Consider the following 57,671-nt stretch of genomic DNA (forward strand, 5'->3'; position numbering starts at 1 on the left):
TATATATCTTAACGTCTAAATGAATTCAATTCTAAAATTGTCTTCTCAGGAATTAACTCTAATCTTTTACAATTAGTCTAATCTTTTTAATGTTTCTAATTCTATAAGTATTCCTACTTATAATTGTCAATTCAATATGTCAATGAACTTTTATTCTTGTCGTTTAACATCTAACCAAAGACCCTTAAACTCGTACCGCTCTCGCTAAGCGGATGCAAAACTAAAACTTATTTTTGATATAACAAGTAGTAATTATGAGAAAAATAAAAACTTTTTTTTAAGAACGTCTGTCTCTCTAAAACAGGACCGCAAAACTAACACCTTTCTAAGAATCTCACAACCCTTTTTAAGCAAAATAAAATAAAGATTACCCCTATCTTATCTCTTCGTTAACCTTACTTCAATACCTCAATTAGCGGGGTGCAAAACTACAACTAATTCCACTTACCAACCAAAAAAATTGAAGGTTTTTTTTATCTAAATTCTAACTTAATTCATAACACGCTAACTACAAATCAATTAATAGAACAAGTTTGATAAAGCTCACCTTAATACAATTAATAAATACTTAAAATTCTACAGATTTTGAGCGGTCAGCACATAAATTCATAATCTTGTAATATGAAATGGGATCTAATTTTAATGGCAGCGATGTATACATTTGCAGGTGTAATGCATTTTATCAAACCCAAGGCTTACATCAGAGTAATGCCCAGGTATTTAAAACCAAGAAAGTTTTTAGTATTGCTTTCTGGTGGTTTTGAGATTTTGTTTGGTATTGGATTATTATTTGAAGAAACCAGACAATTAGCTGCAATAGGTATTATTTTAATGCTCGTTACTTTTTTTCTTGTGCATTTCAATATGTTAAGAGGAAAAAAGTTTTCTGCCGGTGTTCCTAAATGGATATTAATTTTAAGAATACCTCTTCAATTTGTATTGATTTGGTGGGCTTACACATATGTATAATATGAAAGAGAAAGAATTTACAGTAAGAGAACTTGACAGAATTATAGAAATGGCCTGGGAAGACCGAACTCCATTTGGAGCTATAGAATTCCAATTTGGAGTAACAGAGAAAGAGGTCATTAAAATTATGCAAAAGGAAATGAAACCCTCAAGCTTCAGAATGTGGAGAAAACGTGTTCAGGGCAGATCTACCAAACATAGAAAATTGAGGAAAGGCTCTATGAAAAAGTTTAAATCTTCAAGACAAAAACAGATTACACATAACAAAATCTCTAAACGCTGATTACGCGTAAATATCATTAAGAATAACAGCTAAGCGGATACCTGCTTTTTTCATTTGAATTTTTGCGACATCAAACCAATCGTACATATATCTATAACTTAAGTTTTCATCTTGCTCAGCTGAATTATATACATCTCTTGTTAAATCCCTAACTTCTTCCACCCAATCTAAAAGAGTCCCAGATTTAATAGATTTTAATTCTGATTTTGACATTTCTGGTAAATTATCTGAAAGCTCTGAGTAGCTCATATTATAGCTCTCAATCATTTTAGTATCCCAAACACTATGCATGTTAGTAGATTGTCTAAACCATTTCACTTTAAAATCGTTGGCACCTTTATCTTCTTTAAGACCAAAATGTAAGGGTTGATGCATATCACCGACTAAATGGATTAGCATCTTAAGATAAAATCCCTCTTCTTTTTTGGATAAGCTATTTGATTTTAATTGACGTATACACTCCTCGATTCCAAAGACAACGTCTCCTTCTGGATTTTTATCAGCTTCAGCGTAGGATTGATCAAAAGGTATATTAGCATAATGCCAAGGCTTATATTTATCATACGAGCGATCGCTCTTGATCTCGTCTGCATAAGTAGAAGCATCTGCAATTGATTGTCCGTTCAAGATTTTATCAATTTTATTTTTAACAGATCGCTTTAGGAATCGCTCCGCGGTTTCTCCTACAGTACGATGTCCGTTTTGACCCCAATCATCAGAAGCTAAAAGGGTTTGTGATAATAATAAAAGAGCTAAAATAAATTTCATTTTGATTTTTTTTCAAATATATAGGGATTAAAAACAATACCATAAAAGTTTTCAGTTTATTGACTAGAAAATCTCAAACATTAGTCTGTAAAAAACTAGAAACTTACAATCCAAACTCTTTAATTTGGTCTTTATTAAATTCAGCATTAATAATGATAAATTTAATTTGTAGCGATATTGATGGGACACTTCTCAATGCAAACAGGGAATTATCCCCGTTAACTATTTCTAGCTTTAAAAGTTTAAATCTTCCTGCAGTGCTAATTTCATCCAGAATGCCCTCAGCGATGCATCATTTACAAAAACAACTGGATCTTGAGAGACAACCAATTGTTGCTTATAACGGCGGATTAGTTTTAACAGGAAATGAGACTAAACTGAGTACTACGATTTCCTACGAGTTAGTAAAAGACATCTGTCTGCTAAATATTAAAGGGCTCCACTTGAGTATGTATCGAAATGATGAGTGGTATGCACCACAAGATGATAAATGGACCCAACGTGAAGCTAATAACACCAAAGTGAATCCAACTTTAATGTCGAATAACAAAGTTGTAGAATTATGGGGCAATCAAAAAGCTGGTGCTCATAAGATCATGTGTATGGGTAAAGCCCAACTAATTGATGAATTTTTTAATCAACTAAACACTCATTATGGAGATGAATTACACTTATATAGATCTAAAGACACCTATATTGAAATTGCTCCAAAATCAATTTCTAAACGCTCTGCTATTGAGTTCTTGCTTGAAACTGAATTTAATACAGACCTATCTAAAGTGATGAGTTTTGGAGATAATTATAATGATATTGAAATGCTTGCAGGTTGCGGAATGGGGCTAGCTGTTGGAAACGCTAAAGCCGAAGTAAAGCTTGCTGCCAATAGAGTTATAGAAAATGCAAAAGACGATGGAGTTGCCAAATTTTTAATTCAATATTTTAAACTTGGATAAACTCTTAAACTTGCCAATAATTTATACTTTTACGAACTAAATTTCAAACATGGATTCATCCCCGTTATTCACAAATGACGCAATTGTTCTTGGTATATTGATGCTTTCCATAGCTTTAATATTTTATTCATCAAGCTTAAAATCTGGATTTTGGTATAAATTTTATAAAGTAATACCAGCTTTGTTGATGTGTTACTTAATCCCAGCTATTTTTAATTCGCTAAATATCATAAGCGATTCATCTTCTGAACTCTATTTTGTTGCCAGTCGCTATTTTTTACCAGCTTCGTTGGTATTAATGACTCTGAGTATTGATTTAAAAGCGATTAAGAATTTAGGGTTTAAAGCCTTAATCATGTTTTTAACTGGAACTGTAGGTATAGTAATTGGAGGTCCAATAGCTATTATATTGATTTCATTATTCTCACCAGAAACCGTTGGTGGCGCAGGACCCGATGCGGTTTGGAGGGGTTTATCTACGCTGGCAGGAAGTTGGATAGGCGGTGGAGCCAACCAAGCGGCTATGCTGGAAATCTTTCAATACAATCCCGAAAAGTATGGCGGAATGGTACTGGTAGACATTGTGGTAGCGAACCTTTGGCTAGCTATAATATTACTAGGCATAGGGAGGTCTGATAAAATTGATAAATGGCTTAAAGCTGATAACACAGCTATAGAAGAATTAAAAACTAAGGTTTCTGCCTACACTAAAAGCGTATCCAGAACACCAGAGCTAAAAGATTACATGATTATGCTGGGTCTTGCATTTGTAGCTGTAGGATTTTCTCACTGGGCTTCAGAATATATATCAGAATTTCTAATTTCCAATTTTGAAGTTTTTAGCGATAAGTCTTCAGCCCTGGCATCGTTTTCATCTACTTTCTTTTGGATGATTACTATTGCTACTGCCTTTGGAGTAGGTTTATCTTTTACAAAAGCAAAATCTTACGAAGGTACCGGAGCCAGTAAAATCGGTAGTATTTTCATTTACTTTCTAGTAGCCACTATCGGCATGAAAATGGATTTAGCGTCGGTATTCGAAAATCCAGGTTTAATCCTGATTGGTATCGTATGGATGAGCATTCATGCTGGATTACTCATACTAGTTGCTAAGCTTATCAAAGCACCTTATTTCTTCCTAGCTGTTGGCAGTCAAGCTAATGTAGGTGGTGCAGCATCAGCTCCAGTTGTAGCATCTGCTTTTCATCCCTCACTTACGAGTGTTGGTGTGCTGTTAGCTGTTTTTGGCTACGTCGTTGGTACCTATGCTGCTTTGGGCTGTACTATTTTAATGGAAATTTCTTCAAATTTATAATAAATCAAAACCATGAAATACCTATTTACTCTAATTATTGTATCACTTTTATTGTGCTCTTGTCAAAACAACAACGATAACCTGTTTATCAACGGAAATATTAAAGGCCTCAAAAAAGGTAAGGTATACCTCCAAAAAATTGGAGATTCTAGCCTTGTAAATGTTGATTCCATTGTTATCTCAGGATCATCAGAATTCAGCTTTAGCACCTTTATAGATGAGCCACAAATTATGTTTATAGAACTTGATCGTTATAATGGGGAGAGCTATGAAGAATTAATTAATTTCTTTGCAGAACCCGGAGAACTATCAATAATAACTTCACTAAAGAATTACGGTATTGATTTAGAAGTCGTAACAGAATCTGAAAACCAGAAAAAACTGGAAGAATATAATGAGATCATTAAAAGATTTAATTCAGAACGTTTAGAACTTATCCAGGCTAATTTTGAAGCAAGTCAGTCAAAAGATGAAGAACGCATAGACAGCGTAAATAATAAATTCAATTCAGCTTTAAAAAGGAAATATCTCTATACGGTAAATTTTGCTTTAAATAATAAAGACCTTGAGATCTCTCCCTATGTGATCCTTACTGAAGCTTACGATGCTAATATAAAATATTTAGACACGGTCTATAATTCTTTGAAAAGGCCAGTGAAAAAATCACTTTACGGCCAACAACTAAAGGAATTAATCGAAGTAAGAAAGAAAAATGATGACCAAAGTTTAGAAACTGAAGTTATTGAAACCTCAAAGAAAGAATAATCAATAACCTCAGTTGATCAGATTCTTAAAAGTTGTTGAGTTTTTTAATAAACTCATCAGCTTTTTTGTTGATGGAAGATTTTACTTCTTTTAAGTGCTTTCCTCTATTCTCAACATCTTTTTTATTGATTTGCTCAATTTGTTGGTCAAATTCAGCTATAATTTCATCAACAAGCTCTTCAGTTTTATCTTTTAAATCTTCTGAAGCAGCGCTTTGATTGATTAATACACCGTCAATGATTTCACCAAATCGGTTATTGAGGTCTTTTTTAAGTTGCTTTTTACTAGCCATTTTATATAAAATTAGTTTTTTTGCAAAAGTAAACTAATTTTAAGACTATATGCTTATTTCTAAAAGTTTGGTTTTAGTGGAAGTAATAGATAGTTGATCTAAACAGGCTGGGACCAAAATAGTTTCTTTTGGATGTACAAAATATTCTGTTCCATTATAGTTAAGAACAGCCTTTTCACGTCCTACATTCATGTAGATAATAAAAGAATCAACCTCTGAATAATTGAAATCTAAAGTTCCTTCAACTTGAATAAAATTTGTTTTAAAATAAGGTGATTCAGCCAGATTTACTTTAGAATTGACAACTGGTGTGTAATTGATACGATAATCAGAATTTCTACTAAAGTCAATTGCTTTTAGTGCTAAATCAGTATGAAGCTCTCTAGAATTTCCATCGCTATCAGTGCGATTCCAGTCAAAGATTCGATAGGTAATATCTGATGTTTGCTGAATTTCCGCTAAAAGTACACCAGAACCTATGGCATGAACTAAACCTGGCTTTATAAAAAAAGCATTTCCCTCTTTTACTGGTATGGAATTTAAAGCGCTTTCAATTTGACCTTCCTCTAGTAGTTTCTTATAGTCCTCAACAGTAATATCATTCTTAAAATCAATGATCAATTTAGAGTCTGGCTCTGCATCAGTAATATACCACATCTCTGTTTTACCAAAACTGTTATGCCGTTCTTTCGCCAGCTTATCATCTGGATGAAGTTGAACAGAAAGCTTTTGTTTAGCTTCAATAAATTTTATAAGTATTGGAAATTGAGATTTGAAGGCCTCATACACAGACTTACCCATCAAATCTGAATCGAATTTGAGAATAAGTTCTTGCAAACTATATCCCTCAAGATGGCCATTTTCTACAATGGAGACATCTGAAGGTACGTTACTAAGTTCCCAGCTTTCACCAATTTTTTGTTGATCGAGAGGTTTGAAGGACTTAAAATGCAATTTATTACCACCCCAGATTTTTTCTTTTAGGATAGGCTTAAATTTTAGGGGGTAAAGCATTATTGAAGTTTCTTTATAGCCTTAAGAGCTTTTTGCTTATGCTTGGAAGCATCTAGACTATTGAATTTAAATATTACTTCACCATCAGCATTAATAACAAAAGTTTCTCTACCGGGCACCAAGCCTAAAAGGCTTTTTTTAATTCCAAATTTCTTCCTTACTCTACCTTTCTCATCCGAAAGTAAGGTAAAAGGAAGCTTAAATTTTTTTGAAAATTTGGCATGTGAAGCTTCACTATCATTACTTATACCAATAACTTCTGCTCCAGCCTCTTGAAAATCTTCATAACTATCTCTAAAGCTACAGGCCTCTTTTGTGCAACCTGGCGTAAAATCTTTTGGGTAAAAGTAAATGACTACCGGCTTTTCCCCTATTATCGAATCTGATTCAAACAGCTTTCCATGTTGATCTTTCAGTTCAAACTTTGGTACTTTTTCTCCCTTTTCTAATGACATTTTACTCTCCTTTATAGGTTACAAAATTTCTTGGGGTTTCGTAAAGTGTAATTTCTAATTGATGCCCCTCTTTAAGTTTTGGTTTCAATTTGTTCCAAATAACAACTGAGATGTTTTCTGCTGTAGGATTTAGGTTTTTAAATTCTGGAACTTGTTCATTTAGGTTTTTATGATCAAAAGCTTCTTCAACTTCGGCTTTGATCAAATCTTTAAGCACCTTAACGTCCATGACATATCCAGTTTCTGGATCAATCTCACCAGTAACCGATGCAATTAATTCATAGTTATGTCCATGATATTGCGGATTGTTACACTTACCAAATACCTTTTCGTTTTTGTCAAAATCCCAATCTTTTCTATACAATCTATGAGCAGCATTAAAATGAGCTCTACGGTGTACTGTTACTTTCATATCTTTATATTGAGGATTTTACCATTTCACTTTTATGTTTTTCAAATATAATTTTAAACCACTCTGTGTATTGTTCCGGATTTTCTTTTATATCCATTTCTATGTCATCAAGGCTCATCCATTTCCAATCGTTAACCTCATCCGGGTTAGGCTCAGGAACATCGTTATATTCTCCTATTAAAATATAGTCGTACTCATGTTCAGTTAGACCATTTTCAAAAGGAGCTTTGTAGATAAAAGAAATGGTTTCCTGTAAATCTGTAGAAAATCCCATCTCTTCCATTAGTCTTCTTTTTCCTGCTTCAATATTGGATTCATCGAGTTTTTGATGACTACAACAGGTGTTGGTCCATAAACCTGGCGTATGATACTTAGTCAACGCGCGTTGCTGCAACATTAATTCATTTTTGGAATTGTAAATAAATACAGAAAAAGCTCTATGGAGTTTTGCCTTTTCGTGAGCTTCTATTTTTTCCATAGTGCCTAGGGGATGATCATTCTCATCTACTAGGATCACATAGTTTTCTTTAAGTTCTGTCATAGTCTCAAAAATACAAAATAACTTGAATTTGTTTACAAATAAGAATAGCACCTTTAACCAAAAGGTGCTATTTATGAATTATTTAGTAAATGCTGTATAGAATTAAAATCTGTTTTCACCTCTTAGGCCAACCACAAAAGCGCCCTCAACACCTTTGGACCTAAGTTCCAATTTATAGGCATCAGCCTCTTCTCTGTTCGTAAAGGTTTTGGAAAAGTAACGCTTGTAGCCATCATCATAAACATGACTAAACACGTCCGCTATCTTTTCAAACTGAATATTTGAGTTTTTTCCAAAAGCACCTATTTGTACTGTATAAACTTCTTCAGTAGAATTAAGAAAGTCGTAAATTTTTTCTACATCACTTGTATCATCCTTAGGTGAAACTGTTTCTTTTGCAACTGCTTGCTCCGTTTGATTTGAGGCTATAATCTCCTTGCGAATATTATCTGGGGTTTCATTTTCATTCAAAATAATAAATTCAGATCTCCTGTTCAAAGCATGTTCTTGTTCGGAGCAGTCAATTCCATTCGAGCAATTATTGACCAATTGAGTTTCTCCATAACCTCTGCCAGAAATTCTCTCTCTGCTAATACCAGACTCTTCTACAATATAATCTAGAGTTGAATTTGCTCTTTTATCTGAAAGAATTTTATTATAAGCATCCCCAGCTCTGCTATCGGTGTGTGATCTTACATCGATACGCATTTCGGGGTAAGATTTCATTACTGCAATAATTTTTTGAAGTTCAACTTCTGCGTCTGGTCGAATTTGAAATTTATCAAGATCAAAATATATCGGATCTAACTGAAGCAACTGGCTTAAATCATCACCCTTATCAGCCTTAGTAACTCCTAATTCATTTCCAGGTTGAGCTGTGAAATCTAAAGCATTTTCTGTCCCGAAATCAGAATTGGTCTTAACCAGCTCCTCCAGCGTTGCAAAACCATCTTTAGATACTCTTACTACATATCTGGTATCGCAGTCAACTTCAAATTTGTAAAAGCCTTCATCATCTGTAAGAGTCGACTGGAGAAGATTTAAATCCTCATCAAAAAGTTCTACTTTAGCTTCACTAAGCGCTTCCTCTCCGTTAGTTGTAAAAATCTTTCCACTCAAAGTTTGAGAACACGCCGTCATTAATTTTTCTAACTGATCTACAGCATAAAGATTATCATTAGCATCGGCATCTCCTCTATTGGAAGCAAAAAAACCTTTTCTAAGTGTCGAGTTAATTACAAAACTAAAATCGTCTTTATTACTGTTGATGGGTCTTCCTAAGTTGAAGACCTCTCCTAGATCTCCATTCTCTTTAATCACAGCCACAAAAACATCTAGCCCACCAAGCCCTAAATGGCCATCGGAGGAAAAATAAAGTAAATTATCTTTGCTCACAAATGGAAAACTTTCTCTTCCTTCGGTATTGATGAGTTCTCCTAGATTTTGAGGTTCACCATAAGTATTATTTTCTTTTATTTTTACTCTAAACAAATCAGACATTCCTATGGTTCCTTCCATATCTGAAGAGAAATAAAGCATTTTATCATCGTTGCTGAGAGCAGGATGAGCAACCGAAAAATTATCGCTATTAAAAGGCAATTCTTCTGGCTTTGTCCACTCGCCTTCCGTGTTCAATGTAGACTTAAAGAGTTTCAAATAACTCACTCCATCCTCACCTCTATTGAGTTTATTCCCTGAAAAGTTATTACGTGTGAAATACACCGTTCTACCATCACTGGTGAATGCAGCTGATGATTCATGAAATTTTGAATTTAATGCTTCAGAAAAGTTCTGGGGTTCAGATTCAATCTCTAAAGAATCTGAAATATTGACGCTATATAGATTAAGATAAGGCTGATTATTCCATTCATGAACACGCTTTACCGAGGATGAGACTGGTCTGTTAGAAGCGAATACTAATTGGTCTTTATAAAATGAAGGAGAAAATTCTGAATATTCCGAATTAATAGTTAGCATATTAATTTCAAATCTACCCGACTGCATGTCTATCAATTCCAGGTAATTTCTTTCTTTCTTCAATTTAGAAACTCGACTATCAGAATCATTTAATGCATCAAATTCAAGCATGATTTGATCTGACTTTTCGTAATTCTTTGCACTTTTTAAAGATTGTGCATATCTAAACAAGTATTCTTTAGGTTGGTTAGGATTTAATCGATATAATTTATCATACCACTCTAAGGCTTTTTCCTGATCATTGTTGAAATAATAAGAATCCCCAAGCTTTCTAAATAAATTCTCAGACTCATAGCCGCTTTGAGCAACTTCTAAGTAGATTTTTTGAGCATCGATAAAGGCGTAACCCTCAAACATCTTATCGGCTTCCTTGAGTCTATCAATTTGAGCATAAGAAATACTGCCAAGAAACATGATAACCAATAGTGCTATGTATTTTAAATATAATTTCATATTAGAAAAATCTTGGCGTATACATTCTCTTATATCTTTTGAAGAGTTCAAATCTCGCGAAAAACTCTATAGAACCATCATTATAATTTACTAAAGTTGAAGTGTCCCTGTCGTAAGCCAGACCCATTAAAACAGAGTCACTTACCTGAAAAGCAAAAAGTCCGGAGAATGCAGAATTGAGTCTATAAGCTGCCCCAGCGGTAAATTTACCATTGATCAAAAAATTGGCAGAGGCTTCTGCTAATAAAGGTGCTCCACTCACATGTCTCATTAAAATAGAAGGCTTAAACTTTAAATTAGGATTTAGATCAAAAACAAGACCCGCGGTCAAATAGTAATGAACTCTATCGGTGATGCTAGCATCTTGAACATCACTATCTTCAAACCTGTCGTTTCTTAATAACGAAGGCACGCTTAAACCTACAAAATATTGATCGTTGTAAAGCAATGCCCCTAAACCAACCTGCGGAGACACTCTATTCTCAAGATTGTTAAAAAACTCAGGGTCTGTATTATCAAAGCGATTCAGCTCATTAAAATCAACATTTAATAGATTTATTCCAGCATTTAATCCAAAAGATAGTTTGGTAAAACGAGACACTTCTATCGCATAACTATAAACGCCGTTAATGTCGGTTTCCTGAGTTACTCCTATTTTATCATTAACCACATTAAAGCCGATTCCCATCTGTCCATCTTTGATAGGAGAATGCACAGATAAGGTTTGAGAGGCAGGACCACCATCAAACCCCAGCCATTGAGATCTATGTAGAACTGCAGCACTAAATACATTTCGAGAGCCCGCATAAGCCGGGTTGATGCTCATAGTATTATACATGTATTGAGTGAAGTTAGGATCCTGCTGAGCAAATCCCTGACTTCCCAAGATGAGAAGTAAGATTACTAAACCTGTATGTAGAATTCGACGTGTAGTCATCATTCAGTATTAATTTAAATGTAAAAATCCTTTCTTCATCTGCAATTCTCCTGCTCTGTTGATATATTCTATGATATAAAAGTAAGTTCCAGGGGGAAGACGTTTATCTTTTTGAATTGTGATGTTACCCTCGCTAAAACCGTCAAAACGTATATCTGAGTTATTATAGCCCTCTGCATTAAATACTTCTACACCTTGTCTATTAAATATCTGAACACTATTTTCTGGATAATTTTCAATTCCACTTATTCTGAAAAAGCTATTGAGTTGATTTCCTTCAGAACCTACCGCATTAAAAATGACTATATCATCGATTAAAAACCCATCATTATCTGAAGTTACGGTTTCTCCTGCTACAACAGTGGTTGTTGTAGGGTCAGTCCCTTCAGTTTGTGAAGCATTGACTGGGAAATCTGGATCATCAGTGTTGATCTTAGATTGAGTTTCCCCCGCTAGCACTTCTATCGACCAATCGCCATCACCGTTGGTTTCTGCTTCAAGTTCAGCATCGGTAGTATCTGTAATGGTGATGCTTACATTGGCTATTCCATCCTCATCGCTATCCTGTGTGCCGTTTCCATTATTATCAAAATATAGTTTTCCAATTAAAACACCAGTAGTCTCTTCTAGGAAAAACCCATCAGGAGTCTCATTCACATTGGCATTAGAAGCTATAAAGGTAGTAGTTGGATTGCTTCCCTGAGTTTGGACGGCACCCTGAGGAAAATCTGGGTCTGCTATATCTATTGTAGATTGTGTTTCACCAATACCTACGGAAGTAGACCAGAACCCATTAGCATCTGTGAACAAAGTTTGAGAACTTCCATCAAATTCCAATATCTCAACATCTACATCTGCTATACCTACTTCACCGTTATCCTGTACACTATTGTTATTTAAATCCTCGTAAACAATTCCATTTAAAATTCCCGTTTGATTTTCAGTGAAAAATCCATCTGGTGTTTCAGCAATATCATCACCTACGCTTATTGGAGTTATGGTGGGGTCGGTTCCTTCAGTTTGAACTGCACCTTGAGGGAAATCTGGATCTGTCCTATCTATGGTAGATCTTGCATTACCAGGAGCAACTAAAGTGGACCAGTCTCCCTCAGCATTTGTGACTACATTTTGGCTTATGCCATTACCATCTACAATTTGAACAGTTACATTTGGCATATCTGGATCTGTGGGGTCCTGAGTACCGTTATTATTGTTATCAAAGTATAAATGTCCAGACAAGTTACCCGTTTGAGAAGGATCTTGAATAAAGTACCCATCATTGTCTGATAACGTAGATGCATTAGCAACTACTACTGTTAAACTCGGGTCTGTTCCTTCCGTCTGGATAGCTCCTAATGGAAAGTCAGGGTCTTGTTCATCAATATTGGAAAAGGTATTCCCGGCAGGCACTTCAATTGACCAATCGCCATTAGCGTCTGTTTCAAGAAGAAATACATTATTAAACGCATCTATGATTTCAACATCCACATTGGGCATATCCGGTTCTCCAACATCCTGAGTTCCATTTCCATTATCATCAAAATAAAGGTGGCCAAGAAGTGTTCCTCTAAGGTCTGGGTTGGGAATAAAAAATCCATCATCTTCAGAAAAAGTAGTATTTCCTACCGTAACAAATGTTGAAGTCGGATCTGTCCCTTCAGTTTGGGTCGCTCCAGGAGGAAAATTAGGACCTTGCTGGTTGATGTCTGAAATAGTTGTCCCGGCTGGAACAGTTATCGACCAGTTCCCAGAAGCATCTGTAGTTATAGTTGTTAAACTACCAAATACATCGGTTATGATAAGTTCTATACCCTCTAGGTCTGGCTCACCATTATCTTGATTCCCATTTGCATTAGTATCTGAGTAAAGATGACCTGTTAGCGTGCCGGTTTGATCTGGATCGGTAACAAAAAAACCATCATTATCTGATAAAATAGTACTCTCTGCAGGTACTAAAGTTAAGCTAGGATCTGTTCCTTCAGTTTGTGTAGCTCCCGTCGGGAAATCAGGATCGTTATCATCGATATTAGAAAACGTGTTTCCTGCAGGGACTTCAATTTCCCAATCTCCATTAACGTCAGTTTCCAAAATGGTAACTACACCAAACGAATCTATAATTTCCACATCTACATTAGGTAGGTCTGGTTCTCCAATGTCTTGAGTGCCATTTCCATTAGAATCCAAATAAAGATGACCTAATAGCGTTCCGATAAGGTCTGGATCTGGAACAAAGAAACCATCATTATCCGAAAGGGTTGTTACATCTGCTATCACAAAAGTGAGTGAAGGATCTGTACCTTCAGTTTGACTAGACCCTTGTGGAAAATCTGGATCATTCTCGTCGATATTTGAAAATGTATTTCCTGCTGGTACCTCTATAGACCAATCTCCGTTTACATCTGTTTCTAAAATAGTTACAAATCCAAAAGAGTCTATAATTTCAACATCAACATTCGGCATGTCAGGTTCACCAACATCTTGAGTTCCATTTCCATTAGTATCGAAGTAAAGATGTCCTGTAAGAACACCTGTTAAAGTGGGATCATTATTGAAAAACCCATCATTGTCAGACAATAATGTCGTCTCAGCAACCACGAAAGTAGTGGTAGGATCTGTACCCTCAGTTTGAACTGCACCAATTGGAAAATCTGGATCACTCTGTTGTATATCTGATGTTGTATTTCCGGAAGGAACAAGAATAGACCAATCACCATTTGCATCCGTTGTTAACATCGTTACATCCCCAAAAGAATCTGTGATCTGTACATCAATATTAGGTAAATCTGGCTCACCGCTTTCTTGATTCCCATTTCCATTGGTATCTAAATAGAGGTGTCCTGTAAGTGTCCCCTCAAGTTCAGGATCTAATTCAAAAAAACCGTCGATATCTGACAAGACATCGTCACCAGCAGTTAATTGAGTTAAGGTTGGATCTGAACCTTCGGTTTGTGTAGCTCCAGTTGGAAAATCAGGGTCAAGGTTATCAATATTGGAGAATGTGTTACCGGCTGGAACTTCTATTTCCCAATCACCATTAACATCAGTTTCAAGGATGCTCACACTTCCGAAAGAGTCAATTATTTCTACAGTCACATCAGGCATATCTGGCTCTCCTACATCCTGAGTACCATTTCCGTTATCATCAAAATAAAGATGTCCCCTTACAATTCCAGAACCTAAAAATCCATCAAATTCTTGAAAAGTCTGACCATTAATGATTTCTGTAGTAGTGGGGTTATCTCCATCGGTTTGAGATGATCCGGTTGGAAAATCGGCATCACCTTCATCAATCTGAGACACTGTAGTTCCCTCTGGAACTCTTGTGCTCCAGGACCCAACCGCATCTGTTGTTAAGGTAATAATTTCTCCTAATGAGGTGGTAACCTCTACAGTCACATTGGGTATACCTTGCTCTCCAGCATCTTGATTACCGCTACCATTATCATCAAAATAAAGAATTCCAGATAAAATTCCGGATTCAAAAAAGCCATCGTTTTCTGTAAAGGTTTCTTGACCCTGAGGTATAAAATGAGAAGAGGGATTAGTCCCCTCAGTTTGAAAAGCACCAGTTGGGAAGTCTGGATCGGAAGTTACGACTTGAACTTCAATATCTCCAAATAGCACCGTAGCTACCCAATCGCCTTCTGTATCCGTGGTTACTGTTTGAGAGTTTCCATAGGGGTCAGTGACAAGAACATCAACATTAGGCATATCCAATTCTGTTGTATCCTGTGTTCCATTACCATTTTCATCAAAATATAAATGTCCTGTAGCATCCCCCTGAAAAGTAAAGCCTTTGGTTTCGGCCTGAACTGTGTCATTAGCAATAACGATAGAAGTACTAGGATCTGTCCCTTCGGTTTGTAAAAAACCGGCTGGTAAACTTGTTAAATCGATTATAATATTAGCACTACCCTCAATGACCTGAGTTGACCACAGCCCATCAGAGTTGGTTAAGGTTGTTTGACCATTTCCATTGGAATTAACTACAATAACTCTTACTGCCTCTAAGCCAGGCTCTTCAACATCTTGAGTTCCATTAGCATTGAAATCTGCATAAACCAATCCTTCTAATGTACCTGAAGCACTTAACATTTGCATTAACTCTTCAAATGGGTCTGGAAGCACAGAAATTGGTTCTTGTGAATTGACCCTCAGACTGGTAAATAAGAGGAACAACAAACCAAAAAGAGATGAAGTAGTTATTCTCATGTAATAGATTATTTAACACAAATATATATTAAAGATTTTAAAAAAAAATAATTTCATTTAGCAAACATTCTCAATAAATAGGTAGGAATGATTGATTCTGGACGATAAAAAATTAAATTTGCAGCATGAAAATAAAAAATGAAATCAACCGCCGGAGAACCTTCGGTATCGTATCCCACCCAGATGCAGGTAAAACAACATTAACAGAAAAATTACTATTATTTGGTGGAGCTATACAGGAAGCAGGTGCTGTAAAATCGAATAAGATAAAGAAGACTGCAACCAGTGACTTCATGGAAATTGAACGCCAACGAGGAATTTCAGTAGCCACCTCCGTGTTAGGCTTTGAATATAAAGCCATCAAAATCAATATACTAGACACACCTGGACATAAAGATTTTGCAGAAGACACCTTTAGAACATTAACCGCTGTCGATAGCGTTATTGTAGTCATAGATGTCGCTAAAGGGGTGGAAGAGCAGACAGAGAAGCTTGTTAAAGTCTGTAGAATGCGTAATATTCCCATTATCGTATTTATCAACAAAATGGATCGGGAAGGTAAAGACGCTTTCGAGTTACTGGATGAAATCGAACAAAAATTAGGACTTCATGTCACTCCTTTAAGTTTCCCTATTGGCATGGGCTACGATTTTAAAGGAATCTATAATATCTGGGAAAAAAACGTTAATCTATTTACAGGTGACCCTAAAAAAGATATTGAAGAAACTGTTAAAGTAAGCGACTTATCGACAAATGAGATTGACGAACTTATCGGTACCGACTCAGCGGATACTCTTAGAGAAGAACTAGAACTTGCTCAGGGAGTTTACCCCAAATTCGATATAGAAGAGTATAAAAAAGGAGAGTTGCAGCCCGTCTTTTTTGGGTCAGCTTTAAATAACTTTGGCGTACGCGAACTATTGGATTGTTTTATTGAGATTGCTCCTCCTCCTAGACCAAAAGAAAGTGATATCCGGGAGATTAGACCCGAAGAAGATAAATTTACAGGATTTGTTTTCAAAATCCACGCTAATATGGATCCTCGCCACAGGGATCGATTAGCGTTTGTTAAGGTAGTTTCGGGTAAATTTCAAAGAAATAAGCCCTATTTACATGTCAGAAGTAATAAAAACTTAAAATTTTCTAGCCCCAATGCCTTCTTCGCAGAACGTAAAGAAATCGTTGATGAAATGTTTCCAGGGGATATCGTTGGACTCCATGATACTGGAACTTTCAAGATTGGAGACACGCTTACCGAAGGTGAAATTCTTCAATATAAAGGCATCCCTAACTTCTCTCCAGAGCATTTTAGGTACATTAATAATGCAGACCCAATGAAATCTAAACAGCTTAACAAGGGCATTGAACAATTGATGGATGAGGGTGTTGCTCAACTGTTTACACTTGAACTTAATAACAGAAAAATCATCGGAACCGTAGGTGCACTCCAATATGAAGTCATTCAATACAGACTAGAGCATGAATATGGCGCCAAATGTTCTTATGAAAATATCAATGTGCATAAAGCTTGCTGGGTAGAACCAAAAGACCCTAAAAGTGACGAGTTTAACGAATTCAAACGGGTGAAATCTAAGTTTCTGGCTAAAGACAAAACAGATCAGTTGGTGTTTCTTGCCGATTCTGAATTCTCACTACAAATGACACAACAGAAGTATCCAAATATTACATTTCACTTCACTTCAGAGTTTTAATTTTCTGGAGCCGGGAACCTGCTTTCCGCTACAAGTCCTCCCCCCAACCCCCAAAGCCTTGGGGAGGGGGTTGCGGGCTTTTCACTACAATCAGGGCTAAAACAATTGAAGATGATGGACTTGTATGTAAGTAATAAACTCAAAGTTTTTTGAGTAATTATGGATTGGATAGATCAACTTTAAAATTATAGTTAGAATTAAATTAGGTCACTCATCTTTAGAAGATCAAGATGTCAAGTTTCGATTTTCTTCATCTATAAACACATAAGCCGAGGCGTAGTAAGCTATGATCCCAAGTATAGGTAAAATCCAGATGATGGGAATGAATATAACTCTTTCCATCATTTTTTTATGAACAACTAAAATATGAAGAGAAACTATCACATTGATTCCCACTAAAGACATGATAAAAATGTGGATCAAAGGTTCTGGTAGTATTAATTCCATAAGCTATCTGTTTTTAAATTAATATTAATTGCTTAAAGTATAGAATATATGCTATACAAACATCTGATAATTATTTGATTTTAAGTTACGGTTTGACCGTACTTTTACTACGGTAAAACCGTAAATTTTATGTCTTCCTATTTTCATAAGTGTTCCCGAAAGCGGGAAGCATTGAATAATTCTAAAGTAATCTGATAGTTCATTTTATTATGTAAATGAAACGGCTGAAATCAATTATAGAATATAATTCAAAGGCCTCTGACCAATGAATACTTCCTCAAAATGAATTCTCCTGAAATCATATAGAGAGAATATTATAGTTATAATTTATCGCTGTTATGCAATACTTAAGATCTTAGATAAGTGTTATATTTGATTTGAGCATTTCAAATGAAATTGATCTGTTCAAAGCACTGAAAATCTCATATTGATACGTCTATAATTTAAAAACGCTAGTTTGAAATCGTTTAAGCTCAAAATTATATTAGCGCTCATATTACTGGTTGTCATTTTCACAACAGGGGTTATTGGTTTTAAAATCATCATGGATTTGAATTGGTTAGATTCATTTTACATGACAGCCATTACTGTAACAACCGTAGGATACCGAGAGGTAGTTCTTCCCTCTAATGAAGCTAAAATATTCATTACCATACTCATTCTCTCAAGTGTTGTTATCCTTGGCTTTGTTGTTTCCGTGATGACAGAATATTTTATATCTTTCGGTTCACTGCAGGATTTAAGGCAAAGAAGAAAATTGAAGAAAATTGAAAAAATGGAAAATCATACAATCGTTTGTGGATATGGTAGAAACGGCCAGCAGGCAGCTAGTAAACTCATGGAGTTCCAGAAGGATTTTATAGTCATAGATATAGAAGAAGAGGTCTTAACACAAAGTGAGCTTGAGCCAGAACAGTACTTGATTGGCAATGCTAATGATGATGATATATTAAAAACTGCTGGTATTGAAAAAGCAAGCCACCTTATCACTGCTCTTCCCAACGATGCTAATAATCTATTTATAGTGCTTAGTGCAAGACAACTCAATAAAAACTTGAAAATCATCTCCAGAGCCAGCGAAGACACGAGTTACAGAAAGCTGAAACTAGCGGGAGCAGATAATGTTATTTTGCCCGATAAAATTGGAGGCCAGCACATGGCTTCTTTAATTGTAAGTCCAGACTTGTTAGAGTTTTGGGATAATTTGAGTTATGGTGGCACCAAAAGTGTCAACTTAGAGCAGGTGTCATTCGAACAGCTCTTTGACCATGAAAAGTCCTGTACTATTTTAGATCTGGATTTAAGACAAAAAACTGGGTGTACGATCATTGGCTTTAAAACCGCTGAAGGTGAGTACATCGTTAACCCAAATCCTGAAATTGAATTGACCCCAAAGTCAAAAATTATAGTGGTAGGAAATTCAGAACAAATCAAAAGCTTACAAGAAGCTTATTCTATTGTATAAATCACATTTATAAAATAGAAAATCAAAAAAAAAAGCTCCTGAGGTCTCAGAAGCTTGTTTAGTCGACAAATAATTATGTGTTAATCGATATATCCCATCTCTCGCATCCAGTCGTCATTGTACATCTTCCCTACGTATCGACTTCCGTGATCGTGAAACAAGACCACGACCACATCGTCTTTTTTGAAGTGTTCTTTCAACTGCAAGAGACCTTTTACTGCAGCTCCGGCTGAATTTCCTAAAAACATGCCTTCTTCCTTGGCTAATTTTTGAGTATAAACGGCAGCATCTTTATCGGTGACTTTTGTAAATCCGTCAATCCCGTCAAATCTTACATTTAGTGGCAAGATGTCTTCGCCGATACCTTCGGTGACGTATGGATAAATTTCATCTTCATCAAATTCACCAGTTTCATGGTATTTTTTAAAAACCGAACCATAAGTATCGATTCCCCAGACCTTGATATCAGGATTTTTCATTTTCAAATAGCTGCTCACACCAGAGATGGTTCCCCCAGTTCCTACACCAACGACAAAGTGAGTGATTTTACCATCAGTTTGTTCCCAGATTTCTGGTCCTGTGGTTTTAAAGTGTGCTTTACAGTTGGATGGATTATCGTACTGATTCACGTACCAGGAATTGGGCGTTTCTTTAGCCAACCTGGCTGAAGTAGAATAATAAGAACGTGGATCATCCGGTGCTACATCAGTAGGGCAAACATGAACATCACAACCTACAGCTCTCAAGATGTCCATCTTTTCCTTACTTTGTTTATCACTCAAGACACAAACGACTTTGTAGCCTTTCACGATAGCCACCAAAGCCAAGCCCATCCCAGTATTTCCAGAAGTTCCTTCGATGATGGTACCTCCAGGCTTTAGCGCTCCGCAGGCTTCTGCATCCTCAATCATCTGTAGAGCCATTCTATCTTTGACAGAGTTTCCAGGGTTGAAGGTCTCGTACTTTGCCAAAACTAAAGCATCGATGTCTTCTACTATTTTGTTCATTTTTACCATTGGTGTATTTCCAATAGTTCCAATGATATTTTCAGCGTAATCCATAGTTTATATTTAATGTGACAAAGATAAAAAAGTAAAAGTCAAATGCTATGGAATTAAGTTTAGACTAATTCCAATCTTATTTATTCAAATTTCATGGCCTTTACCGGAGAAATTTTAGTGATGATGACCGAAGGAACCAGTAACATCAACACACATAATAAAAGTGTCCCTATATTAATCACTAGGATATAGTCCAAACTTAAATAAATAGGTGCTTCAGACACGTAGTAGGTCTCCGGATTTAAAGGAATGACTTTTAAAAATTTCTGAATAAGCAAAAGCGAAATTCCAATAAGGTTACCCCAGAACAGTCCTTTGAAAATCAAAAAGGCAGCATTGTACAAGAATATTTTTCTGACAGACCAATCCGTTGCACCCAATGCTTTTAGAACTCCTATCATCTGGGTACGTTCTAAAATCAACACCAGTAAGGCGGTAATCATATTGATCCCCGCGACTAAAATCATAATGCCTATGATTAAAATAATATTGAAATCGAACATCTTAAGCCACTCGAAAATAGAGGGATATAATTCAATAATGCTACTGGCATTCAAAAAGGAATCTACCTCTTCATAAACTTTATAGCCAACCTCCTTCAAATCTGAGAAATCCTCTACAAACAATTCAAATTGACCAATCTGATTTTCTTCCCAGTTATTCAATCTTTGAATTTGCTTTAAATCAGCAATAACATAAGTTTCATCAAATTCCTTAAAACCTGAGTCGAAAATTCCTGAAATCGTTAATCCTACTGATCTCGGTAAACGATCCTGATCTTCTCTTAAGAAATAAACAATCAATTTATCGCCAACCGCAAAGCCTAAGCGATTAGCCAGATAATTAGAGATGAGTACCTCTTTGCTAATCTTTTCTTCAAATACTGGTAACTTTCCTTCAACTAAATACTCTTGTAAATAAGTCCAGCGATAATTCTCTTCTACACCCTTTACCACAATCCCTTCGAAGTCGGTTTCGGTGCGGATGATACCATACTTCGTCGCTACTTTTTGGATATGCTCTACCTCAGGTACCGCTGTAAAATCAGGATAAAACTCCTGATGGGTAGAGATGGGATTATCCGTAATAGTCGACTGGTTGTTTGAAAAATTATTAATCACCATATGCCCGTTGAAAGCCGCTATTTTTTCTCTGATTTTATTTTGAAGGCCAAACCCAGTGCTAATCGCGATAAACATCATGATAATACCTATGGCGATGGCTGAAATCGCAATTTTAATTATCGGAGCCGATATGTTACTTTTATGATCGGTTTTGGTGACTAGCCGTTTAGAAATAAAATATTCAAAATTCAAGCTGACTTATGGTTTTAAAGAGTTTCAAAAATACAGTTTATTTTATTCTTTTGGCATGTATTTCCTGCTCGGCACAGGAGCTAAAAACCGAAAGCTATAGCAACCTCGGTGTGGCGGCTAACCGAACCGAAACTTACCTGAGTTTACTAGAAGGAAAACAGGTGGGTATTGTGGGAAATCAGACTTCAGTCATTTTTAACACTGAATCGGATTACGTTCACCTGGTCGATTCTCTTTTAAATCGTAACATACACATCCAAAAAGTCTTTGCTCCAGAACATGGTTTCCGAGGTAAAGCTGATGCTGGTGAAGTGATTAAAGATGGTATCGATATGAAAACAGGGCTTCCTATCATTTCGCTTTATGGCGATCAAAAAAAACCTAAAGCCGAACACCTGAAAAACCTTGACATCATGGTGTTTGATATTCAGGATGTGGGCGCCCGCTTCTACACCTATATTTCTACTCTGCATTATATCATGGAAGCCTGCGCTGAGCAAAACATTCCACTCTTAGTCTTGGATCGACCAAACCCTAATGGACATTACATCGACGGCCCTGTTTTGGAAGAGGAGTTTAAAAGCTTTGTGGGGATGCATCCGGTGCCAGTGGTTCATGGGTTGACGATTGCGGAGTATGCCCGAATGATCAATGGCGAGGGATGGCTTGCCAACAGAATCCAGTGTGATTTAAAGATTATTAGCATGAGAGGTTATTCGCCGAAATTAAGTTATGACTTACTTATCAAACCCTCGCCTAACCTGCCCAATGCAAAGTCCATTAATTTATATCCAAGCTTGTGCTTTTTTGAAGGCACCAATGTGAATGCAGGACGAGGAACATCGATGCAGTTTCAGGTGTTTGGATCTCCTTTTTTAGACGCTTCAGTTTTTGATTTTGAGTACACGCCTACCTCCTCAGAAGGAGCTAAATATCCTAAACATGAAGATGTGCTTTGCTACGGCAGGAACCTTCAAAATCAGAGCGATCTCGACTATTTAAATTTAGATTGGTTACTTCAGGCCTATCGGCATACCCAGGACCAAGCATCATTTTTCAACGACTTATTCAATAAACTGGCTGGTAATACAAGCTTGCAGCGTCAAATTCAGCAGGGAAAAACCGCTGATGAGATAAGAGAAATCTGGGAATCTGATCTAAAGACGTATAAGCAAAAAATCAAACCTTATTTGTTATATGAACGTTAGATACGTGAACTAGTTGACTGGTATACTGGTTCACTGACTCACTACTCTACCAATCTCCTATTACCTTTAACCCTACTTCCTAAAGCCTCATTCCAGAAGTACCCCATTCAACTCCACCTGATACTGAATATCCACAGTGGCATCCAGCATTTTAGAAACAGAACAATACTTTTCAAACGACAGTTGAGCCGCTCGCTTCGCCTTATTGGCGGGAATATCGCCTTCAAGTTTGACGAGTAATTTGATGGTGTGAAATACCTTCGGATCGGTATCTTGACGAAAACCTTCCACCTCTACATCTAAATTATCGATCTCCAGATTTTGCTTTTTAAGAATATGAACAATATCAATGCTACTGCAGCCCGCTGTGCCCATCAGGATCAATTCCATTGGACTAGGCGCTTTAGGATCTGGTGCTGTAGAATTATAAAGTTCAATTTTATGGCCTAGCGCATTTTCGGCTTCAAAATGAACATCACTGTTGGGCTTCTTGTGGAGACTGATTTTCATGATTCTGTAATTTTATACAAAGCAAAGGAATCTGAAGTATAAATCTGCTAAAAATAACTTAATACAATTTAGAATGACTCAAATTTATTATGTTTGTAGTGAGGAAGGATTTGACTGATTGCAACCTCTTTTTAAATTGCTAAAACAGTGCACCAATTAGACTATAGTCAGGCTAAATCCTTCCTTACGACTATAACTTTAAACTACAATTTATGTCTTATTTATTTACTTCAGAAAGTGTCTCTGAAGGACATCCAGATAAAATCGCGGACCAAATTAGCGATGCTTTACTCGATTCTTTTTTAGCTTTTGATCAAACTTCCAAAGTGGCCTGCGAAACTTTGGTCACCACAGGTCAGGTCGTTCTAGCCGGTGAAGTAAGAAGCAATACTTACCTGGACGTCCAGCAAATTGCCAGAGATGTTATAAACGATATTGGCTATACCAAAGGAGCCTACCAGTTTTCCGGAGATTCCTGTGGAGTTATTTCATTGATCCACGAGCAATCCAAAGACATTTACCAGGGTGTGGACAAGACTTCCAAAGAAGAACAAGGGGCTGGAGACCAGGGTATGATGTTTGGTTATGCCACCAATGAAACTGAAAACTACATGCCACTGGCCTTAGATATTTCCCATAAACTACTCATCGAATTAGCGAAGCTGAGACGAGAAGGCAAAGATATTACTTACTTAAGGCCCGATGCTAAAGCTCAGGTCACCATCGAGTATTCTGATGACAATGTCCCTCAGCGAATAGATACCATTGTCGTCTCTACTCAGCACGACGACTTCGATGCAGATGACGCCATGCTAAAGAAGATCGAAAATGACATCAAAACCATATTAATTCCTCGAGTCAAGGCCTTGTTTACAGAAGATATTCAGAACTTATTTGATGACGATATTACCTACCACATCAACCCGACTGGAAAGTTTGTGATTGGCGGACCTCATGGCGATGCCGGATTAACCGGACGTAAGATCATCGTCGACACCTACGGTGGTAAAGGCGCACACGGAGGTGGTGCCTTTTCTGGAAAAGACCCTAGTAAAGTAGATAGATCTGCAGCTTATGCGGCCAGACACGTGGCCAAGAATATGGTTGCTGCGGGCATCGCAGACGAAGTCCTAGTGCAGGTATCTTACGCTATTGGCGTGAGTGAACCGACTTCCATTTTGGTGAACACCACCAACAAACACATCGACATGAGCGATGGGGATATTGCCAGAAAAATCAGACAGATTTTTGATATGCGCCCGGGAATGATCGAAGAGCGTTTAAAACTCCGAAATCCTATCTACCGTGAAACTGCTGCTTATGGCCATATGGGAAAAGAACCACGTATGGAGACTAAAATCTACCGTTCAGATTATTCTGGTGAGGTTAAACATACGGTGGAATTATTTACCTGGGAAAAACTGGATTACGTCGAGAAATTGAAAGAAGCTTTCGAGCTGTAATACTTACAAATCATTAAACCATTTCAGATATCTCTAATTAAAGCTTTCAATTATAAGAAAGCATAATTATAATTCCGACATAACTTTTGTTTTAAGTTCGAGCGGAATCGAGAACCCATTCATCTCGACTCCGCTCGATGTTAAACATTAGTACCTAGCAGCACTTAGCTCAATACTCAAGCTGACTTCAGCTCAACGTCCAGGCTTGCAAACTCGTCCTAAAGGGTCAAATTTGCAAAGCTCAACACGTGTTAAGCGAAAATGTCAGGGCTAATGCCCCTCTTTTACATACTATCGTATTACTAGGAAGATGATGAGGCTACGCCCCTTGCACCTGCATTTCCTTAAAAAGTTAAGATTATAGAGCTAGACTTAAAAAAAAGGGCAGAGCCCTCAAATATTTGTAAGTCTAGAAAACAGACAGGCTACTTAGGGCAGCGCCCTGGCATCTGAATCCAACTTACAATTTATAACTTATAAATCACCTTAAACATCACAATCCGTGGTTGTAAAAATATCCGACGGTCGGAGACGATGAATTCACTGACTGAATTTTGACGTTTAAAGTTGATGTCAAACAAGTTAGTTGCGTTCACTTCAAAGCCCCAGGCAGAATCTTCTTTGCCATAAAATAATGAGGTATCCGCCAGCTCAAAGCGATTGATATCTCCTGTGGTTTGGTTTTCAAAATAATTGTAATCGTAATTGAATTCAAAAATAAAGTCTCCAAAGTCATACTCCAAATTCGCAAAGGGAGACAATGTCGTAAACTTGTTATTAATGGCATCTGAATCCAATCTTGAAAAACTTTGCCTTACTCCTGCTTCCAGATTGGGCCAGTCCTCAAAACGGGTTCTTACTTTGGCATTGTAACCAAAGTTAAGGCTTTCATAATCCAGCACCTCATCATTGATGATTCTGGAATACTCAGACAGGCTCGTATTTCCGCCCAAGGTGAAGGTAAAATCTGGAATACGCTTATTGATAGTTCCATTAATGCTATAGGTATTTTCAGGTAAATCTGTAAAAATACTGGTACTAATCTGGTCTATGCCTTCGATTTGGGTTTGATTTCGAATACTACTTTCCCGATGTGTGTAGGATAAACGAGCATTATAAAATAAACCTTTAAACATATTAAACTGACTATATAGCAAACTCGCAGAATGGTACACCTGGTTTTGAAGATTTTCATTCCCTCGCTGAATTTGGTTAAAACTGAGCAAACTCAGTCGATTGGCGAAATTGGAATAATCACCAAAATTGGTATAGCGATTATATTTAAATCGAAGCTTTTCTGATGTTTTAAATTCGTATTCAATAAAAAGCTCAGGTAGTAAGATGGCGGTTTGATCGTTGACCAGTTCCTGATTAAATTGAGAAACATTCCAGTTGAAGTTTTTTACCACAAGCCCTGGCCTCAATACCAATTCCCCGATCTGGGTTTTATACTGGAAACCTAAAGAGGCATTCAGCAATTCGAAATCCAGTTGATTATTAAAACCTGCCGACTCAAAACTGTTGATGCTGCCATCGTTTAAAATCTGCTCATCCAGCGTGCTGAAGTTATAATTGAAATAATCTACACCCGCTACCGGATAAATATGATGAAAGTCGGCCAGCACCCAATAGTGTTTTGCATTTAGACTCAAGTTGGAAACCTGTTTTTGGTTAAGTTGGTTAAGCCTGAAGTCCTCGCCTTCATCAACCAAAGGAATGATATTGGTAAACAAAGGCTGATTAAAATTCCAAAGTCTATCCGTAGTTTGGTCTTCACTTTTGATCTTAGCTTCCAGCTTCAAGGTGTGCTTATAAGAAAACTGTTTATTGAGATTTAAGGTTTGCAAAAACTCAAAATTCTCTGGCTGGGTATTGGTATTCACAAACCTGTTGCTATTCCCTACTTCAGAAGTTAAAAGCGATTGTGCCTCGGCTGTATTGTATTTAAAATTAGTATTAGCCCTCAGATCGGTATCGTCATTATTATCGTATCTTAATTTAATTTTGCTAATGCTAAACAACAGATCGTTCTCATTAGATTGATCTCGCGTTTCATCTGGGGCTTCGGTAGTTTGGTAGGTGATGTCCTGAAGCGTTTGCGTTCTCATCTTGCTTTTATTGAAAATACTATACGCATCCAGGCTAAAATTCCCGCCAAGTTCCTGAGAGAGACTGGCTGCCCCAAAATCGTTTTTATTGAAGACAAAATCATCTTCTCTAAGAAATTGAGAAAAGTCATCTGAATACAAACGCGAATAGGCGCCTTGATCTTCCAAAGCCAAGGCCATACCCCCTTCAAAATCTAAGTAATCCTGTAGCGTAAATGACTTTTGCCCAGTATTATTAAAATCGCCGATGGCATTGACAGCGGTTTTTGGGCTATAATAAAACAACTTGGGATGCAGTAAAAACCGATCTTCTACTCCACCACCAGCTTCTATATCGCCAAAGACGAACTTCTTTTTCCCCTTTTTAAGTTTAATATTGAGGGCCATTTTATCGCTGTCTTCCAGACCTTTAAGGAAAGCGACTTCACTGTAATTATCCAGGGCTTCTACCTCATCTACGGCATCGGCAGGAATATTATTCACGCCCAACTTTTCATCTCCCGTAAAAAAAGCCTTACCATCCACCATCAGTTTGGTCACTTCTTTACCGTTCACGGTCACATTTCCATCTCGGTCTACTTCTAAACCAGGCAGTTTTTTAAGGACATCTCGAAGTTTTCTTTCCTCTCCTGTTTTGAATTGGTCGGTCCGGTACGTAATGGTGTCTTCTTTGACGATCACCGCCATTTCCTGCTGGATCAGGATTTCTTCCAGACTTTCGGTGCTTTCCTGCATTACGAAATCTCTGGACATATCCTCAGACAATTGAACGGTATCTGTGATTTTTTTAAACCCCAAATGCGTGATTTCGATTAAATACGGCTGCTTCTCTTCCAGCTTCAGCCTATACTCTCCCTTAGAACTACTGATGCTGAACTTGATTTGAGCATTGGTCTCCTGCAAGGGGGTCGCAATCACATTGGTGTTGGCTAACGGATTGTCGAGACTATCGGTAATAAAGCCATCGAGTTGAATGGATTGAGCGGATGTAACATTTATGAATAAAATTAAGATGAGGAATGAAAGAAAAAGTTTTGGCATAAAAATGAGTAAGCGTAGAATAAATTAGTTTTGAATGGATGATTTAAAGTCACCAACTTTTTGATCTATCAAAGTATAAAACTCCTTAGAAGACATAGTGTTAGATTTATCGGGTTCATCAATTTCTAATGAATCCTCTTCTATAACTTGGTCTAATGTAAAGATTGTATTTTGAAGTCTTAACTGGATGACAAGACCAGGTAAGCCAACTGCACCCATAGGCCCATGAGGTACGGGAATATCAGGACAGAACCAAGCTTCGATCTCTTTTTCTTTTACACCTTTTGAGCCTATGAATTTTCGACTTGTCGTTGCCTTTACAACCTTGTAGTTTCCTATTCTTTTTGTATCATTTTTTATTTCCCAATCAGGTAATTCATCAAATTTTACAGAAAATGGGTTATTCATAACATTGGTGCTGAGTATCAAATGAGGTTTATCCGCATCATAGAACCACTCTTCATTAGAATAAGACATGGCTTCAGCTACTTTTATTATTTGTAAATTTTTGGATTCATCTGAAAGAACTTCTGATTGATAAAAAAAGGACTCGTCACTATTTACATTAAGTACAAACTCAAATTTTTTAAGTTCCTTTTCAACATTTCTCATCATTTTTTCCACACTATTAACTTTAATTGATTTATAATCAATATCAACAAAAGGCTTATAAATAAATGTTTGCTGCGCAAGAGATAAATTATAGCATAAGAGTGTTAAAGCCAAAAACCTGTAAACCATAATCTTATTTAGATTCAAAAAAATCAATGTGATACTGCTTTTATGTCTAAAGTTAGAATTAAAATAATCTGCTTATATCAGTTAGAAGAAAAATTATTATTTGCTTTTTCGAAAAGTACATAGTATTCTTTCAAATCAATTTTCTTACCATTTTTTGGCTCCTTAGTAGGTTTTTTTACATAGTTATCTATTTTTTCCAATGTAAAAACTCGATCTACAATTTCTAATTGTACGATTAAACCAGGTAAACCAGAGTAACCCACAGGTCCATGACTTACAGGAATTTCACTTGTAAACCAGGCTATAATGTCCTTTTCAAATTTTTTCCCATTACTGTAAGAGGTTCTCTTTGTTACTGCTTTGTTACAAGTGTACCCCTTAATAATTTTTCTTTCGTTATGTATATTCCACTCTAGTGTCGGTAAATTCACAATATAATTATCACCAAAGGCTTCTACATTCCAAATTCGTCTTTTATCACTATTATCATTATAAAAAACGCCTTTAGAATAAATATTTGCCAAAGACATGAGATGATGAGCCCCATCTTTATTCATGATTCTTTTTAAGCTAAAAGTTGATGTATTACCATTAACCATAAGTTTATATTCAAGCTCATTTGTTAAGATTTTGGTTTCGTTTAAAAGATGTAGGCGGCGTTCATAACGTTTAGCATTTTTCTCATCAGTAGGTTTTTCCATTTCAGGGAATTCAATATTTTGCTTATAAATAGCTGTTAAGTTTTGAGCATTTATAGAAAGTGAAAAAAATAAAGTAAAAGTTAAAAATAATATTTTCATAGATATTGATTTAAGAAAGCCAGATTTGGAATTCCAAATCTAGCCTAAATTAGAATTAAACTCCGCAAAATTCTTGAGCGTAAGCATCTGTAAGTGCGTACTCTAATTCTGCATCACCTCCACCATATTCAGTACCGAAGTTCCAAGCATCTTCTAAACAGCCTGCATTGGCACTAAATACAAATGTTAATGTGAAAACTAAAATTAACGATAACTTTTTCATGATAATATAATTTAAAATGTAATTAAATTTCGATTGTTTAAATCGAGTCTCAGCTCAAAGGCTGTACACGTCTTCATGAAAATTTCGTATCATTGCATTACGTTTGAGATATGAAATTTTCATGTCTTATACCTAAATAGATACTCTAATTATCATTTTAGGTATGAATCTGTGGAGCGCTTTTCATCCCGAAAAGCGCTTCCTTTTTTTCTAATTAGAAGAACACTTTCATAGTTTAAATTATTTGCTTCGAACTTAAAAAAAAAAAAAAAACAGTAACGTATAAGATTTTACTGTTAAATTTTAAAATATTGTCAATATTTACGGTTATACCGTAACATAAGTACGGCAAAACCGCACTTTTAGCAATAATTGTAGAGTTTTGTTGGAGATTTTATAATTAGCAATAAAAGTGAAATTATCAGCTAATGGATTGTCGAGACTGTTGGTTATCAATCCATCGAGTTGGATGGATTGAGCGGATGTAACAATTGAAAAAATAACGAAATAAGGAAGAGTAAACTTAACTTTTTCATCAATTGAATTTATCTGTAAAAAGACTGGCTCAAATATTCCTTTCTTGATATACTTTTACTGACATCTGGCAGTTTAATTTTATAATTTTTATTATTCAATCTGATATTTGTGGCATAAAACTTCATTCCTCGTTCTTCAACTTCCAAGACAAGTCCTGGAAGACCTATAAACTCTTTTGGTCCAAAATTGTAAAGTAAATCTTTGGAAAACCAGGCCACTACATTTATATAATTACCATTATCTAATTGTTTTTTAGTTATAGCTTTCATACAATTATAACCTAATACATCCTTTTTTTCATTGATGATGTCCCATTCTGGAAGATTTGATTTTATGATGTATTCCTTACTTCTAGACTTAAAAGATCTTAATCTCATGCCTTTATTAACTGATGTAAAAAATTCACCATTAGCATCAGAAAAACCTGCAATATCTTCGTAGTCTATGATATTATCCACTGACATCATTTTTTTCCTATTGAAAACTGACTTATCCTTAGTGAATTTCAATTCATAAGTAATAAATGGCATTTGACGCTTCATCTTTTGGACTGTTTGTAACATCATTTGTTTGACGTTGTCATTTTTGATCTTTGCAGTGTCGATCATCTGAGAAACAATTTCAGATTTATATGTCACATGGCCTGATGTTTGAGCATTAAGATGGAAAGAACAAATTATTGCCAGCAGTAAAAATCTTAATTTCATAATTATCATCTGTTTTAAATTATCCTCCCATCATATTTGATAGTGCTTTATGCATTTGCTTTGCAGCTTCCTGTTCTGTTATAGCTTTTTCAGCATCTGGGAAATCAATGGATTTGTTTTTATTTTCTTTCAATTTTATGTTTTCAACCGTATAATACTTACCCTGTGTACTCAACTCCAATACCAAACCTGGTAAGCCACCATAATGTTCTGGACCAAAAGAAAAGGGTAATTCAGTTGTAAACCAGGCTGTAATAGGTTGTTTTTTGGTTTTTAATTCTTCAGTTTTTCGGTCAATAGTATGAAATGCCTGACTAGCTTCAGCCTTTCTACAGTTGTATCCTTTAATAACTTTAGTTTCTTTAGTAATCGACCATTCAATCGGCGCTTTTTCAACTAAAAGCTCTTTTCCTGTTATATTATTCTTTTGATAGCGCTCATTGGAAGCCAAATCATAATAATACTCACTTTGAGGCATTGACATCCTGGACATGGCATTATCCTCCTTAGCCATACTAGAATTAGTTGAAAATTTAGAGTGCTCTGTATTAAATTTTAAAGTATATCTCAGACGTTTTGTCCTTTCATTCATTTTATTGATCATTAAGGAATAACGCTTGTACTTCTGAGGATCTGTTTTTTTCATCTCCTCAAGTCCTTCTGGCGGTGTGGGCTCATTCTTGTATATGATTTCTCCACTTTGAGCATAAGTAAATTGAAGGCATAAAATTGACACAATAATTATAGTAATAAGTTTTTTCATAATAATCAGTTTTTCACAGCACTGCGCATTAATTGACTAAATTCTGCTTCGTTAATTTCTTCCCCTTTTGTGGGTTTGGAGATTTTTTCTTGCGATTCCATATTTAATTCTTCAGCATAAAAATGACTACTTCCATAATGGGCCTCAAGTATTAAACCTGGTAATCCATTTATCCCTTTAGGTCCATGTGGCACCTGTATATCTTTTGTAAACCAGGCTACAATTACAGATGATGAAATTTTCGAATTTTCAAAGACTTTGTTTCCAATAGCTTTCATACAGATATAACCTAATATTTCTTTTTCCTCTTCAGTAATTTCCCAAGTGATATCGGCAAGCTTTACATTGAAATTACGAAAGCGTTTATTGACATAGAAAAAATTCTCTTGCTCATCTTTATAATATGCTCCAGATTTACTTTTTGACAATTTCAACAAATGGCCATCATTCTCGTTTAGAATAGGGTTGAAAATGGACTTTTCATTATCAAACCTAAGTTTATAGGTTATGCTCCTATCCATTTTAAGTTTGAGATTTCCAAAGTCTTTCACCTTTTCCCAACGTATAGAATCTGAAGATTTGATGTCTTGAAAATATTGATCGAGTTCAGCTTCATTTTTAAATACAACATAACCTTCTTGACACAAAGCAATGTTCAAATTAAAAAAAAGCAAAAATATAATTAAGTTTCTCATTTAATAAAACTGAAACAAAACTGCCCAAAATGGGCAGTTTAATAAACAATTGTATACTTTGATTAAAAAATGTTTCATAATATTCTAAAGCCCAATAAGCTCCACTTCTGCCATTATGACCATCCATGAATTCCCTAAAATCTTCAGCTTCAGATCTGCAAGAAAAAAACTCAGCTTCTTCTACTGATTTAAAATTGTTTGAAGAAACGGATGTAAAGCTACTTAAACTTAAGGTCATCACACTTAAAACGATAATTGAAAATATTTTTTTCATGATATTTAATACCGGTAATTCATGTTTTAGTCAAGATTACCTAATTAATAATCTGCAAAATTATATTTTTCAATAATGGCATCAGTAAATTCATCATAAGTTTGAGTAAATTCAAACTCAGGAATAATAATATCATGGTCTTTTAATTCGGTAATTTTTATAGCCTCATAATACTGCTGTACATTTTGTTCAAACGCTAAAATAAGACCAGGTAAGCCGTTTAAATTTTTTGGACCTAACTCAAAGTTAAGCGCTGGAGTAAACCAGGCTTTAATTAAATATTTATCTCTTCCAATTTCTAAAGTTGTTTCAGCCATATAACAATCGTAGCCGAGGATCACTTTTCTATTTGATTTACTAATTTTCCAATCCAGATCAATTATTTTATCCTTAATAACCGTTCCTGAAAAGGCATTACTTATAAAATTTATGATAAAAACTTCTTCCTTTTTACTTTGATAATATACTTTACTAAAATCACTATGAAGTTTTAATTGAGATGATAGTTGCGGGTTTATGTCACTTTCCATAAATTTTTTACCATAGAATTTTGAATATTCGTTATCAACTTGAAGGATAAATTTTAACCTGTCTTCATATTGTTTAAGATTGTTGATAATTCTGTTCATAAAATCTGATGATTCTTTAGAATCATCAATAAGTTTTAAATTAAGTTGATACTCAATTTCCAGATGTTTTGTTTGCCCCACCATAGGAGTGAGGCATCCAAAACAAATTAAATACATAATAATTTTGAAATTCATTTTTCAAGCCAATAAAATTATAGCATTTGAGGCGACTCTGATGCCATACAAAAACTATAAGCTTCAATTCCAGCGCCAACAGCATGTTCCCAGGAATACCCTGCACTTAAATATGACATTTGTAAATCAGCAGCGGCATCAAGACACATACTGTGTGGATCATCAATGATTTTTGAATGTGAATTAAAACTACTTAAACTTAAGGTCATCGCACTTAAAGCGATTATTGAAAATACTTTTTTCATGATAATATATTTTAATGTATTAAAATTTCGATAGTTGACATCGAGTCTCAGCTCAAGGGCCGTACACATCTTCATGAAAAATTCGTATCATTGTATTACGTAAGAGATATGATTTTTCATGTCTTAATCTGTGGAGCGCTTTTCATCCCGAAAAGTGCTTCCTTTTTTCTGGCTAGAAGAACACTATCATATTTAATTATTTGTTTTAAACTTAAAATAAAAAAACAGTATTGTATAAAATTCGACTGTTAAATTTTAAAATAACAGTCATTTTTACGGTTTTACCGTAATACATTTACGGTTAAACCGTACTTTTAGCAATAATTATAGATTTTTCTTAGAGATTTGATAATTAACAAAAATTATGAATTTTTAAGGACTGAAGTTTAAAAAACTTTATTTCTAATCAGAATAGTTTTAATCAGCCTACACCTGTTAAATAAAATCCTGTCTCAAGTATTAAATTTGTAGATGCCTTGGACTTCCACTAACTTTACTCAAAAATTCACATCATGAAACATATTGCCACCTTACTGGTTTTAGGACTCCTCGTCGTAGGATGTAATTCTAAACAAGAAAAGAAGGAAGAAACCGCTCCTGAGACCTCTACTGAAACGAATGAAAGCAAAGACCTAAGTCTTCTGGAAGAAATCGCTTATGCCAATGGCTACGACCAATGGTCTGAAGTAGATTCTATCGCCTACACCTTCAATGCTCAAAATGGTGAGAACATCTCTAGCAGAAGCTGGAAATGGATGCCCAAAACCGGAGAAGTGACCATGACCACCATGGATACCACACTAACGTATAACATCAATGATTTTGATGAAGAAATCGCTTTTGCCGATCGTGGGTTTGTGAATGATAAATACTGGCTGTTATTTCCTTACCATTTAGTATGGGACGACAACTTTGACTATGAAGTTACAGAAAAAGTTGAGGCTCCGATATCTGGGAAAATGATGCAGGAAATAGCGATTATGTATAAAGATGAAGCAGGCTACACCCCTGGAGATACCTATCACATCTATCTGGATGAAAATAGAATGATACAGGAATGGAGCTACACTCCAAGTGGTAGTGAGGTTCCAAGGCTGGCTACCACCTGGGAAGATTACCAGGATTTTGATGGGATCAAGATTGCCAGAATGCATGATACCAAAGAGGGAAATTTCAAAATCTTCTTTACGGACATAAGCGTCTATTAATTTATGAAATACTTCAATTCCAGAGCCTTTGCAGAAGAACAGGATCAAAAGGATCCTTTACATCAGTTTAGAGATCAATTTCATTTTCCAATAGATGCGGAAGGCCAGCCTAAAATCTACCTTTGCGGTAATTCCCTGGGTTTACAGCCAAAACAAACCTCGAAGTATGTTCAGCAGGAATTAACCGATTGGGCTAAGTTTGGTGTTGAAGGTCATACCGATGCCAAAACGCCCTGGCTCACTTCTCATGAAGATTTATCTGCCCCCATGGCTAAAATCGTGGGTGCTCTACCAGAGGAAGTTGTGATCATGAATACCCTCACGGTGAACCTTCACCTGATGATGGTATCGTTTTATAAGCCCACCCAAAAAAGATTCAAAATTTTAATTGAAAGCGATGCGTTCCCGTCAGATAAATATGCCGTAGAGTCTCAACTCAAATTTCATAACATCGATCCTGAGGAAGGTTTGATTTTATGGGAGCCCAGAAAAGGTGAACATCTATGCCGTCATGAAGATTTTGAGGCGCTATTAGAACAACATAAAGACGAAATAGCACTTGTCATGGTAGGAAGTACCAACTATTACTCCGGACAGGCGTTTGACTTAAAGCGCATTGCAAAGCGATGCCAGGACGACAACATTACTATAGGCTTTGACCTGGCTCATGGAGCGGGTAACATTCAGCCTAATTTACATGACATCGGTGCCGACTTTGCCGTTTGGTGCACTTATAAGTACCTCAACTCCGGTCCTGGCAGTATTGGAGGTTGTTTTGTACATCAAAAGCATATTAAAAATCAAGATATCAATCGGTTTGTAGGCTGGTGGGGACATAATAAAGACTCCCGGTTTAATATGCGCGTGGGTTTTGATCCTACCCCTACGGCAGACGGCTGGCAATTGAGCAACCCCCCTATTTTATCTCTAGCTGGAACGCGGTCCTCATTGGATTTATTTGAAAAAGCAGGATTTGATAAGTTGAGAGAAAAATCGATTCAACTCACAGGATTTTTAGAATTTTTGATCGATGAGTTGGATGACACTAGCATTTCTATCTTAACGCCGAGGACTCCCGAAGAACGAGGCTGCCAACTTTCTATACAAATGAAAAATGCCGATCGTTCTTTATTCGATCAGCTCACCGCTAAGGGCGTCGTCGCCGACTGGCGAGAACCCGATGTGATTCGGATCGCGCCTGCCCCACTTTATAATTCATTCACAGACGTGTATGAATTTGTACAACGTTTAAAACACTGTCTGCATGGCAACTAAAGAACATATACTTATTATTGGTGCTGGACTTTGCGGTTCACTACTGGCCTTACGCATGGCTCAACTGGGCTATAAAGTCACCCTCACCGAAAAGCGGGCTGACTTAAGAAAAGCCGATTTATCGGCTGGACGCTCCATCAACCTGGCTTTATCTAATCGCGGATTGAAAGGACTGAAACTGGTAGGTCTGGAAAAAGAGGTGGAGAGTCTGTGTATCCCCATGCACGGCAGAATGCTTCACGATAAAAAAGGGGAAACTCAATTATCGAGCTACAGCGGTCGGGAAGGCGAATACATTAATTCAATTTCCAGAACAGGACTTAACGCCCTGCTTTTAGATAAACTGGAAACCTACCCGAATGTGGATCTCAAATTTAAAAACGCCTGTACCCACGTGGATCTAAAGCAGGCTAAGGCCAGCTTCAAAACAGACGATTCCGATTCAATGTTCACCATAGAAGCTGATTATGTGATAGGCACCGATGGTGCCGGTTCTGTGGTACGCCAACAGATGGAAGCCGAAAGAGGATTTCTCTTTAGTCATTCTCAGGAATTTTTGACACACGGCTATAAAGAATTAACTTTCCCAGCGACGAAGGAAGGCAATTACGCTACTGAAAAAGGAGCTTTACACATCTGGCCCAGAGGCGAAAACATGCTGATTGCTTTGCCTAATATGGACAAGAGTTTTACAGTGACGTTATTCCTGGCCTATGAAGGTGGAGGCTATAATTTCAATAACCTCACTGATGAGGCTATCGTAGAAAAGTATTTCAAAGAGGTGTATCCAGACGCGTATAAGCTGATGCCAGATTTGAAAACTGAATTTTTTGAAAACCCAACAGCTCCCTTAGGAACCATCAGGTGCTTTCCGTGGAATTACGGTAAAACACTCCTCATGGGAGATGCTTCACACGCCATCGTTCCATTTTATGGTCAGGGGATGAATGCGTCTTTTGAAGATGTCGTTGAATTTGATAAGCATTTATCCAATGCTGATGATGATCTTAAAACTGCCTTTCAAACTTTTGGCCAACAAAGAAAAACCGATGCAGATGCGATCGCTGATTTAGCACTTGATAATTTTCATGAAATGAAATCTCATACCGCTGAAGATGTGTTTCTAGCCAAACGAAAATTGGAGCTTGAGTTTGAAAAAGAATTTCCTAAAGACTATTTCTCTAAATATTCTTTAGTAACCTTTAGAGAAGATGTTCCTTACTCTAAAGCAATCAAACAAGGACGGGCTCAGGACTTGGTTCTACAGGAAATGATACGAAAAAACCTGTTCAAACCTGAAATGAATCTTCAAGAAAAGCTAAATTTGGTGCTTCAAGTTTCTAAAAAAGCAGAAGACAACGAATTGATATTTGATCTTTAATCCATTGTCATGAAATTATTAGACGGAAAAGCAGTTTCCAGAGAACTCTTAAAAAAAGTCAAAGCCGATATAGATCATTATATCGAAAAAAAGCATTTAGGCTATAATTTATCAAGGCCGAGTATTGCTATTGTGATGGTAGGACATAATGCGGCGAGTGAATCTTACGTAAGAGGAAAAATTAAAGCTTGCGAGCGCGCTGAAATCAATCACAAAATCATACGCTTTGATGAGTCGATTTCTACGTTTGATCTCATCTCTGAAATCAAGATTCTAAACAAATCTCACTTCGATGGATTTATAGTTCAGTTGCCTCTACCGGATCACATCGATCCCAAACCTATAATCAACGAAATTAGTGCCTATAAAGATATTGACGGATTTCATCCACTCAATTTCGGTAAAATGGCCTTGGGCCAAAAAGCCATGCGACCTGCGACGGCCTATGGCATTTTGAAATTACTGGAGTATTATGATATCACGACTAAAAGTCAGCATGTGGTAGTGATTGGAAGATCCAACATCGTTGGAAAACCCATCTCTATTATGTTGGGTAATGATTTTGAAATCGGGCGTTCTACCGTGACCTCCTGCGATATCAATACCCCTAAAGCATTACTGAAGGAGGAAGCTCAAAAAGCTGATATTGTGATTGTGGCAGTAGGGCAGGCAGGATTTTTGACCGCTGATATGATTAAAGAAGGAGCCGTGGTGATCGATGTAGGGATCAATAGACTGAAATCAGGGAAATTGGTTGGGGATTGTGATTTTGAAGAAGTTTCTAAAAAAGCAGGCTTCATTACTCCAGTACCGGGAGGTGTAGGACCTATGACCATTGCTGGCTTAATTCTTAATACTTTCGAAGCCTGGAAAATGAAACATTTGATCGAAAATTAGTGAATAGTGAGTAGTGAATAATGAATAGCCTTGAAATCATAAACGTGTAAAGATGAAAAGAAAACTTAGGATTAACGGCCACTCCCATCTTCTTCCTTACCCGGAAGAAATTCCTGATTTCATGCGTGAAAAAGAGATCTTTTGGATAGATGAGGATAAGAAATTTATGCTTCAAAAAGGCTGGAAAAGACCGGTGACCGATTCAAGTTTTTTTCTGAACGAAAAGTTGGAGTGGATGGAGCGCTACAACATCGACCATGCTGTTGTCCTCAATCTTTCTCAACTCTATGGCAATGGCCTTAGGGTGGAAGAGATGAAAAAAGCCCTAAGGTTTCAAAATGATTTCAATGCAAGAATACAACACGATCACCCTAAAAAATTTAGCTGCGGATTTGTAGTGCATCCCGGCTTTGTAAGAGGGGCACTTTGGGAAATTGAACGCTGTGTAGAAGAACTCGGATTAAGGCTATTGTGCTTACCAACCCATTATATGGATAGCATCGGGACCTGGCGTTGCATCTTTGATGAAGAAAATGAGCCGATTTTTGAAATGGCCAGTAAATACAATCTGGCAGTAGAAGTTCATCCTTACGATGGTGAAAAATTCATCAAACTGGAAAACACCTCCTGGCGTTTTCACCTGATCTGGATGCTAGCACAATGTGCGGATGCTTACCACTTCCTCACCCTCAACGGCTATCCAGACAAGTATCCTAATATGCGGGTTTGCTTTGCCCACGGCGGTCAATTAGCGCAAATCAACTTAGGAAGGCGAATTCAGGGATTTGACGGTCGTCCAGATCTCTTTGAAGGTAAAGTACATCCTAGAAAGTCGGTAGGCCACAAAAACATTTTCTTTGACACTTTGGTTCATGATACGCGTTCTCTAAAACTACTCTTAGAAAACCAAAAAAGTTCTCAAATACTGGCAGGACTCGATGATCCCTATCCTTTAGGGGAAATGGAAAGCGAACCACAATCCTCCTATCCTGGTAAAATCCTGGATTTGGCTTTGGAGCAAAAGGTCATTACTGAAGTAGAGAAAGAACAGATCTGGTCTGATAACGTGTTGAATTGGTTATATGGTGATAACGAAACTGGTAAGCAGGAATTGATCGATAAAATAATAAGCTAATGGATTTTATTGCTCCAGAGCTACAGGACTATGTGGAACAACATTCTGAAAATGAGCCTAAAATACTTCAGGAATTAAGCAGAGAAACCTGGCAAAAAGTGCTTCAGCCTAGAATGCTAAGCGGGCATTTTCAAGGTCGGTTATTGAGTTTAATTTCGAAATTGGTTCAGCCTACTTCTATCTTAGAAATAGGAACCTATACGGGTTATTCAACCTTAAGCCTGGCAGAGGGACTTTCCAAAGCAGGTAAAATCCATACCATCGATAGAAACGAAGAACTTTATGATTTCCAAAGACGCTATTTTGATAAAAGTGGTTTTGGTACTCAAATTTTTCAATATACAGGAGATGCCCAAAAAATTATTCCAGAGATTAACGCTAAATTTGATCTTGTATTCATTGACGCTGATAAAAAATCCTATCCAGCCTACTTTGAATTGATTATCGATAAATTAAGATCTGGCGGGCTTATATTATCAGACAACGTCTTATGGAGTGGGAAGGTCATTCAGGAAATCAATCCGAAAGATGAAGACACAAAAGCTCTGGTTCATTATAATCGACTTTTGAAGGAAGACCCCAGAATAGAAACCGTGCTTCTGCCCATCAGGGACGGATTAACACTTTCAAGGAAGCTTTGATTTTTTAGAAAGCTTTTGGTTTTATTTAGATAATAATTTAGCTTTAATAAAAGAGTCTTAAATATATTTGAGCAAAAAACTAGCCATCAAATTACTATCCCTTTTTATACTCATTCTTTTTGTCCAAATCGGATTTGCCCAAGGGTATGAGTTATCTGGAAACGTTGTCGATGATAAGGGCATTCAAATCCCTGGCGTCAACATATTACTAGAAGAAATCAACAGAGGAACTACCACAGATTCAAAAGGAAACTACTCTATCGATCTTGCTCAGGGCAACTATTCTATTAAAGTCTCTTACTTAGGTTTTAAAACTATCACCCGTCAAATCAATCTCATTGAAGACAGAGAGTTAAATTTCCAACTTATTCCTCAGGCCGAGAATCTGGAAGAAGTCGTTGTCACCGATAATATTGAAAAAATCAACATCAAAGATCCGGAAATGAGTGTGAGTAAGCTGGATGCCTCTAGCATTAAAAGCATTCCCGTAGTATTTGGTGAAGTAGACGTCATACAGTCTTTGTTGCAATTACCTGGCGTTTCTAACGCAGGCGAAGGCGCCTCAGGCTTTAATGTGCGTGGAGGAGCCACCGATCAAAATCTGATTTTAATCGATGATGCCTTGATCTATAATTCTTCACATCTCTTCGGCTTTTTTTCCATCTTCAATCCAGATGCCGTTAAAAATTTAAAACTCTATAAAGGCGGAATACCTGCTAATTATGGAGGTAGAGTCTCTTCGGTGCTGGATATTAGACAAAAAACCGGAAATACTCAACAACTAAAAGGGGAAGGTGGAATTGGAGTGATTTCCAGTAAACTCACTCTAGATGGCCCGATACAAAAGGATAAAAGTTCATTTTTATTAAGCGGACGTGGTACTTACGCTCATCTTTTTTTAGGATTGGCAGATAATCCTAATTCAGCTTATTTCTACGACTTAAATACAAAATTGAATTTTGACATCGATGATAAAAACACCTTAAGCTTTTCTGGATATTATGGCTTAGACTACGTTAACATCAACGATAGCTTTACCAATACCTACGGAAATGCTTTTGGTATATTGGATTGGAATCATTCTTTTAATAAAGATATGTTTTCCAACTTGAATGTATCCTATAGCAATTACAGCTATGAATTAGGTTTAGATTTAGTGGGCTTCGATTTTGGAAACAGTATTTCAAATTTCAGTTTGAATTATCAGATTGAGCATATTTTAAATTCAAATTTAAGTCTGAATTATGGGGTAAGTGCAATACAATACACCATAGACCCTGGAGTCATTGAACCTACTACGCCAGACTCAGGCATCAATTTTAGAGACCTGGACAATAAATACGCCTTTGATAATGCAGCCTTTATAAGTGTAAATCAGTCCTTAACAGACAATATCAATGTTCAGTATGGTTTAAGAGTAAGTGCATTCTTACGAATGGAAGACGAGTCAATTGATATTTACGCTGATAGTAATCCTCTGCTTTACGACGAGACCCGTGATATCTATGTGGAAGCTCAGCCTGTAGAAACGATTAAGGGAAACACTTCCAAAATTGACGAAAGTTTCATCAATTTTGAACCAAGGGTAGGTGTATCCTATATTTTAGATGATTATACGTCCATCAAGGCAAGTTATAACCGTATGGTGCAGAATTTACACTTATTGTCCAATACCTCCTCTCCTACACCATTTGACGTCTGGACACCAAGCGGTAGATTTGTTAAGCCTCAGAAATTAGACCAGTATGCCATTGGATTTTTTAAAGATTTTGAAACGATTCCCTTTAGTCTTGAAACAGAGGTATTTTACAAAGACATCGCCAATAGAATCGACTATATTGATGGGGCCAATTTAATCGCCAACGAGGCAATTGAGCGTTCGATTTTGAACGGTCAATCCAGAGCTTATGGATTGGAAGTCTATCTAAAGAAAAACTCAGGAAGACTCACGGGCTGGTTATCTTATACCTTATCCAGAAGTGAACAAAGAACACCGGGAAGAACTCCAAATGAAATCGGAATTAATAACGGAGACTGGTATCTCAATGGTTATGATAAAACCCACGACATTTCCCTAACGAGTAGCTACGAGCTCTCCGAGAAATGGCAACTTAATAGTAACTTCGTTCTGCAGACAGGAATACCTGTAAATTTTCCTGTGGGTCAATTTGAGTTTCAAGACCTCAACGTTCCTGTTTTCGAAGGCAGAAATTTGAATCGTTTACCAACCTTTCACAGGTTAGACCTTTCTGCAACTTATACTCCCGAAAGAAAAAACAAAAAGTGGACCTCCTCCTGGAATTTTGGAATTTACAATGTATATAATCGAAGAAACGCAGCCTCTTTAAATTTTGAGCAGAATTCCACAACAGGACAGAATGAAGCGGTAAGGTTCTCAATTTTTGGTATTGTGCCTTCTGTAAGCTATAATTTTAAATTTTAAGCTATGAAAAAAGTCTTACTCCTTTTGATGTTTGCTGGCTTATTTTCAGCCTGTGAAGATGTGGTAGAGGTCGAATTGGAAGAAGCTGAGTCCAGACTGATTGTAGATGCCATTCTGCAATGGGAAAAAGGAACAGACGGAACATCACAGACTATAAAATTAAGTCGTACTCGCGGTTTTTTTGACCAGGAACCTATCCCTGTTTCAGAAGCAGTGATTAGCGTCACTAAAGCTTCTGGAGAAGAATTTATTTTTAACGAAACTGATCCTGGTGAATATGTCACCACTAACTTTATTCCTGAACTTGAGGAACTCTATGAACTCAGGTTAGAACTTGATGGAGATGTATACACCGCTGAAGAAATTCTAAAGCCGGTCGTAGAAATTGACTCTATAGAACAGAATAATGAAGGCGGTTTCACCGGAGAAGACATCGAATTGAAAGCCTTTTATAACGATCCTCAGGGTATTGAGAATTACTACTTGTTCAAATATTTTACTCCCTTCCTGGCTTTTCCTGAATTCAGCACCTTTGACGATGAATTTAACGATGGAAACAGAATTTTTGGGCTGTTTGCAGATGAAGATATTGAACCAGGCATGGACATCAGAATACAATTGCACGGCATTTCAGAAGACTATTTCAACTTTTTGGAAATTCTTCTCGCTCAGGCTGGAAGTGCTGGTGGCCCTTTTGAAACTCAGCCGGCAACCGTACGAGGAAATATCAAAAATGTAAATGACGACGAAGAATTAATTTTTGGTTATTTTGGTCTTTCTGAAGTAGATCAAGTTATCTATACAGTCCAATAATGAGTAAAAATTTCAAAAAAATAACAGAGCAAAGTTCAGCTTACAGACACTTGGAACAGATGTCTATCCATGAGCTATTGACCAACATCAATACTGAAGATCAAAGTGTTCCTAAAGCTGTCCAAAAAAGCATTAGCTCTATTGAACGACTTGTAGAGGCGATCGTAGACCAAATTGAGAAAGGAGGTAAATTATACTACATCGGTGCGGGAACCAGTGGAAGATTGGGTATTCTGGACGCCACTGAATGTCCACCAACATTTGGGGTGCCAGAGGATATGGTAACCGGATTAATCGCTGGCGGAGACCAGGCCATTAGAAAAGCGGTAGAACATGCGGAAGATGATACTGAACAAGCCTGGAAAGATTTGCAAGCTCATGATCTTCAAACCGAAGATGTGGTGATAGGCATTGCTGCTTCTGGCACTACACCCTATGTGGTCGGCGGACTTAAAACTTGCCAGGAAAATGATATTATAACGGGGTGTATTGTATGTAATCCTAGTTCTCCGATATCTAAAGTTTCAGATTTTCCTATTGAAGTGGTTGTAGGACCAGAATTTGTGACAGGAAGTTCTAGAATGAAAGCAGGTACAGCTCAAAAGCTGGTACTCAATATGATTTCAACCTCTGTCATGATCAAGTTAGGTCGAGTTAAAGACAATAAGATGGTCGATATGCAATTGAGCAATGCCAAGCTTAAACAAAGAGGAAGTTTATTGATTGCTGAAGCCCTTGATATTTCGGAGGAAAAAGCTGCAGTATTTCTTCAAAAACACGGGAGTGTGAGAAAAGCTATCGAACATGAAACACACCAATAAAGATACACTTGCTAAGGGTGTAAAATATCTTGCCGGGGCACTTCCGCTTATGTTTATAGGACCTTCAGTTATTTTTAGCGCCTTCAATAATCAGGATAAACCGCTCTACTGGCCAGTTCTTATTTTAGGAGGAGTATTAAGCATCGCAGCCATTCTTCTTATATTCAAAGGAATTATGACAGTCCTAAAAGCCTTATTTGACGATTGAATTTATTCCTTGAAAGGCTTCTTAAGCTGATTCCAAAAATCCTGAGGATAATCTTCATCATTCTGAAAACCAAGTTCAATATCTCTACCATTTTCTGGAACATGAGCCGTTCCAAATAAATAATCCCAAAGACTCAAACTAAGACCAAAATTCATTCCGTAGGGATGATTTTCTGGGAGGGCTTTGGAATGGTGCCAAATGTGCATTTTAGGATTGTTAAACACGTATTTCAGCGGTCCATAATCCCAACCCACATTGGCATGGTTAAGGTGACCTACCAGTACGCCGAACATGTGAACGATAAAGAATTCTTGAATTCCGAAACCAATCATAGCCAAAGGCACGTATTGGATAACTTTATAGACGATAGTTTCCATAAAATGAAACCTAAACTGAGCAGCGAAACCCATTTCTTTCACACTGTGATGTACCTTATGAAACTTCCATAACCATGGCTGTTTATGCAACTGAATATGCACATTCCATTGAATAAAATCAGCCACCAAAAACATGATCAAAAATTGTGACCAGACAGGGAAATTTTGAATGTGAAAAGCGACGATATTTTCTATACCTAAGAAGTGAAGACCATCATTAAAAAGCTCTACCACAACATTGGATATAGCATTGTAACCGATGAGTGAAAAGATGAAGAAGTTGAAAAACACATAAAACAAGTCTAGCCAAAATCCTTTTCTAATCAATTTCTGATTTTTTCTCCATGGAATAATAAGCTCCATAGACAGGACTAAAAACGAAAGCCCTATCAACCACCAAAAATAATTGGTAAGCGAAGGGTTTTGAATCTCATTGATCAGGTAATTATAATACCCACTAAAGGAGTTGAGAAATATGTCTTTATACTTTTCCATATTGGATTCAAAAATAACCATTTAAGGCTACAGAAAATGTATCATAAGTCACAATAGTGTTTTAAAATTAATTGACTGTGTTTTGGAAATAATTATCTCTAGAGGTCTTTAGAATCTATAGATCCCTTACTTTTAGTGTTCTTTATAAAGAAAGATTAAGCATGGATTTTAAAGATAAAAGCGTTTTAATTACAGGAGCGTCAAGAGGAATTGGAAGAGCCACCGCTATTGCCTTTGCGAAACAAGGGGCTAAAGTTGGAATCAACTTCAGATCAAATCAAAAAGAGGCGGAATTGACGCTTTCGAGCCTTGAGGGAGAGGGACATCAGCTTTTTCAGGCTGATATTTCAGTAGAAGTCGAGGCAAAAGCACTTATAGAGAAATTTATCGGAACCTACGGTCATATAGATATCCTAGTCAATAATGCTGGGATTGCCATTTCTCATCCTATTGAAGACGTAGGTTTTGAAGACTGGACCACTGCCTGGACTAGGACTTTGCAAACCAATCTAATAGCAGCTGCCAATCTTTGCTTTCTTTCAGCAAAACATATGATGAAAGTCAAAAGAGGAAGCATCGTCAATGTGTCGTCCAGAGGAGCTTTTCGTGGAGAACCCGATCAGCCGGCTTATGGCGCCAGTAAGGCCGGACTTAATGCCTTAAGTCAGTCCTTAGCCAAAAAATTAGCGCCGTATAACATCCAGGTGGGCGTGGTGGCTCCAGGATTTACAGAAACCGATATGGCCAATGAAGCCCTCTCTAATGATGAAAAGCAAAGCATGATGAATGAAATTCCATTCAAGCGCATGGCCTCACCAGAGGAAGTAGCACACGCGATCTTATTTTTAGCTTCCGAAAACGCTGCTTATGCTTCTGGAAGCATCATAGACGTTAACGGGGCCAGCTATCTTAGAAGTTAGGTTTTAAAATTTGGGAAAAAACCGACCTGTTTTGGTCTTATACTCCTTATAGTCCTCAAAAGTATCTTCAAGTAAGGTTTCTTCATACTGAGTTTTATAAAGAAATAAACCTAATACCAAAAGGCTGATGCAAAGCCTATAACCATCGCCCAACCAAAAAGCAAAGCTGAACATAAATATTAAAATACCAGTGTAAATTGGATGTCTGCTAAGCCTAAAAGCACCGTTGGTAATAAGTTTTGAATCTGATTTTGGAGATGGAAATGGAGACAGATGAATATTGAGCTGCAGTAAGGCAATACCAGAGATGAGTAGTCCAAAAATACCGAGGTAAAACCAAAGGTCGTGCTCAATGAAATCTATGGCAAACCATTTAAAGTTTAAATAATAGACCAGCATTAAAAAGAATTGAATGCTGACCAGGATGATGTCTTTCGTTTTCGGCATTTTTCTTACAAAGTTAATATGCTTTATCAGCAATCCTCATTGTTAATGTCTATTCTTCTGATTTTTATCATTTTAATAGAGCTACTCTCATCGTACTTTTGATCTAAAGCAATAGGTAATGAGAGAACTAATTCAAAAATATAATGTGCCGGGACCAAGATACACAAGCTATCCAACCGTGCCATATTGGGATCCAGAAAGCTTTTCAGTAGATCGATGGAAAGAGAGTTTGAAAACTAATTCTTCTAAAGAACTCAGTCTATACATTCATTTGCCCTTTTGCGAAAGCCTATGCACGTTTTGTGCCTGTAACAAACGCATCACTAAAAGGCATGAAGTAGAAGAACCTTACATACAGGCGCTGTTGAAAGAGTGGAGTCTTTATTTAGAAGTCTTAGAAGAAAAGCCAATCCTTAAAGAAATTCATCTTGGAGGAGGAACCCCTACCTTCTTTGATGCTGATAACTTAAAAATTCTTATAGAAACTATAAAAGCCTCCTGTGTGATTCCTGAGGAAATCCAGTTTAGCTTTGAAGGCCACCCCAACAATACCACAGAAAAACATTTAAGCGTGTTACACGAACTTGGATTCGACAGGGTGAGTTATGGCATACAGGATTATAATCCAAAGGTTCAGATAGCCATCCACAGGATTCAATCCTTTAAAACTGTGAAAGAAGTCACTGAACTTTCCAGACAAATTGGTTACACCTCTATAAGTCACGATATTATCTACGGCCTTCCATTACAGAACCTTGAGGATGTTAAGAATACCATAGAAAAAACCATAGAACTCAGACCAGATCGGATTGCTTTCTACAGTTATGCCCACGTCCCCTGGACTAAAGGTAACGGACAGCGCGGTTATGATGAACAAGATCTACCATCAGCTGATTTAAAACGCCTGCAATATGAAACTGGTAAAAAAATGCTGGAAGATTACGGGTATATGGAGATTGGTATGGATCATTTTGCACTACCAGAAGACGAACTATCAAAATCTTATCAAAATCATACTCTGCATAGAAACTTTATGGGTTATACCACCACCAAAACCAACAAGATGATAGGTCTTGGGGTATCAGCGATTAGTGATAGCTGGTTTGGATTTGCCCAGAATAAAAAAGATATCAAAGCCTATTATCAAGATTTAAAAAACGGACAATTGTCTATCGAAAAGGGTCACATCTTAACCTCAACTGACCTTGTAATTAGAAGAAAAATTTTAAATTTAATGTGCCAATTTAAAACTGACCTTTCAGATGTTGATATTGATTTATTTATCGACATCAAATCAAGCCTAAGAGAATTGGAAGAGGATGATTTATTGATTTTTGAGGAACGAAAGCTCCAGGTTACAGAGAAAGGACAAGCATTTATCAGAAATATATGTATGGCCTTTGATCAACGATTAAAAGCTAAACAACACGATACTCAATTATTTTCTATGACCATTTAAAACCAAAACCTATGAAAAAGATTTTAGTACCCGTCGATTTTTCTAAACCTTCAGAAAATGCACTCAAAGTAGCAGCTAAACTTGCCAATAAAAATAATGCAGAGCTTCACGTTTTACACGTCATTGAACTGGCTGAATCTCTTTTTGGGGCAGAACAGTTTAATGTGAATGACGACCAGATTATATTCTTTATGAAGCTTGCCAGTAAACGATTTAATGAGTTTTTAGATAAACCATACTTGAAAGACCTTAAAGTTAAAGATTACGTAGAGCCAGGCTCGACTGCCTTTGTCATTAAAAGTCTGGTAGAGGACCACGAAATCGATATGATCGTTATGGGCTCAAGTGGAGTATCTGGTCTGGAGGAAATCGTAATTGGATCCAATACCGAAAAAGTAGTTAGACACTCTGAGGTTCCTGTCTTGGTAGTGAAAAATGAAATTAAAGATATCAATATTAATCGTGTAGTTTTTGCTTCAAATTTTGAACTCGAAAACGTAGACGCTTTCAAAAAGGCTAAAAAGTTCGCCAATAGTTTTAATGCCGATATGCATATGCTTTATGTCAACATGCCTGGGAATCAATTTAGCAGTACAAAAGAAATTCATGAGCAAATGAGGAGTTTTCTTAAAAAAGTGGAAATGCCACTAGACAAAAAAAATATTGAAATTTTTAACGACTATAGTATTCAGCAAGGTGTGCTCAACGGCTCTGAATATTTGAAAGCAGATTTAATTATCATTCCAACCCACGGCAGAAAAGGCTTGTCTCACTTCTTTAACGGAAGCATTGGTGAGGATGTAGTCAACCATTCAGAGTTGCCAGTATTGACTTTGAAAATATAATTGGAATTTCACTCACAAAAAAAAGCATCTTTAAATGGTGCTTTTTTTGTTTAGTCAATATAAATTTAAGAATAAGAACGAATCCTCTGCACAAGGTCATCCTTCTGTAACACTCCACTTTGTCTCCATTTTTGTTCACCATCTTTAAAAATCATCATTGTAGGTACTCCCCTCACCTGGTATTTAGCAGCTAGTTGCTGATTTTTGTCGACGTCAATTTTAATAATTTTCACTCCCTCACCAAGCTCTTCTTTAACTTCTTTTAAAATAGGAGCAAGCATTTTACAGGGACCACACCAGTCTGCAAAAAAGTCGATGAGCACTGGAGTTTCACTATTTATAATTTCATTAAATTTCTGACTCATGATTTTATATTTTTAAATTTGATTTTGAATTTACTTGGCATTGAATCTTTCGAAAGCTGCTTTTTGTAAATTCTCTCGGTGGTCCGGATGGGCTATTGAAATAAGTGCCTCTGCTCTTTGCTTTAAATTTCTACCGTATAAATTCACCACCCCAAATTCAGTAACGATATAATGGACGTGGGCTCTTGTAGTGGTTACTCCTGCTCCTTCGTTGAGAAAGGGTGTGATTTTGGATACTCCCTTCTTAGTCACCGAAGGCATCGCAATAATGGCTTTACCGCCTTCAGACAAGGAAGCTCCACGAATAAAGTCCATTTGACCTCCTACTCCAGAAAACTGCATCTTTCCAATGGTATCAGCACACACCTGGCCGGTGAGATCGATTTCGATAGCAGAATTGATTGCTGTTACTTTGGGATTTCGTCTAATGATAGCAGTGTCGTTAGTATAAGCGGCTTCTTTCATATGGACCAAAGGATTATCGTCCATAAAGTCATAAAGCTTTTGAGAGCCCACCGCAAAACAGGTCACTATCTTTCCTGTTTTGACTTCTTTCTGACTTCCATTAATCACTCCACTTTCGATCAGGGGTAAAATTCCATCAGAAAACATTTCAGTGTGAATGCCTAAGTTTTTGTGAGACCCCAAATTCTGCAATGCAGCATTAGGAATACCACCTATACCCATTTGAAGAGTAGCTCCATCTTCTACCAATGTCGCCACATTAGCTCCTATCTTGCGTTCAAGTTCAGTGGTCTCTGGCTGTTCATGTCCGTAAATTTGCTCATCAGCTTCAATAGCAAAATCCAATTCACTCATATGAATGATTCCATCTCCGTGGGTCCTTGGCACCTGCGGATTCACCTGAGCTATAACTAACTTTGCGGTTTGTATCGCCGGTATGGTAATGTCAACAGAAGTCCCCAGAGAGCAATAGCCGTGACGGTCTGGAGGAGACACCTGGATTAAAGCCACATCCAGTGGCAAGATGGAACGTCTGAATAACCGATGAATTTCGCTTAAGAAAATGGGGATATAATCTCCATTGCCCTGTTTAACTGAATTTCTTACGTTACCACCTACAAAGACACTATTAATTTTAAAGGCTTTAGAAAAAGGATCTTCGGTATATTTAGCCTGACCTTCGGTATGAAGGTGTATAATTTCAACATCCTCTAGAGACTCATATCTTGAAACCAAGGCATCGATCAATTTTTGAGGTGTCATGGCTGCGCCTTGAATAAAGACACGATCTCCAGATTTAATTTTAGATACGGCTTCTTCAGAACTTACTCTGTTTAAATATTCACGTTTCATCTTCAATTCTATTTTAATGCAAAATTAAAGCTCTGTTGACTATTGAAGAGGCGCTTAAACAAAGATTTAAATGATTTTTATCAGCTTTAAGTCAAGTTGAAGGTTCAATTAAAGTATAGGAAGGAATAGTAAGACCGAATTAATTTTGTAATTGATTCCAGGTCCAGATTTGAGCATCTTTATAGGATTCAAAAATCTCATAAGGCACAGGTTGTTTTTGAAATAAAAAAATCATTTTGAGGACCCAGTGCATGGTCTTATTTGGGATAACATAAGCGGTACCTTTGCAATACTGTTTCATCAGATCATGATTATCCTTGAGCCACTTAGCTTGCTGTTTTTGATGAGATAGTTTTGGGACAGCTGCTTTAGTCGCATCAAAAATGATGGCCAGTTGCTGCTGTGTAAAATAACAATCGTCCAATTCTTTTAAGTAAGCCTTAAAATTGGCGTTGGTGCTTTTTTCACCTGTAAACGTCACTGTGATTAAAGGGAAGGACGTTTGGTCTACTAATGCGTATGAGCTTGACTTCAATTTTTTGTTTAAAAGTAATAAAATTTTAAACGATTGTACTTGCAAAAGCATGTTCTTTCTAGTAACTAACTTTAAGTTTCACTATTACTGAGTAATTCAATCTAACTGCAAAGCAGAGACAATTATTTAAATTGTGTGAGTTAGTTCCTAAACCCAACTTAGAATTATAATTCAGAATTCTAAATATAGATTCCAATCATTAGCAAGCTCTTAATGACACTCCATTGAAGCAGTTACCTGAGTCGTCGCTGGTTTTGGAGAGACGTAAGGGATGCCTAAACCTAGTCCTCTGAGGATAAATAATATACCGATGATAGCTACGGCAATGGGGATAAGGCGTTTTGGGTTGAATTTCAATACTGAATTCAGCCAGTCTTTAGCGTAAATAACCACACTCATCAATGGAATGGTACCTAAACCAAAAAACACCATATACAAGGAACTCTCAACTAAACCAGAAATGGCAATTGACCCAAACACAGCCATATAGACCAGACCGCAGGGTAGCAGGCCATTCAAAAATCCTAAATAAAAAAAAGTGTCTAGATTTTTCTTTTTAAGCGATGCACCAAGCTCAGACTTTAGTTTTCCAACCCATCGGAATATGGGCTTACTCACATTAAGTTTGCCTAAAATAGATTCAGAAAAAAGTAACGACGACAGCATTATAAGCCCTATAAGAATAGAAAGTTGCTGCTGAACTCCAAATAAAGCAAAGCTTTCTCCTATAAAACCAAACACCAGTCCAATGAGGGCATAAGTCGTCACTCTACCTAAATGGTATAGTGTAATCTGAACAGCTTTTCTAACTGGATTATATCGATCTACTGGAAGCATCAACGCAATGGGGCCACACATGCCCACACAGTGAAAACTTCCCAATAGTCCTAATATGAAAGCCGTCCACAACATAATTTAGATCTTAATTTTTTGTTGGATAAAATAACTCTCGCCTTGGTGATCAAATTTTAAATTTACTTCCCATTTCCCAGACTTAAGCAAAGCTTTTGGCAAAATATAGTAGTTATCTTCCAACTGAAGTTGAACGGTAAAATCTAAAGCCTTATCTGAAGGTCTGTATAAGAAAAGCTCACCTTTGATGTTTTGAGGTTTGAATTCTTTAGGAAAAATTAATTTCACGCCTTCATTCACAATCTCTATCTTAACGTGATTGGTAAGGTCTGCAGCATTTTGAGCTGAATTTAAATCCTCTTGAAAGGTTAATTCTTTCTGATAATAAGACTCAACCACCAGGTCGTGAGCCAATTCATCTTTGGACATCATTTGCACCACCATGACCATAATAAAGCCAATAAACAATACAAATGCTATAACGATAGAAGTTCCCCAATTTAATTTCATAATTATTTTATCTAAAAGTTCGTGGTCCCATGAAGTTAGTCGTAGTTCGATCTATAAGTCGATCTTTGCTATACACCTCAATTTCGATTTTATTTTTATCATCTTTTAAAGCCGCAGGATCTGTTTCTATGAAGAACGTTCCTTTAGCGATACCTCCTTTTTCTATGCTGAAATATTCTTTTTTTACCATCTTAATTTCACCGTTAAATGAATTCAGTTTAAAATGAATACTATCCATTTCCACATTGGTTTTATTCAATAGCTTATAAGTAAAGACGTTTGAAATATTCCCGTTGTCTTTCATTTCGTAGGTCTGCCCTGGTAATCTCAACACCTTAGCCTCAATATCACTTCTTATTAAGAGTAGGCCAATCAATAATCCAGTAAGAATCGTAAGTACAGCGGTATACCCCTTGAGCCTTGGAGTGAATTCAAATTTGGACTTTTTCTCTATATTTTCTTCACTCGCATATCGAATTAAACCTTTTGGCAGATTCACGCTTTCCATAATAGAGTCGCAGGCATCGATACAGGCCGTACAGTTAACGCATTCTAGTTGAGTTCCGTTTCTTATGTCGATTCCGGTGGGACACACCTGTACACATTGGCTGCAGGCAATACAATCTCCTATTCCTTGAGCTGCTCTATCCTGGTTTTTCTTGAATTTTTGGCGCCCTTCTTCTCGTTCTCCACGCTTATGATCGTAAGCAACGACAATTGACTTTTGATCTAAGAGTACCCCTTGTAATCGACCATAAGGGCAAGCTATAATACAAACTTGCTCTCTAAACCAGGCAAACACAAAATAAAAAACAGCTGTAAATACCAGTAATGGAATAAAGGTTCCTAAATGACTTGTTGGTCCATTGGTAATGTACTTAATCAATTCATCACTGCTGATGAGATAGGCGAGAAAGATATTGGCTATTAAGAAAGAAATGATAGCAAAAATGGTCCATTTGGTTCCCTTTTTTAAAATCTTATCCTTAGTCCAAGGCGCTTTATCCAATCGAATTTGTTTACCTCTGTCACCTTCAATAGCGTATTCTATTCTTCTGAATACCATCTCCAGAAATATAGTCTGAGGACAAATCCATCCGCAAAATATCCTTCCGAAAGCCACTGTAAAAAGCGCTATAAACACTACTCCAATGACCATGGCTATTACGAATAGATAGAAATCCTGAGGCCAGAAAGGGAATCCAAAGATATTGAACTTACGTTCCAGGACATTGAAAAGCAAAAACTGATTCCCATTGATCTTTATGAAGGGCGCAGTAAATAAGAATATCAAAAGCGCATAACTTACATATTTCCTGTACTCGTAAAATACGCCACTAGGCTTTTTGGGGTAAACCCACTTACGTTTACCTTCCTCATCTAAGGTACCTATACTGTCTCTAAATCGCTCTTGGTTGTCCACTTTAAATCACTTGATGTTAGTCTTCTGTTTCTGGGATCCAAACTTCTCCCTGTGGTTCTTTTGGCTCTGCAGGTGTTGTTCCTTGCAAAGTCAACACATAACTTGCTACTTGCTGAAGTTCTGAAGGTTTAAAATCGTTTTTCCAGGATACCATCCCTTTTCCAGGTCTACCACCTTCTACTAGCGTTCTATATACATTTTTTATACCACCGCCAAGGATCCAGTGCTCATCAGTTAGGTTAGGGCCAATACCTCCACCACCATCTGCTTTATGACAAGCTACACAACTGTTAGAATAGATTTGTTTCCCTGCTTCAAGATCTGATGGCTCCTCCATTAGGGTGACAGTTTCTATCGTCACTAAATCTTTGGCTGTTTCTTTATATCGCGCAATATCGATTTCAGCCTGAGCAACTTCAGATTTATATTCTTCAATCTGATCGTAGTCATTAAAAATGTGGAATCTGGCTAAATAGATCACTGCAAAAATGATACTGGCATAAAAGCTATACAGCCACCAGGGTGGTAATTTGTTATCTAATTCTCGAATACCATCATAATTATGATCCAATTCAATTTCGCCTTCTTCCTCTACAGGTTTAGAACGTGTAAGTAGTTTTGGTAACCTTTCAAAATAGGATGTCAGCTTGTTAATGAACTTTTGTTCTGAAGCAATGAAAACCTCTTGCTTTTCTGGAGAAAGCGATCTCAAAAGGGTGACTCTTAAGGCCGCAACAGAGACTTCTACAGCAATGGTTACTAAAAGAATTACTCCTATAAAAATCATGGTATTAGGATATTCTAAAACTGCAAACTGACCAGGTTCTGTCTCGAAGAGAAGTTCTACACCTCCCCAGGCTATACCTACAATGGCTATAATTCTAAAAATGGATGCTAGTGTTCTCATAATTGATTATCGTTTTCATTATCTAATGGAATTTGACTAACCTCCTGTACATAATCTTTCTTAGCAGTATATACCCACCAAAATAAAACCACGAAAAAGAGGAAAAATATAAGCAAGGAAATGATGGGATAGATTTCTATCCCTTGTATCGTTTCCATGTGACCTTTTATGAATTTCAACATGCTTTTTAGATTTAATTTGAAGTTGTAACTTCTTGGTTAGTTTTAATTTTAATATCTGTGCCCAGTCGCTGTAAGTAAGCAATTAAAGCCACGATTTCTCTTTCTTTCATTTCAACAAACTCAAGATTGTTTTCTTCAGCATAAGCTTTGTCTGCTTCGTAAGCTTTTACAAAATCAGGATCATTGTAGAGGTTGTTTTGTATCTTCTCCCCTTGAGCAAGCATGGCCTCCTGAGCATTAGCAATCTCTTCATCGGAGTATGGCACTCCAAGATTTGCCATAGTCTTCATTTTATCTTCCGTGTTGGATTTATTCAGCTTGTTTTTAATAAGCCACTGATAGGCTGGCATGATAGATCCTGAAGAGGTGCTCTGTGGATCGTACATATGATTGAAATGCCAGTTATCTGAATACTTTCCTCCTACCCTTAATAAATCCGGCCCAGTACGCTTACTACCCCATAAAAACGGTCTGTCGTAAACAAATTCACCTGCTTTGGCATACTCACCGTAACGCTCTACTTCACTACGGAATGGTCGAACCATTTGAGAGTGACAGCCTACACAACCTTCTCTAATGTAAAGGTCACGGCCTTCTAACTCTAAGGGAGTGTATGGCTTAACAGTCGTTATAGTTGGAATGTTTGATTTTACTAGTATAGTTGGGATGATTTGGACAATTCCTCCGATCAAGATAGCAACGGTAGCCAGGATGGTCAATTGTATAGGTTTTCTCTCCAACCAAGTATGGAACTTTTCGCCTCTCTTTCTTCGTCCTCCACGGCTTAAAGCAGCTGCTTCTGCAAGTTCATCTTCTACCTTTGAGCCAGACCTCGCTGTTCTAATGACGTTGTAAATCATCACAAAGGTTCCAACGATATACAAACTACCCCCAATGGCTCTCATCCAGTACATTGGCATAATTTCGGTAACGGTTTCTAAGAAGTTACCGTAAAATAAACTTCCATCCGGGTTAAATTGTTTCCACATCGAAGCTTGTAGAAATCCAGCAACATACATTGGTAAGGCATACATCACAATTCCCAGAGTACCTAACCAGAAGTGTAAGTTGGCTAATCCAGTAGAGAACAAGCGTGTTTTGAATAGTCGAGGTACCAGCCAATAGATCATACCAAAGGTTAAGAATCCATTCCAGGCCAAGGCTCCAACGTGAACGTGAGCAATAATCCAGTCTGTAAAATGCGCAATAGCATTTACATTTTTAAGGGATAACATGGGCCCTTCGAAAGTTGCCATCCCATAACCGGTAATTGCGACTACCATAAACTTAAGGACTGGACTGGTTCTCACTTTATCCCAGGCTCCTCGTAGCGTTAATAATCCGTTGATCATCCCTCCCCATGAAGGCATCAATAACATTATGGAAAATGTAACTCCTAGATTTTGAGCCCAGTCTGGTAAAGCGGTGTACAACAAATGGTGAGGTCCTGCCCAGATATAGATAAAAATCAATGACCAGAAGTGAATGATAGATAACTTATAAGAGTAGACCGGACGATTTGCTGCCTTAGGAACGAAATAGTACATCAAACCTAAAAATGGTGTGGTTAAGAAAAATGCAACAGCATTATGTCCGTACCACCATTGTACTAATGCATCCTGAACGCCAGCGTAAGCTGAATAACTTTTAAGAAAGTTAACTGGAAGCGCTAAACTATTAAATATATGAAGGACAGCAACTGTAACGAAAGTGGCTAAGTAGAACCAGATTGCCACATAAAGATGTCTTTGGCGTCTTTTTAAAATGGTACCGATAAGGTTCCATCCAAAAACAACCCAAACTACAGCGATCATGATATCGATAGGCCACTCTAATTCTGCATACTCCTTTGAGCTTGTCATCCCAAGAGGTAGCGTTATGGCAGCTGCCACTATAATTAATTGCCAGCCCCAAAAGTTGATTTTACTTAAAGCATCACTAAACATTCTTGCCTTAAGTAATCGCTGAGTAGAGTAATACACTCCGGCGAAAATAGCGTTACCCACAAAAGCAAAAATTACAGCATTGGTATGCAGAGGTCTTAACCGACCAAAACTCAACCAGGATATGCCATCGGTGACGTTAGGAAAAATGAACATAAATGCCAGTAGTAGGCCAACAGACATTCCAACTACACCCCAAATAATTGTGGCATAAAGGAAGTTTTTTACGATCTTGTTATCGTAATGAAATTGCTGTAACTCCATAGTTATGATTGTTTTGATTGATTTTTTGAATTTTGAGTAGTCTTAGAACTGTCATCTTTTACCAATTCATCTTCAAAAAGCATTCTGACAGAAGGAGTGTAATCATCGTCGAATTGACCTTTTTTAACAGAAAAAATAAATAGAGCAAAGAAGACAAGAGCAACGAGAATACTGATGGCTAGAAGTCCGTAGATGACATTCATAATTTAAATTTTTAACAAAACTACTTGTCAAGTCGTCTTTAAAAAATGACCATAGTCATGTTTCAAATCCTTTGTGATTTTTGAATAGGTTTTGAAATAAAGTTGGTAGCTAGCGTTGTAAAAATCACGATAGAAATAGAACTAAGCGGCATCAAAATAGCAGCTATAACCGGTTGCAATTGACCTGTTAAAGCGAAGTAGAGTCCTACCGCATTGTATAAAAAAGAAAAAATAAAACTTAACTTTATAATTGATATTCCTTGCTTAGAAATACTTACGAATTTACTTAGGTTAGACAGTTGTGAAGCATCCATGATGGCGTCACAAGCTGGAGAAAAAACATTTACATTCTCAGAAATCGCAATACCTATATCAGCTT

58 protein-coding genes (1 of these 58 running past the window's edge) are annotated in these 57,671 nt (G+C 36.9%); 22 read left to right on the forward strand and 36 right to left on the reverse strand.

From position 1 onward, the window contains the following. Positions 1-621: 621 nt before the first annotated feature. Positions 622-969 carry a DoxX family protein gene (locus F598_RS0113200; protein ID WP_019039545.1) on the forward strand — a complete coding sequence of 116 codons (348 nt, stop codon included), beginning with the start codon at positions 622-624 and terminating at the stop codon, positions 967-969. Further along, complete coding sequence (locus F598_RS0113205) at positions 962-1,252, forward strand: TIGR03643 family protein (RefSeq protein ID WP_019039546.1); 291 nt, start codon at positions 962-964, stop codon at positions 1,250-1,252. The genes F598_RS0113200 and F598_RS0113205 overlap by 8 nt, the downstream gene beginning before the upstream one ends. On the opposite strand, the gene F598_RS0113210 is transcribed toward F598_RS0113205, so the two are convergent. Next, positions 1,253-2,020, reverse strand: a complete 768-nt coding sequence (locus F598_RS0113210) for a S1/P1 nuclease (protein WP_019039547.1) — start codon at positions 2,018-2,020, stop codon at positions 1,253-1,255. Between the two features lie 152 nt (positions 2,021-2,172). On the opposite strand from F598_RS0113210, the gene F598_RS0113215 reads away from it, so the two are divergent. The 3 genes from F598_RS0113215 to F598_RS0113225 are packed head-to-tail and all read left to right on the forward strand — an operon-like array spanning position 2,173 to position 5,053. Beyond that, positions 2,173-2,973 (forward strand): Cof-type HAD-IIB family hydrolase, encoded by an 801-nt coding sequence (locus tag F598_RS0113215; RefSeq protein ID WP_026302724.1) that lies wholly within the window; start codon positions 2,173-2,175, stop codon positions 2,971-2,973. A gap of 49 nt (positions 2,974-3,022) precedes the next feature. Further along, positions 3,023-4,288 (forward strand): DUF819 family protein, encoded by a 1,266-nt coding sequence (locus tag F598_RS0113220; RefSeq protein ID WP_019039549.1) that lies wholly within the window; start codon positions 3,023-3,025, stop codon positions 4,286-4,288. A gap of 12 nt (positions 4,289-4,300) precedes the next feature. Further along, on the forward strand, positions 4,301-5,053 hold the full coding sequence (locus tag F598_RS0113225) for a DUF4369 domain-containing protein (RefSeq protein WP_019039550.1): 753 nt from the start codon (positions 4,301-4,303) through the stop codon (positions 5,051-5,053). A 25-nt stretch (positions 5,054-5,078) separates the two neighbouring features. On the opposite strand, the gene F598_RS0113230 is transcribed toward F598_RS0113225, so the two are convergent. The 8 genes from F598_RS0113230 to F598_RS0113265 form a co-directional block, all read right to left on the reverse strand. Then, entirely contained in the window at positions 5,079-5,345 is a 267-nt protein-coding gene (locus F598_RS0113230) for a hypothetical protein (RefSeq protein ID WP_019039551.1), read from the reverse strand. Between the two features lie 45 nt (positions 5,346-5,390). Next, entirely contained in the window at positions 5,391-6,359 is a 969-nt protein-coding gene (locus F598_RS0113235; RefSeq protein WP_019039552.1) for a type I phosphomannose isomerase catalytic subunit, read from the reverse strand. Further along, positions 6,359-6,814, reverse strand: coding sequence for a peroxiredoxin (locus tag F598_RS0113240; protein WP_019039553.1), 456 nt, complete (start codon positions 6,812-6,814; stop codon positions 6,359-6,361). Before F598_RS0113240 ends, F598_RS0113235 begins: the two co-directional genes overlap by 1 nt. A gap of 1 nt (position 6,815) precedes the next feature. Then, positions 6,816-7,226, reverse strand: coding sequence for a 6-pyruvoyl trahydropterin synthase family protein (locus tag F598_RS0113245; RefSeq protein ID WP_026302725.1), 411 nt, complete (start codon positions 7,224-7,226; stop codon positions 6,816-6,818). Positions 7,227-7,230: 4 nt separating this feature from the next. Beyond that, positions 7,231-7,767 carry an isopentenyl-diphosphate Delta-isomerase gene (gene idi, locus F598_RS0113250; protein ID WP_019039555.1) on the reverse strand — a complete coding sequence of 179 codons (537 nt, stop codon included), beginning with the start codon at positions 7,765-7,767 and terminating at the stop codon, positions 7,231-7,233. Between the two features lie 102 nt (positions 7,768-7,869). Continuing rightward, complete coding sequence (locus tag F598_RS0113255; RefSeq protein WP_026302726.1) at positions 7,870-10,197, reverse strand: OmpA family protein; 2,328 nt, start codon at positions 10,195-10,197, stop codon at positions 7,870-7,872. A gap of 1 nt (position 10,198) precedes the next feature. Beyond that, positions 10,199-11,137, reverse strand: a complete 939-nt coding sequence (locus F598_RS0113260; protein ID WP_019039557.1) for a PorP/SprF family type IX secretion system membrane protein — start codon at positions 11,135-11,137, stop codon at positions 10,199-10,201. Positions 11,138-11,143: 6 nt separating this feature from the next. Next, positions 11,144-15,346: a T9SS type B sorting domain-containing protein gene (locus F598_RS0113265; RefSeq protein WP_019039558.1), complete on the reverse strand. Its 4,203-nt coding sequence runs from the start codon at positions 15,344-15,346 to the stop codon at positions 11,144-11,146. 125 nt (positions 15,347-15,471) lie between these two features. Between F598_RS0113265 and F598_RS0113270 the strand changes: the two genes are divergently transcribed. Continuing rightward, the gene (locus F598_RS0113270) at positions 15,472-17,058 is read left to right on the forward strand and encodes a peptide chain release factor 3 (RefSeq protein ID WP_019039559.1); all 1,587 of its coding nucleotides are present in this window, start codon (positions 15,472-15,474) and stop codon (positions 17,056-17,058) included. A 225-nt stretch (positions 17,059-17,283) separates the two neighbouring features. Here F598_RS0113270 and F598_RS0113275 read toward each other — a convergent pair whose 3' ends face one another. After that, complete coding sequence (locus tag F598_RS0113275; RefSeq protein WP_019039560.1) at positions 17,284-17,505, reverse strand: hypothetical protein; 222 nt, start codon at positions 17,503-17,505, stop codon at positions 17,284-17,286. A gap of 457 nt (positions 17,506-17,962) precedes the next feature. On the opposite strand from F598_RS0113275, the gene F598_RS0113280 reads away from it, so the two are divergent. Then, the gene (locus F598_RS0113280) at positions 17,963-18,970 is read left to right on the forward strand and encodes a potassium channel family protein (protein ID WP_019039561.1); all 1,008 of its coding nucleotides are present in this window, start codon (positions 17,963-17,965) and stop codon (positions 18,968-18,970) included. 80 nt (positions 18,971-19,050) lie between these two features. On the opposite strand, the gene F598_RS0113285 is transcribed toward F598_RS0113280, so the two are convergent. Both F598_RS0113285 and F598_RS0113290 read right to left on the reverse strand, forming a co-directional pair. Then, on the reverse strand, positions 19,051-20,031 hold the full coding sequence (locus F598_RS0113285; RefSeq protein ID WP_019039562.1) for a PLP-dependent cysteine synthase family protein: 981 nt from the start codon (positions 20,029-20,031) through the stop codon (positions 19,051-19,053). Positions 20,032-20,111: 80 nt separating this feature from the next. Continuing rightward, a complete protein-coding gene (locus F598_RS0113290) occupies positions 20,112-21,347 on the reverse strand; it encodes an ABC transporter permease (protein WP_019039563.1) in 1,236 nt (411 codons plus the stop codon). 8 nt (positions 21,348-21,355) lie between these two features. Here F598_RS0113290 and F598_RS0113295 point away from each other — a divergent pair, with 8 nt between their 5' ends. After that, the gene (locus F598_RS0113295) at positions 21,356-22,555 is read left to right on the forward strand and encodes an exo-beta-N-acetylmuramidase NamZ family protein (protein WP_019039564.1); all 1,200 of its coding nucleotides are present in this window, start codon (positions 21,356-21,358) and stop codon (positions 22,553-22,555) included. Between the two features lie 87 nt (positions 22,556-22,642). Here the strand turns inward: F598_RS0113295 and F598_RS0113300 are convergent, their stop codons facing one another. Continuing rightward, on the reverse strand, positions 22,643-23,065 hold the full coding sequence (locus tag F598_RS0113300; RefSeq protein WP_019039565.1) for an OsmC family protein: 423 nt from the start codon (positions 23,063-23,065) through the stop codon (positions 22,643-22,645). A gap of 212 nt (positions 23,066-23,277) precedes the next feature. On the opposite strand from F598_RS0113300, the gene metK reads away from it, so the two are divergent. Then, positions 23,278-24,528 carry a methionine adenosyltransferase gene (metK, locus tag F598_RS0113305; protein ID WP_019039566.1) on the forward strand — a complete coding sequence of 417 codons (1,251 nt, stop codon included), beginning with the start codon at positions 23,278-23,280 and terminating at the stop codon, positions 24,526-24,528. 467 nt (positions 24,529-24,995) lie between these two features. Here metK and F598_RS0113310 read toward each other — a convergent pair whose 3' ends face one another. The 10 genes from F598_RS0113310 to F598_RS14665 form a co-directional block, all read right to left on the reverse strand. Next, a complete protein-coding gene (locus F598_RS0113310) occupies positions 24,996-27,677 on the reverse strand; it encodes an outer membrane beta-barrel protein (RefSeq protein ID WP_019039567.1) in 2,682 nt (893 codons plus the stop codon). Positions 27,678-27,701: 24 nt separating this feature from the next. Beyond that, entirely contained in the window at positions 27,702-28,418 is a 717-nt protein-coding gene (locus F598_RS0113315; RefSeq protein ID WP_019039568.1) for a GLPGLI family protein, read from the reverse strand. 77 nt (positions 28,419-28,495) lie between these two features. Beyond that, positions 28,496-29,218 (reverse strand): GLPGLI family protein, encoded by a 723-nt coding sequence (locus tag F598_RS14980; RefSeq protein ID WP_019039569.1) that lies wholly within the window; start codon positions 29,216-29,218, stop codon positions 28,496-28,498. 55 nt (positions 29,219-29,273) lie between these two features. Beyond that, entirely contained in the window at positions 29,274-29,441 is a 168-nt protein-coding gene (locus F598_RS15385) for a hypothetical protein (RefSeq protein WP_019039570.1), read from the reverse strand. Positions 29,442-29,986: 545 nt separating this feature from the next. Then, positions 29,987-30,685 carry a GLPGLI family protein gene (locus F598_RS0113330; RefSeq protein ID WP_019039571.1) on the reverse strand — a complete coding sequence of 233 codons (699 nt, stop codon included), beginning with the start codon at positions 30,683-30,685 and terminating at the stop codon, positions 29,987-29,989. Between the two features lie 19 nt (positions 30,686-30,704). Then, the gene (locus F598_RS0113335) at positions 30,705-31,448 is read right to left on the reverse strand and encodes a GLPGLI family protein (RefSeq protein WP_019039572.1); all 744 of its coding nucleotides are present in this window, start codon (positions 31,446-31,448) and stop codon (positions 30,705-30,707) included. A 5-nt stretch (positions 31,449-31,453) separates the two neighbouring features. Further along, the gene (locus F598_RS0113340) at positions 31,454-32,122 is read right to left on the reverse strand and encodes a GLPGLI family protein (protein WP_245539791.1); all 669 of its coding nucleotides are present in this window, start codon (positions 32,120-32,122) and stop codon (positions 31,454-31,456) included. Further along, positions 32,109-32,417 (reverse strand): hypothetical protein, encoded by a 309-nt coding sequence (locus F598_RS0113345; protein ID WP_033408697.1) that lies wholly within the window; start codon positions 32,415-32,417, stop codon positions 32,109-32,111. Before F598_RS0113345 ends, F598_RS0113340 begins: the two co-directional genes overlap by 14 nt. A 44-nt stretch (positions 32,418-32,461) precedes the next feature. Continuing rightward, positions 32,462-33,181, reverse strand: a complete 720-nt coding sequence (locus tag F598_RS14985; RefSeq protein WP_083925463.1) for a GLPGLI family protein — start codon at positions 33,179-33,181, stop codon at positions 32,462-32,464. A 17-nt stretch (positions 33,182-33,198) separates the two neighbouring features. After that, on the reverse strand, positions 33,199-33,426 hold the full coding sequence (locus F598_RS14665; RefSeq protein ID WP_033408698.1) for a hypothetical protein: 228 nt from the start codon (positions 33,424-33,426) through the stop codon (positions 33,199-33,201). Between the two features lie 512 nt (positions 33,427-33,938). Between F598_RS14665 and F598_RS0113360 the strand changes: the two genes are divergently transcribed. From F598_RS0113360 to F598_RS0113405, 10 genes are all read left to right on the forward strand, one after another. Next, positions 33,939-34,634 carry a hypothetical protein gene (locus tag F598_RS0113360; protein WP_019039577.1) on the forward strand — a complete coding sequence of 232 codons (696 nt, stop codon included), beginning with the start codon at positions 33,939-33,941 and terminating at the stop codon, positions 34,632-34,634. 3 nt (positions 34,635-34,637) lie between these two features. Then, positions 34,638-35,909, forward strand: coding sequence for a kynureninase (gene kynU / locus F598_RS0113365; protein ID WP_019039578.1), 1,272 nt, complete (start codon positions 34,638-34,640; stop codon positions 35,907-35,909). After that, positions 35,899-37,290, forward strand: a complete 1,392-nt coding sequence (locus F598_RS0113370) for an FAD-dependent oxidoreductase (RefSeq protein WP_019039579.1) — start codon at positions 35,899-35,901, stop codon at positions 37,288-37,290. Before kynU ends, F598_RS0113370 begins: the two co-directional genes overlap by 11 nt. Before the next feature lie 9 nt (positions 37,291-37,299). Next, positions 37,300-38,187: a bifunctional 5,10-methylenetetrahydrofolate dehydrogenase/5,10-methenyltetrahydrofolate cyclohydrolase gene (locus F598_RS0113375; protein ID WP_019039580.1), complete on the forward strand. Its 888-nt coding sequence runs from the start codon at positions 37,300-37,302 to the stop codon at positions 38,185-38,187. A 52-nt stretch (positions 38,188-38,239) separates the two neighbouring features. After that, complete coding sequence (locus F598_RS0113380; protein ID WP_019039581.1) at positions 38,240-39,322, forward strand: amidohydrolase family protein; 1,083 nt, start codon at positions 38,240-38,242, stop codon at positions 39,320-39,322. Continuing rightward, the gene (locus F598_RS0113385; RefSeq protein ID WP_019039582.1) at positions 39,322-39,963 is read left to right on the forward strand and encodes an O-methyltransferase; all 642 of its coding nucleotides are present in this window, start codon (positions 39,322-39,324) and stop codon (positions 39,961-39,963) included. Before F598_RS0113380 ends, F598_RS0113385 begins: the two co-directional genes overlap by 1 nt. A gap of 67 nt (positions 39,964-40,030) precedes the next feature. Beyond that, complete coding sequence (locus F598_RS0113390; RefSeq protein ID WP_019039583.1) at positions 40,031-42,406, forward strand: TonB-dependent receptor; 2,376 nt, start codon at positions 40,031-40,033, stop codon at positions 42,404-42,406. 3 nt (positions 42,407-42,409) lie between these two features. Further along, complete coding sequence (locus tag F598_RS0113395; RefSeq protein WP_026302728.1) at positions 42,410-43,219, forward strand: DUF4249 domain-containing protein; 810 nt, start codon at positions 42,410-42,412, stop codon at positions 43,217-43,219. Beyond that, complete coding sequence (murQ, locus tag F598_RS0113400) at positions 43,219-44,040, forward strand: N-acetylmuramic acid 6-phosphate etherase (protein WP_019039585.1); 822 nt, start codon at positions 43,219-43,221, stop codon at positions 44,038-44,040. Before F598_RS0113395 ends, murQ begins: the two co-directional genes overlap by 1 nt. Continuing rightward, complete coding sequence (locus F598_RS0113405; protein WP_019039586.1) at positions 44,024-44,248, forward strand: DUF6095 family protein; 225 nt, start codon at positions 44,024-44,026, stop codon at positions 44,246-44,248. The genes murQ and F598_RS0113405 overlap by 17 nt, the downstream gene beginning before the upstream one ends. Positions 44,249-44,250: 2 nt before the next feature. On the opposite strand, the gene F598_RS0113410 is transcribed toward F598_RS0113405, so the two are convergent. After that, the gene (locus F598_RS0113410; RefSeq protein ID WP_026302729.1) at positions 44,251-45,120 is read right to left on the reverse strand and encodes a sterol desaturase family protein; all 870 of its coding nucleotides are present in this window, start codon (positions 45,118-45,120) and stop codon (positions 44,251-44,253) included. Positions 45,121-45,281: 161 nt separating this feature from the next. Here F598_RS0113410 and F598_RS0113415 point away from each other — a divergent pair, with 161 nt between their 5' ends. Next, the gene (locus F598_RS0113415; RefSeq protein ID WP_019039588.1) at positions 45,282-46,040 is read left to right on the forward strand and encodes an SDR family NAD(P)-dependent oxidoreductase; all 759 of its coding nucleotides are present in this window, start codon (positions 45,282-45,284) and stop codon (positions 46,038-46,040) included. 3 nt (positions 46,041-46,043) lie between these two features. Here F598_RS0113415 and F598_RS0113420 read toward each other — a convergent pair whose 3' ends face one another. After that, on the reverse strand, positions 46,044-46,487 hold the full coding sequence (locus F598_RS0113420) for a methyltransferase family protein (protein WP_019039589.1): 444 nt from the start codon (positions 46,485-46,487) through the stop codon (positions 46,044-46,046). Positions 46,488-46,605: 118 nt separating this feature from the next. Between F598_RS0113420 and hemN the strand changes: the two genes are divergently transcribed. Together hemN and F598_RS0113430 are read left to right on the forward strand one after the other, a co-directional pair. Then, on the forward strand, positions 46,606-47,946 hold the full coding sequence (hemN, locus tag F598_RS0113425) for an oxygen-independent coproporphyrinogen III oxidase (RefSeq protein ID WP_019039590.1): 1,341 nt from the start codon (positions 46,606-46,608) through the stop codon (positions 47,944-47,946). Between the two features lie 11 nt (positions 47,947-47,957). Continuing rightward, positions 47,958-48,791: a universal stress protein gene (locus F598_RS0113430; protein ID WP_019039591.1), complete on the forward strand. Its 834-nt coding sequence runs from the start codon at positions 47,958-47,960 to the stop codon at positions 48,789-48,791. A 65-nt stretch (positions 48,792-48,856) separates the two neighbouring features. On the opposite strand, the gene trxA is transcribed toward F598_RS0113430, so the two are convergent. The 11 genes from trxA to F598_RS0113485 all read right to left on the reverse strand — a co-directional run. After that, positions 48,857-49,156 carry a thioredoxin gene (gene trxA / locus F598_RS0113435; protein WP_019039592.1) on the reverse strand — a complete coding sequence of 100 codons (300 nt, stop codon included), beginning with the start codon at positions 49,154-49,156 and terminating at the stop codon, positions 48,857-48,859. A gap of 30 nt (positions 49,157-49,186) precedes the next feature. After that, positions 49,187-50,473, reverse strand: coding sequence for an acetyl-CoA hydrolase/transferase family protein (locus tag F598_RS0113440; protein ID WP_019039593.1), 1,287 nt, complete (start codon positions 50,471-50,473; stop codon positions 49,187-49,189). A gap of 139 nt (positions 50,474-50,612) precedes the next feature. Next, complete coding sequence (locus tag F598_RS0113445; RefSeq protein WP_026302730.1) at positions 50,613-51,008, reverse strand: hypothetical protein; 396 nt, start codon at positions 51,006-51,008, stop codon at positions 50,613-50,615. A 210-nt stretch (positions 51,009-51,218) separates the two neighbouring features. Further along, positions 51,219-51,920, reverse strand: coding sequence for a sulfite exporter TauE/SafE family protein (locus tag F598_RS0113450; protein ID WP_026302731.1), 702 nt, complete (start codon positions 51,918-51,920; stop codon positions 51,219-51,221). A gap of 3 nt (positions 51,921-51,923) precedes the next feature. Further along, complete coding sequence (locus F598_RS0113455) at positions 51,924-52,370, reverse strand: FixH family protein (RefSeq protein WP_019039596.1); 447 nt, start codon at positions 52,368-52,370, stop codon at positions 51,924-51,926. A 7-nt stretch (positions 52,371-52,377) separates the two neighbouring features. Next, positions 52,378-53,793 (reverse strand): cytochrome c oxidase accessory protein CcoG, encoded by a 1,416-nt coding sequence (gene ccoG / locus F598_RS0113460; protein ID WP_019039597.1) that lies wholly within the window; start codon positions 53,791-53,793, stop codon positions 52,378-52,380. Positions 53,794-53,809: 16 nt separating this feature from the next. Beyond that, on the reverse strand, positions 53,810-54,700 hold the full coding sequence (locus F598_RS0113465; RefSeq protein WP_019039598.1) for a cbb3-type cytochrome c oxidase N-terminal domain-containing protein: 891 nt from the start codon (positions 54,698-54,700) through the stop codon (positions 53,810-53,812). Continuing rightward, on the reverse strand, positions 54,697-54,882 hold the full coding sequence (locus F598_RS0113470) for a cytochrome c oxidase subunit IV (RefSeq protein ID WP_026302732.1): 186 nt from the start codon (positions 54,880-54,882) through the stop codon (positions 54,697-54,699). The genes F598_RS0113465 and F598_RS0113470 overlap by 4 nt, the downstream gene beginning before the upstream one ends. An 11-nt stretch (positions 54,883-54,893) precedes the next feature. After that, the gene (gene ccoN / locus F598_RS0113475; protein WP_019039600.1) at positions 54,894-57,089 is read right to left on the reverse strand and encodes a cytochrome-c oxidase, cbb3-type subunit I; all 2,196 of its coding nucleotides are present in this window, start codon (positions 57,087-57,089) and stop codon (positions 54,894-54,896) included. 2 nt (positions 57,090-57,091) lie between these two features. Continuing rightward, complete coding sequence (ccoS, locus tag F598_RS0113480; RefSeq protein WP_019039601.1) at positions 57,092-57,292, reverse strand: cbb3-type cytochrome oxidase assembly protein CcoS; 201 nt, start codon at positions 57,290-57,292, stop codon at positions 57,092-57,094. A gap of 62 nt (positions 57,293-57,354) precedes the next feature. Beyond that, a protein-coding gene (locus F598_RS0113485) for a heavy metal translocating P-type ATPase (protein WP_019039602.1) crosses the window boundary here: on the reverse strand, positions 57,355-57,671 show its end. It continues 2,074 nt past the right edge of the window; only the last 317 of its 2,391 coding nucleotides appear in the window; its start codon lies beyond the right edge, outside the window — the gene reads right to left on this strand; its stop codon occupies positions 57,355-57,357.

It is taken from the genome of Psychroflexus tropicus DSM 15496, from assembly GCF_000378765.1.
In the GTDB taxonomy this organism is placed as follows: Bacteria; Bacteroidota; Bacteroidia; order Flavobacteriales; family Flavobacteriaceae; genus Psychroflexus; species Psychroflexus tropicus.

Excerpts from the sequence above, each read along its gene's own strand:
- F598_RS0113200 (WP_019039545.1), top strand. The coding sequence starts at position 622 with ATGAAATGGGATCTAATTTTAATGGCAGCGATGTATACATTTGCAGGT.
- F598_RS0113205 (WP_019039546.1), top strand. The coding sequence starts at position 962 with ATGTATAATATGAAAGAGAAAGAATTTACAGTAAGAGAACTTGACAGA.
- F598_RS0113210 (WP_019039547.1), bottom strand. The coding sequence starts at position 2,020 with ATGAAATTTATTTTAGCTCTTTTATTATTATCACAAACCCTTTTAGCT.
- F598_RS0113215 (WP_026302724.1), top strand. The coding sequence starts at position 2,173 with ATGATAAATTTAATTTGTAGCGATATTGATGGGACACTTCTCAATGCA.
- F598_RS0113220 (WP_019039549.1), top strand. The coding sequence starts at position 3,023 with ATGGATTCATCCCCGTTATTCACAAATGACGCAATTGTTCTTGGTATA.
- F598_RS0113225 (WP_019039550.1), top strand. The coding sequence starts at position 4,301 with ATGAAATACCTATTTACTCTAATTATTGTATCACTTTTATTGTGCTCT.
- F598_RS0113230 (WP_019039551.1), bottom strand. The coding sequence starts at position 5,345 with ATGGCTAGTAAAAAGCAACTTAAAAAAGACCTCAATAACCGATTTGGT.
- F598_RS0113235 (WP_019039552.1), bottom strand. The coding sequence starts at position 6,359 with ATGCTTTACCCCCTAAAATTTAAGCCTATCCTAAAAGAAAAAATCTGG.
- F598_RS0113240 (WP_019039553.1), bottom strand. The coding sequence starts at position 6,814 with ATGTCATTAGAAAAGGGAGAAAAAGTACCAAAGTTTGAACTGAAAGAT.
- F598_RS0113245 (WP_026302725.1), bottom strand. The coding sequence starts at position 7,226 with ATGAAAGTAACAGTACACCGTAGAGCTCATTTTAATGCTGCTCATAGA.
- idi (WP_019039555.1), bottom strand. The coding sequence starts at position 7,767 with ATGACAGAACTTAAAGAAAACTATGTGATCCTAGTAGATGAGAATGAT.
- F598_RS0113255 (WP_026302726.1), bottom strand. The coding sequence starts at position 10,197 with ATGAAATTATATTTAAAATACATAGCACTATTGGTTATCATGTTTCTT.
- F598_RS0113260 (WP_019039557.1), bottom strand. The coding sequence starts at position 11,137 with ATGATGACTACACGTCGAATTCTACATACAGGTTTAGTAATCTTACTT.
- F598_RS0113265 (WP_019039558.1), bottom strand. The coding sequence starts at position 15,346 with ATGAGAATAACTACTTCATCTCTTTTTGGTTTGTTGTTCCTCTTATTT.
- F598_RS0113270 (WP_019039559.1), top strand. The coding sequence starts at position 15,472 with ATGAAAATAAAAAATGAAATCAACCGCCGGAGAACCTTCGGTATCGTA.
- F598_RS0113275 (WP_019039560.1), bottom strand. The coding sequence starts at position 17,505 with ATGGAATTAATACTACCAGAACCTTTGATCCACATTTTTATCATGTCT.
- F598_RS0113285 (WP_019039562.1), bottom strand. The coding sequence starts at position 20,031 with ATGGATTACGCTGAAAATATCATTGGAACTATTGGAAATACACCAATG.
- F598_RS0113295 (WP_019039564.1), top strand. The coding sequence starts at position 21,356 with ATGGTTTTAAAGAGTTTCAAAAATACAGTTTATTTTATTCTTTTGGCA.
- F598_RS0113300 (WP_019039565.1), bottom strand. The coding sequence starts at position 23,065 with ATGAAAATCAGTCTCCACAAGAAGCCCAACAGTGATGTTCATTTTGAA.
- metK (WP_019039566.1), top strand. The coding sequence starts at position 23,278 with ATGTCTTATTTATTTACTTCAGAAAGTGTCTCTGAAGGACATCCAGAT.
- F598_RS0113310 (WP_019039567.1), bottom strand. The coding sequence starts at position 27,677 with ATGCCAAAACTTTTTCTTTCATTCCTCATCTTAATTTTATTCATAAAT.
- F598_RS0113315 (WP_019039568.1), bottom strand. The coding sequence starts at position 28,418 with ATGGTTTACAGGTTTTTGGCTTTAACACTCTTATGCTATAATTTATCT.
- F598_RS14980 (WP_019039569.1), bottom strand. The coding sequence starts at position 29,218 with ATGAAAATATTATTTTTAACTTTTACTTTATTTTTTTCACTTTCTATA.
- F598_RS15385 (WP_019039570.1), bottom strand. The coding sequence starts at position 29,441 with ATGAAAAAGTTATCGTTAATTTTAGTTTTCACATTAACATTTGTATTT.
- F598_RS0113330 (WP_019039571.1), bottom strand. The coding sequence starts at position 30,685 with ATGAAATTAAGATTTTTACTGCTGGCAATAATTTGTTCTTTCCATCTT.
- F598_RS0113335 (WP_019039572.1), bottom strand. The coding sequence starts at position 31,448 with ATGAAAAAACTTATTACTATAATTATTGTGTCAATTTTATGCCTTCAA.
- F598_RS0113345 (WP_033408697.1), bottom strand. The coding sequence starts at position 32,417 with ATGAAAAAAATATTTTCAATTATCGTTTTAAGTGTGATGACCTTAAGT.
- F598_RS14985 (WP_083925463.1), bottom strand. The coding sequence starts at position 33,181 with ATGAATTTCAAAATTATTATGTATTTAATTTGTTTTGGATGCCTCACT.
- F598_RS14665 (WP_033408698.1), bottom strand. The coding sequence starts at position 33,426 with ATGAAAAAAGTATTTTCAATAATCGCTTTAAGTGCGATGACCTTAAGT.
- F598_RS0113360 (WP_019039577.1), top strand. The coding sequence starts at position 33,939 with ATGAAACATATTGCCACCTTACTGGTTTTAGGACTCCTCGTCGTAGGA.
- kynU (WP_019039578.1), top strand. The coding sequence starts at position 34,638 with ATGAAATACTTCAATTCCAGAGCCTTTGCAGAAGAACAGGATCAAAAG.
- F598_RS0113370 (WP_019039579.1), top strand. The coding sequence starts at position 35,899 with ATGGCAACTAAAGAACATATACTTATTATTGGTGCTGGACTTTGCGGT.
- F598_RS0113375 (WP_019039580.1), top strand. The coding sequence starts at position 37,300 with ATGAAATTATTAGACGGAAAAGCAGTTTCCAGAGAACTCTTAAAAAAA.
- F598_RS0113380 (WP_019039581.1), top strand. The coding sequence starts at position 38,240 with ATGAAAAGAAAACTTAGGATTAACGGCCACTCCCATCTTCTTCCTTAC.
- F598_RS0113385 (WP_019039582.1), top strand. The coding sequence starts at position 39,322 with ATGGATTTTATTGCTCCAGAGCTACAGGACTATGTGGAACAACATTCT.
- F598_RS0113395 (WP_026302728.1), top strand. The coding sequence starts at position 42,410 with ATGAAAAAAGTCTTACTCCTTTTGATGTTTGCTGGCTTATTTTCAGCC.
- murQ (WP_019039585.1), top strand. The coding sequence starts at position 43,219 with ATGAGTAAAAATTTCAAAAAAATAACAGAGCAAAGTTCAGCTTACAGA.
- F598_RS0113405 (WP_019039586.1), top strand. The coding sequence starts at position 44,024 with ATGAAACACACCAATAAAGATACACTTGCTAAGGGTGTAAAATATCTT.
- F598_RS0113410 (WP_026302729.1), bottom strand. The coding sequence starts at position 45,120 with ATGGAAAAGTATAAAGACATATTTCTCAACTCCTTTAGTGGGTATTAT.
- F598_RS0113415 (WP_019039588.1), top strand. The coding sequence starts at position 45,282 with ATGGATTTTAAAGATAAAAGCGTTTTAATTACAGGAGCGTCAAGAGGA.
- F598_RS0113420 (WP_019039589.1), bottom strand. The coding sequence starts at position 46,487 with ATGCCGAAAACGAAAGACATCATCCTGGTCAGCATTCAATTCTTTTTA.
- hemN (WP_019039590.1), top strand. The coding sequence starts at position 46,606 with ATGAGAGAACTAATTCAAAAATATAATGTGCCGGGACCAAGATACACA.
- F598_RS0113430 (WP_019039591.1), top strand. The coding sequence starts at position 47,958 with ATGAAAAAGATTTTAGTACCCGTCGATTTTTCTAAACCTTCAGAAAAT.
- trxA (WP_019039592.1), bottom strand. The coding sequence starts at position 49,156 with ATGAGTCAGAAATTTAATGAAATTATAAATAGTGAAACTCCAGTGCTC.
- F598_RS0113440 (WP_019039593.1), bottom strand. The coding sequence starts at position 50,473 with ATGAAACGTGAATATTTAAACAGAGTAAGTTCTGAAGAAGCCGTATCT.
- F598_RS0113450 (WP_026302731.1), bottom strand. The coding sequence starts at position 51,920 with ATGTTGTGGACGGCTTTCATATTAGGACTATTGGGAAGTTTTCACTGT.
- F598_RS0113455 (WP_019039596.1), bottom strand. The coding sequence starts at position 52,370 with ATGAAATTAAATTGGGGAACTTCTATCGTTATAGCATTTGTATTGTTT.
- F598_RS0113465 (WP_019039598.1), bottom strand. The coding sequence starts at position 54,700 with ATGAGAACACTAGCATCCATTTTTAGAATTATAGCCATTGTAGGTATA.
- F598_RS0113470 (WP_026302732.1), bottom strand. The coding sequence starts at position 54,882 with ATGTTGAAATTCATAAAAGGTCACATGGAAACGATACAAGGGATAGAA.
- ccoN (WP_019039600.1), bottom strand. The coding sequence starts at position 57,089 with ATGGAGTTACAGCAATTTCATTACGATAACAAGATCGTAAAAAACTTC.
- ccoS (WP_019039601.1), bottom strand. The coding sequence starts at position 57,292 with ATGAATGTCATCTACGGACTTCTAGCCATCAGTATTCTCGTTGCTCTT.